Annotated in this window: 39 protein-coding genes, 1 tRNA gene, 3 pseudogenes and 1 riboswitch; of the genes and pseudogenes, 29 read left to right on the top strand and 14 right to left on the bottom strand. The window is 71.0% G+C overall.

Annotation, left to right across the window (positions count from 1 at the left end; all coding sequences use genetic code 11):
• Positions 1 to 132: 132 nt before the first annotated feature.
• The 4 genes and pseudogenes from UO65_RS26815 (at position 133) to UO65_RS26825 (ending at position 2,848) form a co-directional block, all read left to right on the top strand.
• Complete coding sequence (locus UO65_RS26815; RefSeq protein ID WP_152551945.1) at positions 133 to 774, top strand: DUF6461 domain-containing protein; 642 nt, start codon at positions 133 to 135, stop codon at positions 772 to 774.
• An 802-nt stretch (positions 775 to 1,576) separates the two neighbouring features.
• Positions 1,577 to 1,663: pseudogene (locus UO65_RS39070) on the top strand (IS5/IS1182 family transposase); the annotation flags it as partial.
• 136 nt (positions 1,664 to 1,799) lie between these two features.
• Positions 1,800 to 1,955 (top strand): hypothetical protein, encoded by a 156-nt coding sequence (locus UO65_RS37010; RefSeq protein ID WP_161784520.1) that lies wholly within the window; start codon positions 1,800 to 1,802, stop codon positions 1,953 to 1,955.
• A 101-nt stretch (positions 1,956 to 2,056) separates the two neighbouring features.
• Entirely contained in the window at positions 2,057 to 2,848 is a 792-nt protein-coding gene (locus UO65_RS26825; protein ID WP_052021825.1) for a methyltransferase domain-containing protein, read from the top strand.
• A 146-nt stretch (positions 2,849 to 2,994) separates the two neighbouring features.
• On the opposite strand, the gene UO65_RS26830 is transcribed toward UO65_RS26825, so the two are convergent.
• From UO65_RS26830 to UO65_RS26845, 3 genes are all read right to left on the bottom strand, one after another.
• A protein-coding gene (locus UO65_RS26830) for an IS5 family transposase (RefSeq protein ID WP_411431378.1) occupies positions 2,995 to 3,794 on the bottom strand; the annotation gives its coding sequence in 2 pieces (ribosomal slippage) (positions 2,995 to 3,450 and positions 3,453 to 3,794; 798 coding nt in all).
• Positions 3,757 to 4,212, bottom strand: a complete 456-nt coding sequence (locus UO65_RS26840) for a hypothetical protein (protein ID WP_052021826.1) — start codon at positions 4,210 to 4,212, stop codon at positions 3,757 to 3,759. The genes UO65_RS26830 and UO65_RS26840 overlap by 38 nt, the downstream gene beginning before the upstream one ends.
• Positions 4,213 to 4,260: 48 nt before the next feature.
• Positions 4,261 to 5,475, bottom strand: a complete 1,215-nt coding sequence (locus UO65_RS26845; RefSeq protein ID WP_035287818.1) for an acyltransferase domain-containing protein — start codon at positions 5,473 to 5,475, stop codon at positions 4,261 to 4,263.
• A gap of 618 nt (positions 5,476 to 6,093) precedes the next feature.
• On the opposite strand from UO65_RS26845, the gene UO65_RS26850 reads away from it, so the two are divergent.
• Genes UO65_RS26850 through UO65_RS26885 form a run of 8 tightly spaced genes read left to right on the top strand, consistent with a single transcriptional unit; the run spans position 6,094 to position 19,417 of the window.
• The gene (locus tag UO65_RS26850; RefSeq protein WP_052021827.1) at positions 6,094 to 7,650 is read left to right on the top strand and encodes a class I adenylate-forming enzyme family protein; all 1,557 of its coding nucleotides are present in this window, start codon (positions 6,094 to 6,096) and stop codon (positions 7,648 to 7,650) included.
• 58 nt (positions 7,651 to 7,708) lie between these two features.
• Positions 7,709 to 8,281 (top strand): cupin domain-containing protein, encoded by a 573-nt coding sequence (locus UO65_RS26855; protein ID WP_052021828.1) that lies wholly within the window; start codon positions 7,709 to 7,711, stop codon positions 8,279 to 8,281.
• Positions 8,278 to 13,221 carry a type I polyketide synthase gene (locus UO65_RS26860; RefSeq protein WP_035287821.1) on the top strand — a complete coding sequence of 1,648 codons (4,944 nt, stop codon included), beginning with the start codon at positions 8,278 to 8,280 and terminating at the stop codon, positions 13,219 to 13,221. The genes UO65_RS26855 and UO65_RS26860 overlap by 4 nt, the downstream gene beginning before the upstream one ends.
• Positions 13,218 to 14,597: a phenylacetate--CoA ligase family protein gene (locus UO65_RS26865; protein WP_035287824.1), complete on the top strand. Its 1,380-nt coding sequence runs from the start codon at positions 13,218 to 13,220 to the stop codon at positions 14,595 to 14,597. The genes UO65_RS26860 and UO65_RS26865 overlap by 4 nt, the downstream gene beginning before the upstream one ends.
• Complete coding sequence (locus UO65_RS26870) at positions 14,597 to 16,033, top strand: acyl-CoA reductase (protein WP_035287827.1); 1,437 nt, start codon at positions 14,597 to 14,599, stop codon at positions 16,031 to 16,033. Before UO65_RS26865 ends, UO65_RS26870 begins: the two co-directional genes overlap by 1 nt.
• Entirely contained in the window at positions 16,030 to 17,034 is a 1,005-nt protein-coding gene (locus UO65_RS26875; protein WP_052021829.1) for a beta-ketoacyl-[acyl-carrier-protein] synthase family protein, read from the top strand. The genes UO65_RS26870 and UO65_RS26875 overlap by 4 nt, the downstream gene beginning before the upstream one ends.
• The gene (locus UO65_RS26880; protein ID WP_052021830.1) at positions 17,031 to 18,203 is read left to right on the top strand and encodes a cytochrome P450; all 1,173 of its coding nucleotides are present in this window, start codon (positions 17,031 to 17,033) and stop codon (positions 18,201 to 18,203) included. The genes UO65_RS26875 and UO65_RS26880 overlap by 4 nt, the downstream gene beginning before the upstream one ends.
• Complete coding sequence (locus UO65_RS26885; RefSeq protein ID WP_052021831.1) at positions 18,200 to 19,417, top strand: MFS transporter; 1,218 nt, start codon at positions 18,200 to 18,202, stop codon at positions 19,415 to 19,417. The genes UO65_RS26880 and UO65_RS26885 overlap by 4 nt, the downstream gene beginning before the upstream one ends.
• Here the strand turns inward: UO65_RS26885 and UO65_RS26890 are convergent.
• The gene (locus tag UO65_RS26890) at positions 19,359 to 20,639 is read right to left on the bottom strand and encodes an MFS transporter (RefSeq protein ID WP_233427856.1); all 1,281 of its coding nucleotides are present in this window, start codon (positions 20,637 to 20,639) and stop codon (positions 19,359 to 19,361) included. The genes UO65_RS26885 and UO65_RS26890 overlap by 59 nt on opposite strands.
• 209 nt (positions 20,640 to 20,848) lie before the next feature.
• On the opposite strand from UO65_RS26890, the gene UO65_RS37015 reads away from it, so the two are divergent.
• From UO65_RS37015 to UO65_RS35105, 5 genes and pseudogenes are all read left to right on the top strand, one after another.
• Positions 20,849 to 21,022 (top strand): hypothetical protein, encoded by a 174-nt coding sequence (locus UO65_RS37015; protein ID WP_161784521.1) that lies wholly within the window; start codon positions 20,849 to 20,851, stop codon positions 21,020 to 21,022.
• Positions 21,023 to 21,034: 12 nt separating this feature from the next.
• Positions 21,035 to 21,259 carry a hypothetical protein gene (locus UO65_RS36255; protein ID WP_152552300.1) on the top strand — a complete coding sequence of 75 codons (225 nt, stop codon included), beginning with the start codon at positions 21,035 to 21,037 and terminating at the stop codon, positions 21,257 to 21,259.
• A 229-nt stretch (positions 21,260 to 21,488) separates the two neighbouring features.
• Positions 21,489 to 21,561: riboswitch (cobalamin riboswitch) on the top strand.
• A gap of 372 nt (positions 21,562 to 21,933) precedes the next feature.
• Positions 21,934 to 22,113: pseudogene (locus tag UO65_RS38745) on the top strand (iron ABC transporter permease); the annotation flags it as partial.
• A gap of 276 nt (positions 22,114 to 22,389) precedes the next feature.
• Positions 22,390 to 22,650: an iron chelate uptake ABC transporter family permease subunit gene (locus tag UO65_RS38750; protein WP_267880620.1), complete on the top strand. Its 261-nt coding sequence runs from the start codon at positions 22,390 to 22,392 to the stop codon at positions 22,648 to 22,650.
• A 95-nt stretch (positions 22,651 to 22,745) separates the two neighbouring features.
• Positions 22,746 to 23,204, top strand: a pseudogene (locus UO65_RS35105) (ATP-binding cassette domain-containing protein); the annotation flags it as partial.
• On the opposite strand, the gene UO65_RS39075 reads toward UO65_RS35105, so the two are convergent.
• The 5 genes from UO65_RS39075 to UO65_RS26915 form a co-directional block, all read right to left on the bottom strand.
• Positions 23,174 to 23,773: a hypothetical protein gene (locus tag UO65_RS39075; RefSeq protein WP_411431379.1), complete on the bottom strand. Its 600-nt coding sequence runs from the start codon at positions 23,771 to 23,773 to the stop codon at positions 23,174 to 23,176. The pseudogene UO65_RS35105 and the gene UO65_RS39075 sit on opposite strands and share 31 nt — an antisense overlap.
• Before the next feature lie 449 nt (positions 23,774 to 24,222).
• Positions 24,223 to 25,902, bottom strand: a complete 1,680-nt coding sequence (locus UO65_RS36265) for a hypothetical protein (RefSeq protein WP_152552301.1) — start codon at positions 25,900 to 25,902, stop codon at positions 24,223 to 24,225.
• Positions 25,903 to 26,122: 220 nt separating this feature from the next.
• Positions 26,123 to 26,428, bottom strand: coding sequence for a hypothetical protein (locus tag UO65_RS36270; RefSeq protein WP_152552302.1), 306 nt, complete (start codon positions 26,426 to 26,428; stop codon positions 26,123 to 26,125).
• A gap of 628 nt (positions 26,429 to 27,056) precedes the next feature.
• Entirely contained in the window at positions 27,057 to 27,320 is a 264-nt protein-coding gene (locus UO65_RS26905) for a hypothetical protein (RefSeq protein WP_152552303.1), read from the bottom strand.
• A gap of 241 nt (positions 27,321 to 27,561) precedes the next feature.
• Positions 27,562 to 27,894 (bottom strand): helix-turn-helix domain-containing protein, encoded by a 333-nt coding sequence (locus UO65_RS26915; protein WP_161784522.1) that lies wholly within the window; start codon positions 27,892 to 27,894, stop codon positions 27,562 to 27,564.
• A 332-nt stretch (positions 27,895 to 28,226) separates the two neighbouring features.
• On the opposite strand from UO65_RS26915, the gene UO65_RS26920 reads away from it, so the two are divergent.
• From UO65_RS26920 to UO65_RS35115, 5 genes are all read left to right on the top strand, one after another.
• Positions 28,227 to 29,495, top strand: coding sequence for a helix-turn-helix domain-containing protein (locus UO65_RS26920; RefSeq protein ID WP_152552304.1), 1,269 nt, complete (start codon positions 28,227 to 28,229; stop codon positions 29,493 to 29,495).
• Positions 29,496 to 29,515: 20 nt separating this feature from the next.
• On the top strand, positions 29,516 to 30,232 hold the full coding sequence (locus tag UO65_RS26925) for a creatininase family protein (RefSeq protein ID WP_200873483.1): 717 nt from the start codon (positions 29,516 to 29,518) through the stop codon (positions 30,230 to 30,232).
• A gap of 147 nt (positions 30,233 to 30,379) precedes the next feature.
• Positions 30,380 to 30,583, top strand: coding sequence for a hypothetical protein (locus tag UO65_RS26930; RefSeq protein WP_035287849.1), 204 nt, complete (start codon positions 30,380 to 30,382; stop codon positions 30,581 to 30,583).
• Between the two features lie 320 nt (positions 30,584 to 30,903).
• Positions 30,904 to 32,757, top strand: a complete 1,854-nt coding sequence (locus UO65_RS33730) for a DUF3631 domain-containing protein (protein WP_152552305.1) — start codon at positions 30,904 to 30,906, stop codon at positions 32,755 to 32,757.
• 271 nt (positions 32,758 to 33,028) lie between these two features.
• Positions 33,029 to 34,783 carry a recombinase family protein gene (locus tag UO65_RS35115; RefSeq protein WP_084176294.1) on the top strand — a complete coding sequence of 585 codons (1,755 nt, stop codon included), beginning with the start codon at positions 33,029 to 33,031 and terminating at the stop codon, positions 34,781 to 34,783.
• Here UO65_RS35115 and UO65_RS26945 read toward each other — a convergent pair.
• Positions 34,765 to 34,848: transfer RNA gene (locus UO65_RS26945), tRNA-Leu, on the bottom strand. The genes UO65_RS35115 and UO65_RS26945 overlap by 19 nt on opposite strands.
• Before the next feature lie 93 nt (positions 34,849 to 34,941).
• Between UO65_RS26945 and UO65_RS26950 the strand changes: the two genes are divergently transcribed.
• From UO65_RS26950 to UO65_RS26960, 3 genes are all read left to right on the top strand, one after another.
• Positions 34,942 to 36,285, top strand: a complete 1,344-nt coding sequence (locus UO65_RS26950) for a M20/M25/M40 family metallo-hydrolase (protein ID WP_233427857.1) — start codon at positions 34,942 to 34,944, stop codon at positions 36,283 to 36,285.
• 1 nt (position 36,286) lies between these two features.
• Entirely contained in the window at positions 36,287 to 37,162 is an 876-nt protein-coding gene (locus UO65_RS26955) for an alpha/beta fold hydrolase (RefSeq protein ID WP_035287856.1), read from the top strand.
• Positions 37,163 to 37,250: 88 nt separating this feature from the next.
• Entirely contained in the window at positions 37,251 to 37,790 is a 540-nt protein-coding gene (locus UO65_RS26960) for a DUF2231 domain-containing protein (protein WP_035287858.1), read from the top strand.
• 4 nt (positions 37,791 to 37,794) lie between these two features.
• On the opposite strand, the gene UO65_RS37625 is transcribed toward UO65_RS26960, so the two are convergent.
• Complete coding sequence (locus tag UO65_RS37625; RefSeq protein WP_219994448.1) at positions 37,795 to 37,971, bottom strand: DUF5703 family protein; 177 nt, start codon at positions 37,969 to 37,971, stop codon at positions 37,795 to 37,797.
• A 20-nt stretch (positions 37,972 to 37,991) separates the two neighbouring features.
• On the bottom strand, positions 37,992 to 39,008 hold the full coding sequence (locus UO65_RS26970; protein ID WP_035287863.1) for a YncE family protein: 1,017 nt from the start codon (positions 39,006 to 39,008) through the stop codon (positions 37,992 to 37,994).
• A gap of 189 nt (positions 39,009 to 39,197) precedes the next feature.
• Here UO65_RS26970 and UO65_RS26975 point away from each other — a divergent pair, with 189 nt between their 5' ends.
• Positions 39,198 to 39,614, top strand: a complete 417-nt coding sequence (locus UO65_RS26975) for a hypothetical protein (protein WP_035287865.1) — start codon at positions 39,198 to 39,200, stop codon at positions 39,612 to 39,614.
• Here UO65_RS26975 and UO65_RS26980 read toward each other — a convergent pair.
• A complete protein-coding gene (locus UO65_RS26980; protein WP_035287868.1) occupies positions 39,611 to 40,588 on the bottom strand; it encodes an aldo/keto reductase in 978 nt (325 codons plus the stop codon). The two genes, UO65_RS26975 and UO65_RS26980, sit on opposite strands and share 4 nt — an antisense overlap.
• Positions 40,589 to 41,100: 512 nt before the next feature.
• On the opposite strand from UO65_RS26980, the gene UO65_RS26985 reads away from it, so the two are divergent.
• Genes UO65_RS26985 through UO65_RS26995 form a run of 3 tightly spaced genes read left to right on the top strand, consistent with a single transcriptional unit; the run spans position 41,101 to position 43,696 of the window.
• Positions 41,101 to 42,150: an LLM class F420-dependent oxidoreductase gene (locus UO65_RS26985; RefSeq protein ID WP_035287871.1), complete on the top strand. Its 1,050-nt coding sequence runs from the start codon at positions 41,101 to 41,103 to the stop codon at positions 42,148 to 42,150.
• The gene (locus UO65_RS26990; RefSeq protein WP_035287874.1) at positions 42,147 to 42,977 is read left to right on the top strand and encodes an undecaprenyl-diphosphate phosphatase; all 831 of its coding nucleotides are present in this window, start codon (positions 42,147 to 42,149) and stop codon (positions 42,975 to 42,977) included. The genes UO65_RS26985 and UO65_RS26990 overlap by 4 nt, the downstream gene beginning before the upstream one ends.
• Before the next feature lie 23 nt (positions 42,978 to 43,000).
• A complete protein-coding gene (locus UO65_RS26995) occupies positions 43,001 to 43,696 on the top strand; it encodes a histidine phosphatase family protein (protein WP_035287876.1) in 696 nt (231 codons plus the stop codon).
• Between the two features lie 67 nt (positions 43,697 to 43,763).
• Here the strand turns inward: UO65_RS26995 and UO65_RS38755 are convergent.
• Positions 43,764 to 44,045 (bottom strand): hypothetical protein (locus tag UO65_RS38755; RefSeq protein ID WP_035287879.1); only part of this gene is annotated, 282 nt, incomplete at its 5' end.

Consider the following 44,045-nt stretch of genomic DNA (forward strand, 5'->3'; position numbering starts at 1 on the left):
GCGGCCACACCCCATTCAAGCTGAACTCCAGCGTGGGCGGCAGCTTGGGCAACCTGGTCCGATCGAACCGCTTGATCGACTTCGACCCCTGCTGGGTCGAGGTGGGCTGACCACGACGACGAGGGAGTCGCGATGACCGGGGCGCAGGCGCTTGCTGACTGGAACTGGCTGGGACCACTGCTCGATTTCGGGGGGTGCTTGACCTTCGCCAAGGGGGCGAGCCGTGAACGCGTGCTGCGCGCTTTCGACCTCGACCCGGCGACGGCCGTCGACTGGACCCTGCGGCAGGCGCTGCGCGAGCACGGTCTCCCCGGCCTGCACGTCCCGCCGTTCTGGGTTCGCGTCGCCGAGCTGGGTGGGTGGACGATGGCCGCTGAGGTCTCGCAGGCCAAGGGCTACCTCGACCAGATCGAGCTCGACCTGGCCCGCGAGCACGATGTCGTGACGATGTTCTTCTTCGAGACCACACCACCCGTGCTGAAGTTGACCGGCCCCGGTGGTGCTCTTGTCACGACCACCCTCGGGGAGGGCCACGACACACGGGAAGGGACCGACCCGCACCACCTCGACCCCGCGCTCGACGCCGCGGGCGTGCTCGACTTCGCCGCACCGCTGCCGTACGGCAAGGCGTTCAGCCGGGCTGCGGCGGCGGTGGCGGCGCAGCTCGGGATCGCGTTGGACGCCGAGGCGTTCACCGGCCCGCTGCCCACTGCCAGCCGCAACCACCCCTACACGTTCGCCCCTGGACCGCACGACCGTGCAGGAAAGCCATGACCACCAACCGGAGGCAGTTCACCGCCGCGCTCGGCGCGGGCGTCGCAGGCGTCTGTCTGGTCACCCCGTCCGCCGCGGCGGCTGAGACGACGGACGGGCTGAGCGCCGCCCAAGCCGCCGCTGTCCTGGCGGTCCCGCGCACCGGGGCCGTGTACCCGGTGGACTCCCGTCGTTCGGCGGGCCGGGCCGGGGACCGGGCCGGCAGGCAATGGCAGGTCGCTCTCGCGGGGTGCTGCACACGACGCGATCAAGCCTCAGGTCGGGCAGTCGGACGCCCAACGCGGACGGAGGTCGGGCCGGATGTGACGATGCTCGACGCTTCAGCTCCTGCGGTGGCGCTCGGGCGTGCCAGCCCGCAGAGCCTTCGGCGGCGTTGCTCGGCGGCGGCGTCGCTCGCACGCTCCGGCTGTCGAGCAATTCGGTGCTGGGTGGGGTCCCGCTCGGGCTCTTCGGAAGGGTTGCGCACTCTTGATTGGCGCCACTGCTCCTGCTCGGCGTGTCGGGGCTGATATCGACTGTGTATGTGCGATGAGTGGACAGTGGTGAGCTGATTGGAATTTGGTGCCCGGGCTGAGAGGTGGCTTCGTCCGCGCCGGAGCGGTGACGGGGTGGACCCACTGTTCGATTTCGATGAGGAGGGGTTCCTGGAGGAGGGGGGTGGGTTGCTGCGTCATCGGGCTGCGCCGGTGGAGACGGTGGCTGAGCAGCGGGTGGCGATCGCCTCGCGTATTGCGGCTTACGTGTTGTTGTGTGGTCAGCGAACACTGTGGATGGGTCGACTGTCGGGAAAAGGGGCTCGGGACGTGTCGCCCGAGGCGGTCTGCGGGTCGGCAGGTACCGCTGGGTCGTCGAACGCACCCTCGCCTGGCTCACCAACGGATACCGGCGCCGCTGAGGTGCCGGTCCACGAGTACGGGCGTCGACCGCGGGGTCGGGTCGAGCCCGCTGTCGCGGGGCGGGTCGCCGGTGTTCGTGGCCGAGGGGCTGTTCGCCGACCGGATCGTGCCCGACAGCGAGCGGGCCGAGTGCTGGGTGAGGCGCTGGTGCTCGCGCCCAGCGCGGCCCGGACGTTCGCCCGCCGGTTCGCCGGGGACGTGGCCGAGTCGCGCAAGGCGGTGCCGCCGCTGCTGCGCCGGGGGCTGCGGCTGTGGCGCGAGCACAGCGCGGTGGTGCGCCGGTGAGCAGACCGGGACGGTGCGCTGCACGGTGGAGGAGGCGGCCGCCCGGGTGCGTCCCAGGGTGGGAAGCGCCCGATAAGTCTGGTTTGGTGTTGACTGGCGACATGGAGAACACCTACGAGAACCTGGCCGAGTTCACCGATGTCGACCAGGCGGCGGACCCGGCCGTGTTCGTCGACCTCTTGCAGCGGCTGGACGCGATGCCGCAGACGGTGCGGCTGCGCGAGCTGAGCTACGCCCGGCTGGGGTCGGGCCGCGGGGTGGATGTGGGGTCGGGGCGGGGCACCGTCGTGGCGCAGTTGACCGCGCGCGGGCTGACGGCCTTCGGGGTCGACCTGAGCGCGGCGATGGTGGCCGAGGCCGAGCGCCTCAACCCGGGGCACGACTTCCGCGTCGGCGACGCCTACGCGCTGCCCGCGGGCGACGGGGAGCTCGACTGGTACCACTCCGAGCGCGTCTACATCCACCTCGACGACCCCGACCGCGCCGCCGCCGAGGCGTACCGGGTGCTGCGCCCCGGCGGCCGGGTCGTGCTCGTCGACCTGGACTCCGACGCGATGTCGGTGGCCACCGACCACCCGCGCGCCGCTCGCGCCGTGCTGGCCGCGTCGTCGGACAACCTGGCCAACGGCCGCTCCGGCGTGCGCGCGGCCGACACGCTGCGCGCGGCGGGCTTCGTCGATGTCGAGGTCCAGCCGTACTCGCCGGTGCACACCGACCCGGAGGTGGTGTGGCCGCTGTACCCGGGGCCGGGGCTGGCCATCGCGCAGCAGACCGGGGCGATCACCGCGGCCGAGGCCGAGGCGCTGACCGCCGAGGCGCGGCGGCGGGGCGCGGACGGCACGTTCCTCGCGGTGCCCGCGCTGTTCGTGGTGTCGGCAGGCAAGCCCGCCTAGGCGACCGGCTCCGGCCCGGTCCGCTCGGCCGCGCGTCGCGCCGCGTCCAGAGCGCGCTTCGCGTCGGCCGGCGGAGGGCGGGCACGCGCGATCCTCTGCCGAGGGCGGTTTCGCGAGTGACGCAACACGAACGCCAGGGGTGTGTCTCATGTGGGTGGTTTCTTGAAACAGGTGAATGTGGCGAAGCCGGGGCAGTTGCGGGCGTGGCGCTCCCAGCGGGCGCTGAGGCGTCGGTATCCGTTGGTGAGCCAGGCGAGGGTGCGTTCGACGACCCAGCGGTACCTGCCGAGTTTGTCGGAGGTGTCGATGTCGCGGCGGCTGATGCGGACCATGACGCCGCGGTCGATGAGCCATCGACGCAGTTCTTTCACGTCGTAGGCCTTGTCCGCGTGGAGCTTGTCCGGGCGGAACCGGCGGCTGCCGCCTCGCCGGCGCACCGCCGGGACCGCCCGGACCAGGGTTCGCCGGGCGAGATGGTCGTTGAGGTTGGCCGCGGACACCTCGACGACCAGGGGCAACCCGGCCCGGTCGGTCAGGACGTGGATCTTCGACCTCCTCTTGGCCCGGTCGACCGCATTCGGGCCGGTCAGCGATCCCCTTCTTTCGCCCGGACCGTCGCCGCGTCGACAACAGCCCGGCACCAGTCGATCAACCCGGCCGTCCCGGGTTCGTCGAGGACCGCCCGGTGAATCTGCCCCAACGAACCGGCCTTCGTCCAGTCGGTGAACCGGCGGTGCGCGGTCGGCACCGTCACCCCGAACGACGACGGCAACATCCGCCACGCACACCCACTGGTCAGCACGAACACGATCGCGGTGAACACCGCCCGATCACCCACCGGCGCGGTCCCACCACCCTGCGGACGGACAGCGAACCCCGGGACCAACGGCTCCACCAACACCCACGACTCATCCGGGCTTCTCAGGCAGTTGATCGGCGCTTTCACGGACGTGCCGACCGAAGACGATCTCCAGCGCAGTGGCGGCATCGATGATCACGCGCCGACTGGCGTTGCGGCTGTGCGCCGCTCGCGCGTCACGGCTCAACATCTCGTTGAGGGGCGGCTTCTTGCCATCACGAACGAACCCGAGAATGCCAGCCCATTGCTGCGCGTGAAGTGGCAGAACACGAGGTGTGGTGAGCGTGAGGCGCAGAGCCTCGTCGTCGGGCGGCTCGATGAATGTGAGCCCGGCACCGACCGGCTCCACGTCGTGAACGCGGTGACGGGGGGCGAGGTCCTGGCCGGTCACCACCTCCACCCAGGTGCACATGTCGTCGAACCATCTGCCGACGGCCTCGGCAAGCTGGTGTTCGGGGGTACACCACAACCTGTATTCGTAGGTTGGGCCCTCAACGTCGGTCATGGCCACCCGATGAAGGGCGGCCGGCTGAAGCGACTCGGGGATGTCGAGTTACGCCCGCAGGCTCGTCGACGCGGCGAAGACCGCCTGCCAGTCGATCCGGTGGCCGCGCGCGTCCAACCGCGCCAGCGCGGTCAGGAAGGCGGTGGTCTCGTCCGGTTCGGCCTGCAGGGCGGGGACCACCCGGTCCTGCTCGTCGGCGGGGAGGCAGCGGGCCGCCAGCCTGCTGAGCACGCCGCTGGGGCCGACCTCGACGTACGTGCCGACGCCCCGGGCCTGGAGGGTGTCCATGATGGAGGACCAGCGGACCGGCAGGCGGCAGTGCCGGGTCCAGTGGTCGGGGGTCGCGGCGTCGCCGGGTGGGACGAGGTCGCCGGTGGAGTTGCCGACCAGGTGGATCGCGGCGGGGCGGCCGGGGACCGCGGCGATGGCGGCGGCCAGGGCGGGCATGGCCGGGTCGACGGCGGGGGAGTGGTAGGCGTTGCCGACGCCGACGCGGCTGGTGCGCACGCCGCGCGCGGCGAAGCGGTCGGAGATGGCGGTGATCTCCTCCAGCGGCCCGGCGATCGCGACCGACGACGTGTCGTGCACGGCCGACACCGACGCCGCCGTGCCTGCCAGGGCGGGGGCGACGACGTCCTCCGGGGCCTCGATGGCGATCATCCCGCCGCCGGGCGGCAGCGCGTCGAGCAGCAACCCCCGGCTGGTGACGACGGCCGCCGCGTCCTCCAGCGACCACACCCCGGCGGCGGTGGCGGCGACGTACTCGCCGAAGGAGTGCCCGGTCACCACGTCCGGCCGCAGCCCGGCTGTCGTGAGCAGCTCGAACAGGCCGATCCCCAGGCCCAGCAACGAGGGCTGGGCGAACGCGCAGTCGTCGAGGCCCTCGGCGGCGCCCGCGACGACCGACCGCAGCGGGGTGGGGAGCATCGGGTCGACCCGCGCGCACACCCGCGCCACCGCCGCGTCGACCTGCGGGAACTCCAGGCCGAGTCGGGCGCCCATGCCGACGCGCTGGCTGCTCTGCCCGGAGAACAGGAACGCCACGGGACCGGGTTCGGGCAGGGGCGCGCACGCGGCGGCGGCGGCGGGCGCGGCGGCCAGGTCGTCGGGCCCGTGCGCGAGCAGGACCGTGCGGAACCGGTGCTCGGGGCGGGCGCGCGCGGCGAGGGCTCGCCCCAGGGCGGGCAGGTCGCCGGACAGCGATTCCGCCTGGGCCACCAGTTCGGCCGACGTGGGTGCGCTGAGCAGCAGCGGGACGCTCATGCGGGGACTCCTTCCCGGGCGCGGCCGCCCAGCGGGACGAGGGTGCGGGTGGGGGCGCGGCGGAATCGACGCCGATTCCCGGAACGGGTCGGGGGGTACGGGGAATGCGGTGCGGCGGGTTCCGGCATCGTCCTCACTGCTCGTGGCGCGGGGTGCGGTGGCGTCGGACCAGACTTCAACCTAGCGGTCGGGTGTGATGTTCCGGTAATAGCCCGACATCGATTTGCCGGACCGCCGTCGTGGTCCATCCGGGCGGGCGGCACCGGCGAGGATGATCTTGTCCGGTCCCGGGTCGAGGACGCGCGCCGGGGCCGGCCCAGGTCGATGGGAAGCGCTGTGAGCTGGGAAGTCGGTGGTGAGTGTCTCACCAATCCAGATACTGGGTAGCGTCTGATTTGCCGGATATGTACTATCGACGTTGTCGGTGTCGGCAGCGTCCACTCGGGAGGTGGGGCGGTTCGGTCGGTGGTGCGCCAGGCTTTCCCTCGACCGCTCGGCTGGTACGGCACCAGCGCCATCCCGTTTCATTCCCGGCTATTCCCCCATTGTGTCCCCGTGTACCCCGAATGCGCCGGCCGCGTTTCCCCGACGCCCGCGCGGAATCCGGAGGAGTCGACCGTGTCCCCACCGGCCGACCTGCCCGCAGGCGCCCGCGTCGTCCTCGCGCTGCCCAGCGGCGACCGGCTGGCCGAGCTGCTGCTCGGCTGCCTCGACCGCGAGCTGGTCGCCGTCCCGCTCGACCCGCGCACCCCGCCCTCACGCGTCGCCGAGGTCGTGCGCCGCGTGCGCGCCTCCGCCGTGATCACCCCGGGCGGCGTCGAGACCACCGGCCTGCCGCACGAGCACCCCGACGCGGACGGCCTCGCGCTGATCATGTTCACCTCTGGTTCGACGGGTGTTCCCAAGGGCGTGATGCTGCCCAGGGCCGCGGTGCTGGGCAACGCCGCCAAAACAGCGGCCTTGCACGGTTTCGCGCCCGACCGTCCACACGCGACCTGCCTGCCGCTCTACCACTGCAACGCGCTGGTCATGTCCCTGGTGGGCACGCACACCACCGGCACGCCGCTGGTCCTGCACCCCGGGTTCGACCCCGCCGCCTACTTCGCCGACCTGCGCGCCAAGGAGGTGCGCACGGCCTCGATCGTCCCGGCGATGCTGCCCGACCTGCTCGACTCCGCGCCGCCGTGGCCCGAGAGCCTGGACTACCTCATCACCGCCGCCGCCCCGCTCACCGCCGACCTCGCCCGCCGCTTCCACGCGCGCTACGGGCCGAGGCTGCGCCAGGGCTACGGGCTGACCGAGCTGGTCAACTTCTCCTTCACCACACCGCACCCCGGCCCGGAGCGCTGGGCGGCGGAGTACCTCGACCACCACCCGCCGGTCGGAGCCCCGCTGCCCGGCACCGAGCTGCGGCTGGAGGCAGGCGAGGTCTGGATCCGCTCCGCGGACCGGATGCGCGGCTACTGGGAGGACCAGGAGGCCACCGCCGCCGCGCTCACCCCGGACGGCTGGCTGCGCACCGGCGACCTCGGCGCGCGGCGCGGCGACCTGCTCGTGCTCACCGGCCGCCGCAGCGAGCGCATCGAGCGCGGCGGCGAGAAGCACTACCCGCTGGAGGTGGAGCGGACCTGGCGCGAGGCGGGGCTGCCCGGCCGGTTCGCCGCCGTCCCGGTGCCGGACGACACCCTCGGCCACGAGATCGGCCTCGTCACCGCCGACACCGACGCGGGCACCATCGCCGCCGCCCGCGCCATCGCCGAGAACGGCCCGCTCCGCCCCGCCGCCCTGGCGTTCGGCGCGTTCACCGCAACCGCCACCGGCAAGCCGCAGCGCACGGCCATGGGCCGGGCGCTGGCGGCGGGCCGGGAGAACCCGAGCCGGTGGAACCGCGCGCTCGACCCCGGCGGGACGGCCACCCTGCGGGCCGCCGCACAGACGGCCCGCGCGCGCCTGGCCGACGAGGTCGTGCGGCGTCTCAACCACACCGGCCCGGTCCGCGTGGCCGACCCGGCGGACCCGCGCCGCGCCCCCGGCGAGCTGCTGGTCGTCCCGCACGGCCCGGGCCCCGGCCGCTGGGACCTGGTCGAGGCGCTGCGCGCGGACGCGGACGCGGTCGGGACCAGCGCCCTGCGCGCGGGCCGCCACGACCTGGGCGGGGTCGTCTGGGCCCGGTGACGGCCCAGCCCCCGCCAGCACCTCCCCGCTCGACCCCGCCGAAGAACGGAGAGCCACTGTGCCGCACGAGACCCGCCCACCCCGCGCTGGCGCCCCCGCGCTGAACATCGTCACCTGGGCGGACGCCGAACTCGACGACGAACGCACCACCCTGCACGTCGGCCACGGCCCGCTGCCCTCGGCCATGCACGGCGCGGTCGGCGCGACCGGCCGGGAGCTGGCCACGATCGGCGCGATCGGAGCGGACCTGATCCGGCTGCCCGCGGGCAGCGGCTTCCAGCCGCACACCCACCCCGGCCACCACGTGCTGACCGTCGTCGGCGGCATCGGCACGATCACCTACGGCGGCAGAGTCTACGAGACCAACGCCGGACAGACCTACCTCATCGAAGGCGACGTCCCGCACGCCGTTGGCGCCATCACCGACCACGTCATCCTGGCCGTGGGCTCCCCGCACATGCCCGTCGACCACGAGAACCGGATGGCCCCGGTGCCCTACGAGGAGGTCATCGCCCCCGATGGCGACCTGACCTGCCTGATCTGCGCGGTCACCGCCCTGGCCCCGGTCAAGCTGCACGCCAAGGGCTGCCCGCACTGCCCGTGCGCGACGTGCGTCGGTGTCGCGCCGTGACCCCCGACCCGATCGCCGTCGTGGGTCTGGGCTGCCGGTTCGCGGGCGGCGTGGACTCCGCCGACGACCTGTGGCGGCTGCTGCTGGAGGGGGAGACCACCGCCGGGCCGGTGCCGCCGGACCGGTGGCGCGCCTACGCCGAGCAGTCTCGCGAGCAGGCCGCCGCGCTGGACCGGGTCGTGGCCCGCGGGTCGTTCCGCGACGACGTCGCCGGCTTCGACGCGGCGTTCTTCGGCATCTCCGCCCGCGAGGCCGAGCAGCTCGACCCGCAGCAGCGCACCGCGCTGGAGGTCACCTGGGAGGCGCTGGAGGACGCGGGTGTCGCGCCGACCTCGCTCGCCGGGACGGACACCGCGGTCTTCCTCGGCGTCGGCACCGACGACTACGGGCGCAGGCTGCTCGAGGACCTGCCCGGGATCACCCCGTGGACCGGCATCGGCGCGTCGCCGTGCGGGGTGCCGAACCGGGTGTCGCACGCGCTCGACCTGCGTGGGCCGAGCGTGGCGGTGGACACGGCGTGCTCGTCGTCGCTGGTGGCGGTGCACTCGGCGTGCGCGGCGCTGCGGGCGGGTGAGACGCGGCTGGCGCTGGCGGGCGGGGTCATGCTGATGACCGGGCCCGGCCTCACGGCCGTGCTCACCGAGGCCGGGGCCGTGGGGACCGATGGGCGCAGCAAGCCGTTCGACGAGGCCGCCGACGGCTACGGCCGCGGCGAGGGCTGCGGCGTCGTCGTGCTCAAGCGCCTCGCGGACGCGCGTGCCGACGGCGACGACGTGCTCGCGGTGATCCGCGGCAGCGCGGTCCGCCAGGACGGGCGCACCGAGGGCATCATGGCCCCCAGCGGCGACGCCCAGACCGATCTCCTGCGCGCCGCCTACGCCGCCGCGGGCGTCGACCCGGCCACGGTCGGCTACGTCGAGGCGCACGGCACCGGCACGCCCGCGGGCGACCCGGTGGAGGCGGGCGCGCTGTGCCGCGTGCTGGCCCGGCCCGCCGACCGCCCGGTGTGCCGGGTCGGGTCGGTGAAGGCCACCATCGGCCACACCGAGGCCGCGGCGGGCGTCGCCGGGATGATCAAAGCGGTGCTGGCGCTGCGCCACCGCTGGGTCCCCGCCACCCCGCAGGTCACCCGGCCGCGCTCCGACGTGCCGTGGCGGGCATCCGGCCTGGAACCGGTCGTGCGGGGCGTCGACTGGCCGGACCCCGGCCACCCGCGCCGCGCCGGGGTGGCCAGCTACGGCTACGGCGGCACGATCGCCCACCTCGTCCTCGAGGAGGGCGATCCCCTCGCGGCGCCCGCCGCGGCCGAGTTGGACGCGCCCGCGCACTTCGCCCTGTCCGCCGCATCCCCGGCCGCGCTGCGCGCGCAGGCCGGTCGGCTGGCTGACGCCGTCGAGGCGAACCCGTTGCCGCACACCGCCTTCACCCTCGCCACCGCCCGCGCGCACCTGCGCCACCGGGCCGTGATCACCGCCGCGGGCACCGACGCCCTCCGGGCCGGGTTGACCGCCGTCGCCGAGGGCACGAGCGCGGACGCGGTCGTGACCGGCTCCGCCCGCGACGGCGGGGTCGTGTGGGTCTTCTCCGGGCACGGCGCGCAGTGGGCCGGGATGGGCCGGGGGCTGCTGGACGTCGACCCCGACTTCACCGAGGTCATCGACCGCCTCGGACCGGTCTACCAGGCCGAGTTGGGCACGACGCCGCGCGAGGTCATCACCGCCGACGACCTGGGCGGGGTCGACCGCGTCCAGGCGGCCCTGTGCGCGGTGCAACTGGGGCTGGCCGCCTCCTGGCGGGCGCGGGGGCTGCGCCCGGCGGCGGTCATCGGGCACTCGGTCGGCGAGATCGCGGCGGCGGTGACCGCCGGGTCGCTGACCGAGGCCCAGGGCGCCCGGCTGGTGTGCAGGCGGTCCGCGCTGCTGCCGCGCGCGCAGGGCCGGGGCGCGATGTTCCTGGTGGACCTGGGTTTCGACGAGTGCGCCGAGGCCGTCGCCGACTTCGCGGGCGTCACCGCCGCGATCTCCGCCTCCCCGCACTCCACCGTCGCCGCCGGTGACGCCGACGCCGTCGCCCTGGCCGCGGCGGCGCTGACCGCCGCCGGGCGGACCGTGCGCCGGGTGGACTCGGACGTCGCGTTCCACACCGACCACATGCGCGACCTCGCCAGGGAACTGGCCGTCGCCGTCGCCGACCTGACCCCGGCGCGGCCGGGGACCACCCTGTACACGACCGCGCTGGCCGACCCGCGCGGCGGCCACCCGCAGGACGCCGCCTACTGGGCGGCCAACCTGCGCGACCCCGTCCGGTTCGCCCAGGCCGTCCAGGCGGCCGTCGCCGACGGGCACCGCACGTTCCTCGAGGTCTCCGCCCACCCCGTCGTCGCGCACTCGATCACCGAGACCCTGGCGGCCGAGGGCGTCACGGACGGCGCTGTGGTCCCCAGCCTGCGCCGCGACCGGCCCGAGGCCGCGATGCTGTCGTCGGCCGCCGCCGCGCTGCACTGCCGGGGCGTGCGCGTGGACCTCGACATCCCAGCGGGCAGGCGGGTGCGGCTGCCTGGGGTCGCCTGGCAGCACAGCCGTTTTTGGGTCGAGCGCCCGTCGCCGACCCGGCCGGGACCGCCGAACACCCTGCTCGGCGCGGGCACCGACGTGCACGGCGTCGCCGCCAGGATGTGGACCACGACGCTGCACACCCGCACCCGCCCCTACCCCGGCAGCCACCCGGTGCTGGGCACCGAGATCGTCCCCGCCGCTGTCACGCTGCTCACCTACCTGGCGGCCGGGGGAGCCACCGGTCTGTCCGATGTGGAGCTCCACCGGCCCGTTGTCGTCCCCGGCGAGGACGATCCCGCACGCGAGCTGCAGGTCGTCCGCGAGGGCACGGCGCTGCGCATCGCCTCCCGGCTGCCCGGCGGCGACTGGGTGGTGCACTCCTCGGCCCGCGCCCTGGACGCCGAGCCGCGCCGGGTGCTCGACCGGGACGCCGACGAGCCGGTGGACGCCGCGGGCGTCGTCGACCGGCTGGCCGAGCTGGGCGTGGCCGCGATGGGCTTCCCGTGGCGGGTCGACAAGCTGACCAGGGGCGAGGGCCTGCTGGTCGCCGAGGTCGACGCCGACCCCGAGGGCGTGCTGCGCCACCGGGGCTGGGCCTCGCTGCTCGACGCCGCGCTGTCCACCGCGTCGGTCGTCTTCGACGGGCCGCCCGCGCTGCGCATGCCCGCGTCCCTGGACACCCTCGCCGTCGCCGGGACCGCGCCGGACCGGGCCGTGGTCGTCGCCGCGCTCGACCGGGACCGGCCGTTCACCGTCGACGTCGAGGTGCTCGGTGAGGACGGCGTGCCGCTGGCGCGGCTGACCGGCCTGCGCTACGCCGAGCCCGAGGGTGCGGCCGAGTCCCGGCCGGAGCTGGGCGAGACCGTCTTCGACATCCGCCCGACCCCGGTCGACGACCCCGCCGACGCGGTCCGCCGGGTGGCCGTCGCCGACCCCGGGCTGGCCGCCGCGCTGCGGGCGGCGGGCGCGGAGATCGCCGTCGACGCCGCGCACGTCCTGGTCCCGACCGGCCAGGACCCCGCGGAGTCGACGCTGGCGCTCATCCGGGCGGTCCGCGATGCCCGGCCGGGCCAGCGGGTCTGGGCCGTCGGCGGCGGGCACATCACCGCGGTCGGCCGGGTCCTGGCCACCGAGCACCCCGACACCTTCGGCGGCGTGCTCGACCTGCGCACCCCCGACGCCGCGCCCCGGCTGCTGCGGCACCTGACCCGTCCCGGCGCCGAGCCGGTGCTCACCCTCGACACCGGGGGCGCCACGGCTCCCAGGGCCGTGCCGCTGGGCCGCTCGTCCGGCGCCGCGCCCGCGTGCCGCCCGGACGGCACCTACCTGGTGACCGGCGGCCTCGGCGCGGTCGGCCTCGCGGTCGCCGCGCACCTGGCCGAGCGCGGCGCGCGCAGGCTCGTGCTGCTCGGCCGCACCCCGCTGCCCCCGCGCGGGGCCGCCGAGGACGACCCGGTGGTGCGCGCCGTGCGGGCCATCGAGGGGGCCGGGGCCACGGTGTTCGCGGTCGCCGCCGACGTCACCGACCCCGCGGCCGTGCGCGCCGCGCTGGCCGCCCTGCCCGTGCCGCCGGTCCGGGGCGTCGTGCACGCCGCGGGCCAGGTGCGCAGCGCCCCGGCGGTCGAGCTGTCCGAGGACGACCTGCGGGTGGTGTTGCACGCCAAGGTCGAGGGCGCGAAGGTCGTCGACGAGCTGTTCCCGGAGCTGGACTTCCTGGTCCTGTTCTCCTCGGTCGGACCGCTGCTCGGCCTGCCCGGCCAGGCCGCCTACGCCGCCGCGAACGGCTTCCTGGACGCGCTGGCCGCCCAGCGCCGCGCGCGGGGCGACACCGGGTGCGTGTCCATCGCCTGGACCTCCTGGCGGGGGCTGGGCATGGCGACCTCGGCCGCCGCCACCGACGTCGAGTTGGACGCGCGCGGCAGCGCCGACCTCACCCCGGAGCGGTCGCTGGCCGCGCTCGACCGGGTCCTGGCCGCCCGGCACGACCTCGGCGGCGGGCCGGTCGCGGTGCTGCCCGTCCGCACCGACCACCCCGGCCCGCGCCCGCCGCTGCTGGCCGCGCTGGAGATCGACCCCCCGGCGGAGGACGGCGACGCGCCGAGCTGGACCGGGCTCACGGGCGCCGACCTGACCGTCGAGCTGACCGCGCGCGCGACCGCGTGCGCCGCGGCGGTCCTCGGCGTCGACCCGGACTCCCTCGACGCCGACGCCGCGCTCGGCGAGCAGGGGGTCGACTCGCTGCTCGGCGCGGTGCTGCGGGTCCGGCTCGAGCGGCTGACCGGGGTCGCGCTCGCGCCCACCCTGCTGTGGAACCACCCGACCACCGCCGCCATCGGCGCCCACCTGGCGAGCAGGGTCGCACCACCGGAAGGACACGACACGTGAGCAGTCAGACCGCGACCACCGAGGAGCTCTTCGCCGACGACCCGCTGGCCTGGGCGGGCGGGGACTACCGCGCGCTGCACCGGCTCGGGCAGACCGAGCTGGCCGACCTGCAGCTTGCGGCCCTGCGGCGGCGGTTCGCCGACCTGCGCGGCGGGCTGGCGGTGCTCGACGCCATGGTGGCCGACACCGGCGTCGAGGCGATCGAGACCCTCGGCGACGCGATCCCGCTGCTGTTCTCACCGGAGGTCTACAAGTCCTACCCGGCCTCGCTGCTGCGCCGCAAGCGGTTCGACGTGCTCACCGGCTGGCTCAGCCGACTGACCACAGTGGACCTCTCCGGCGCGCGGGCGTCGGCGGCGACCTCCATCGACGACTGGCTCGCCGACCTGGACGCCAGCACCGACCTGCGGGTCCAGCACTCGTCGGTCACCTCGGGCACCATGTCGTTCGTCCCGCACACCCACAGCGAGGTCGACGCCATGTTCTCCGTCGTCGGTGCCAGGGTGCGCGGCGGCGGCGACCCGGTGCCGGTGGTGTGGCCGATGATCCGCGGGGGCCGCAGCGGCATCATGCGCTGCGCCGACGCCCTCGCCGAGCACGTGGCGGGCGGTGAGGACAACGTGCACGCCATGCACCCGGGACGGATGAGCGCCGACGTCATGCTGCTCGCCGGGCAGATCGCCGCCGCCCGCGCCCGCGGCGAGGACGTCGACGCCGACCCGGGCCTGCTGGCCCGCCGCGAGGAGTTCGAGGTGCTGCGCCGCGAGTCCGAGGCGGCCATGCCCGGGTTCGTCGAGCGCCTCGCCGACACCCTGCGCGGGCGGCGCGTGTACCTGATGAACACCTGGAACACGCTGCACCAGGTGGCGACGGCCGGGCTCGACCGCGGCCTCGACGGCCTGTTCGCCGCCGACTCGCTCATCGAGCCGGGCGGGGGCACCAAGGGCGCGCACATGCCCGACGACTGGCAGGACCGGGTGCTGCGGTTCACCGGGGCCGACCGCTTGCAGCACATCTACGCGATGACCGAGACCACCGCGCTGCACCCGATGTGCGGCGAGGGCCGCTACCACCTGGAGCCGTGGACGGTCGCGTTCGTCCTCGACCCGGCCACCGACGAGCCGCTGCCGCGCACCGGCACCCAGACCGGGCGGGGCGCGTTCTTCGACCTGCTCGCCCGCACCCACTGGGGCGGCTTCCGGTCCGAGGACCGGATCACGGTCGCCTACGAGCCCTGCGCGTGCGGGCGGTCCACCCCGCAGGTGCACGACGGCATCCGGCGGCTCAAGGACGTCGGCGACGTCGACAAGATCAACTGCGCGGCGACCGACTCCGCCCACCGCGCCGCCCTGGACCACCTGAGCGGGGGGTCCTGATGGCCCTGGCGGTCCCCGCCGTCGTCCGCGGCGAGCTGGTCGAGGGCCCGCTGGTCGAGTTCGGCGGTCGCGGCGAGACCGGCTTCGCCGTCGCCGACCCGGCCGCGGTCGTGCCACGCCTGGGGAGGCGGAACCTGGCGCTGAGCCGGGAACTCGCCGCGCTCGACCTCGACGAGGTCCTCGACTACCTGGCCGAGCTGGGGGCCAGGCTCGTCGACAACGAGTACCTGGACGAGGCGGTCGAGCGGTCGGCCGGGCTCGCCGACACCCCGCCGGGGCTGGTCCGCTCGAACCACCGGCTGCTGCCCGGCCTGTTCGCCCGCGAGGCCACCGAGGAGGTCGTCGCCGCGATCGGTCGTGACGTGCTGACCGGCTGGCCCGAGCGGCGGATGGCGGACGGCCGCGTCGGCGCGGTGCACGCGTTCGGCGTGCGGTCCGCGCACGTCATCGCGGGCAACAGCCCGCTGATCGCGGCCATGACCCTGGTCCGCACGGCCGTCACGCGCGGCGAGGCGGTTGTCAAGACCCCGTCCAACGACCCGCTGACGATGGTCGCGCTGGTCCGCACGATGATCGACATGGCCCCGGGCCACCCACTGACCCGCGCGGTGTCGGTGGCCTACTGGAAGGGCGGCGACGAGGCGCTGGAACGGCGGCTCTACCACCCGGCCGCGTTCGACAAGATCGTGGCCTGGGGCGGGATGGCCTCGGTCAAGCACGTCGTGCGCTACCTGGAGCCGGGCCTGGAGCTGGTCACCTTCGACCCCAAGCGCAGCGCCACCATCCTCGGCCCGGAGGCGTTCGAGCCTGCCGCGCTCGACGACGTCGCCCGCAGGCTGGCACTGGACGTGGGCGCGTTCAACCAGGTCGGCTGCGTGAACGCCCGGGTCGTCTACGCCGTGTGCGACACCGGGGCCGCCGAAGACCTCGCCCGCCGCGTCTACGCGGAACTGCGAGAGCTGCCGCCCACCGTGTCCACCGCGGCGGGGCGGATCGACACCGAGCTGCGGGCCTGCCTGCGCGCGCTGCGCGCGGGCGGCTTCCACACCGTCGTCGGCGGCGAGGCCGACGAGGGCGCGGTGATCGTCTCGCACCTCGACGAGCCGGTCGGCTTCGCCGGGTCGCTGGCCGGGCGGGTGGCCAACATCGTCCCCGTCGAGACCGCCGAGGACGCCGCCCGGCACCTCGACGCCGCCACCCAGACGGTCGGGGTGTACCCGGCAGCCCTGCGCCACCGGCTGCGCGAGGTGCTCCCGCTGGTCGGGGTGCAGCGCACGGTCGAGCTGGGCTGCGCGGTCAGCGTGCACCCGGCGCTGCCGCAGGACGGGTTCGAGCCCGCCCGCCGCCTGGTCCGGTGGGTCACCGACGAGCACCTGCCCGCCGGGTCCGACCCGCTCGACATCGTGTTCCCGCCGCACCGCGAGGAGGACCCGTGATCTGCGTCCGCGCCGTCTCGACCTGGCTGCCCGACACCCGCGAGACCCTGGCCGAGGCCCTGGCCGACGGCCGGATGACCGAGCAGGACCTCGAGCGGTCCGGCTACTCGTCCATCCCCGTCGCCGGACCCGACCTGCCCGGTCCCGTCCTCGCCGCCAACGCGGCCCGAGCCGCGCTGGCCGAGTCCGGTGTGGACCCCGCGCGGGTCGGGCTGCTGCTGCACGCCTGGACCGAGTACCAGGGCCACGACCTGTGGTCGCCCCCGCACTACATCGCCGACCAGGTCGGCGCTGGCGACGCGCTCCCCGTCGGCGTCCGGCAGTTGTCCAACGGCGGGGCCGCGGCGACCGAGCTCGCCGCGAGCTGGCTGCACGCCCACCAGGACGGCTTGGCCGTGGTGACCACCGGCGACCGCTTCTGCCTGCCCGGCTTCGACCGCTGGCGCTCCGACCGCGGCCTGGTGCACGCCGACGCGGGCACCGCGATGGTCCTGGCCGCCGCGCCCGGGCCCGCGGACGCGCTGCGCCTGCTCGGGATCGCCAGCGCCTCGGCCCCGCGGCTGGAGGGCATGCACCGCGGCGACGACCCGTTCAGCACCGGCCGCTACGACCAGGGCGCCCCGATCGACCTGGCCCGCACCAAGAAGGCGTTCTTCGCCGCCCACACCCGCGAGGCGTTCACCGACACCGCCACCGGCAAGGCCAAGCGGGTCGTCACCGAGGCCGCCGAGCGCGCGGGCGTCGCCCTCGACGACCTGCGCCACCTGCTGCTGCCCCGGATCGGGCGGCTGACCTACGAGCTGTACCGGCCGGTGTTCGGCGAGATCACCACCGCCGAGGTCCTCGACCGCGGCGAGCACACCGGGCACCTGGGCGCGGGCGACCTGCTCGCCAACCTCGCCGACCTGACCACCCTGCTCGGCCCGGGGGAGAAGGCCGCGGTCTTCAACGGCGGCGGCGGGTACACCTGGACGGCTGTGGTCGTGGAGCGACCCGCGTGAGCGGCGCCGTCGACCGGCTCGTCGCGCGCTTCGACCACCACGACCCCGAGTTCACCCCCGAGGTGGCCGTGGCCGTGCACCGGCGGCTGCGCGAGGTCGGCGAACCCGTGCACTCCGCGGCGCACGGCGGCGTGTGGGTCCTGGCCCGCTACCGGCACGTGTTCGACGCGCTCAAGGACCACGGGACGTTCTCGTCGGCGCAGGGCGTGTTCTTCCCACGCGGCGCCGACCAGCCCAGGTTCGCGCCGCTGGAGTACGACCCGCCCGAGCACACCGCGTTCCGCTCGCTGATGCGCCCGGCGCTGGCCGCGGCGGCGGTGCGCGCGGTGGAGCCGCGCATCGACCGGCTCGCGGCCGAGGTCGTGCGGCCGTTGGTGGCGCGCGGGTCGGCGGACCTGGTGGCGGAGCTGACGACCACGCTGCCGCTGGCGGTGCTGGCCACCACCATCGGGTTCTCCGACGCCGCCCGCAGCGAGATCCTGGAGCTGACCCGCACCACGTGGTCGAGGATGGCCACCGGCGGGCAGTTCTGGCCGCAGTTCGCCGCCCTGCTCGACGCCGAGATCGCCCGCGCCCGCCGCGACCACGACGGCACCTACCTGGCCGAGCTGGTCCGCACCGAGGTCGACGGCGCGCCGGTCACCGACGAGCAGCTGCGGGTCATGCTCGTCGCGTTCGCCATCGCCGGGCACGAGACCACGATGAACACCACCGGGCACCTGCTCTGGCGCCTGGCCCAGGACCCGGACCTGGCCGCCCGGCTCGCGCGGGACCCGGGCGCCCGCCCGGCCGCCGTCGACGAGTCGCTGCGGCTGGACGCGCCCGTCGACCACGGCAGCCGGGTCACCACGCGCGAGGTCGAGGTGGGGCGCACGACCATCCCGGCCGGGTCGCGGGTGCTCTTGGCCGTGGGCGCGGCCAACCGCGACCCCGAGCGGTTCGACGACCCGGAGGCGTTCCGGCTCGACCGGGGCCCGGCCCGGCACCTGTCGCTGGGCCAGGGCATCCACTTCTGCCTGGGCGCCCAGCTCGGCCGCAGGCAGATCGTGGCCGTGCTCGACGAGCTGGCCGCCGCGCCGCCGATGACCCTCGACGGGCCCGTGCGCAGGCACTACGCCAACGGTCGCCACCTCAACCTGGCCGCGCTGCCGGTGCGGTGGGGCGCGTGAGGAACGGCCTGGCCTGGCCGGTCGCGCTGGGCGCGGCCGGGCTGGTGTTCGACGGGTACGACCTGGTCGTCTACGGCGCGCTGGTGCCACTGTTCCTGCGCTCGCCAGGCGAGATCGGGGCGCTGACCCCCGCGGCGGCCGGTGCGCTGGGCAGCTACGCGCTCATCGGGGTGCTGGTCGGTGCGCTCGCCGCGGGCGCGGTGTCGGACCGGTGGGGGCGGCGGCCGGTGCTGCTGGGCGGGTACGCGTGGTTCTCCGTGGGCATGGGCGCGACCGCGCTGACCTCGTCGACGCAGGCGTTCGGGGCTTGGCGGCTGGTGACCGGCATCGGGATCGGGGTCGTCGTGGCGACGACCGGGGTGCTGGTGTCCGAGCTGGCGCCGCCGGGGCGCGGGCAGCTCTGCACGACGGTCGCCTACTGCGGCATCCCGCTCGGCAGCGTCCTCGGCACGGTCGCCGCACTGTCCCTGTTGGACACGATCGGTTGGCGGGGGCTGTTCTGGATCGGGGCGCTGCCGCTGGTGGTGTTGCTGCCGCTGGCGTGGTGGCGGCTGCCGGAGTCGCCCGCGTGGCGCGGGCGGGAGCGGGGGCGGTCCGGGTTCGCCGGGTTGTTCACCGGTCCGACGCTGCTGCCCGCGGTGCTGCTCGGCGTGGTGAGCGGGATCGGGCTGCTGCTGGTGTTCGCGCTGAGCACGTGGCTGCCGGAGCTGATGGGGCGGTCCGGGTTCGGCTCGCGCGGGTCGCTGGTGCTGCTGCTGGTGCTCAACGGCGGCGCGGTCGTCGGGGCGCTGCTGGCCTCGCCGCTGGCGGAGCGGTTCGGGCCCCGGCGGGTGGTGGCGGGCTGCTTCGGGCTCGGCGGCGCGGGCATGCTCCTCATCGGCTCGCAGCCCCCCGCCGCCGTGGTGCCGGTGCTGGTCGCGGTCGTGGGGCTGGGCACGACCGGGACGCAGATCCTGGTGATCGGGCTGGCCACCGCCACGTTCCCCACCGCCGTGCGCGGGGCGGGCGTGGCCTGGTGCACCGGCTTCGGGCGGCTCGGCGGGATCGCCGGGCCGCTGGTCGTCGGGCTGCTCGTGGCGGCCGGGTCGGGCGTCGAGTCGCTGTTCACCGCGCTGGGGGTGGTCGCCGCGCTCGGCGCGGGGCTGGCCCTGCTGGTCAGGTCCGGTCGAGCTGCTCCTCGAACGCCGTCTCCCGGGCCAGCGCGGCACACGTGATCGTCACCGCCGCCAGACCCGCGTAGTACAGCAGCACCCACCACGGCCGCCCGTCGCCCGCCAGCACCAGCGCCGCGGCGATCAGCGGCGTGAACCCGCCCGCGAGCACCGACCCGATCTGGTAGCCCAGCGACACCCCGCTGTAGCGCAGGTGCAGCGGGAACAGCTCGGAGAACCAGGCGGGCTGCCCGGCGGCCATCGCGTCGAAGAACACGCTCGTGGCCAGCACCACCGCCAGCACGATGAGCACGGTGGACCCGGTGTCGACGGCGAGGAAGAACAACGCCAGCGCGGCGACGGCGCCCACGGCTCCGAACAGGTAGGGCCGCTTGCGCCCGAACCTGTCGGTGAGCCCGCCCCACACCAGGGTCGTGCCGATCGACACGGCTGAGGACACCACCACCGCGATCAGGCCTGCATCGCTGTCCTCGCCGAGGTTGGCCGAGATGTAGCTGAGGCCGTAGGTGGTGAGCATGACGTAGAGGCCGATCTGCGACAGCCGCAGGCCCGTCGTCAGCAGGACCGGGACCGGCGCCGCGCGCAGCACCTCCAGGACCGGCAGGCGGGCGACCCCGCCCTGGTCGCGCAACCGCTGGAACTCCGGAGCGTCCCGCAGCCGCAACCGCACCGCCAGGCCGACGCCGACCAGGACGACGCTGAGCAGGAAGGGGAGCCGCCACGCCCACGCCAGGAACGCCTCGGGCCCGGCTGCCGTCCGGGTGATCCAGAACACGCCCGTCGCCAGCAGCATGCCCGCCGGGGAGCCGATCTGGGTGAAGCCGCCGAACCAGCCGCGCCTGCCCGGCGGCGCGTGCTCGACGGTCAGGATCGCCGCCCCGCCCCACTCCGCGCCGACCGCGAGCCCCTGCAGCGTCCGCAGGACGACCAGCAGCGCAGGCGCGAGCATGCCGATCGTGGCGTAGGTGGGCAGCAGGCCGATCAGCGTGCTCGCGCCGCCCATCAGCAGCAGCGCGCCGACCAGGACGGCCTTGCGCCCGATCCGGTCGCCGAGGTGCCCGGCGACCACCGCGCCGATCGGCCGCGCGCCGAACCCGGCCGCGAACGTCGCGAACGCCGCCAGCGTCCCGGTCGCCGGGTCGACCGAGGAGAAGAACACCTTGTTGAACACCAGCGCTGAGGCCGTGGCGTAGAGGTAGAAGTCGTACCACTCGATCGTCGTCCCGATCGCGCTCGCGAACGCCACCCGCCTGGGCGTTCGCACCACGGTGCTCCCCGACACGCCGAGTCCCTCCCTGAACTGGGCAAAAGTAACAAAACGAATCTATTGAACCACGGTGGGCCAGTCATCCCACCGGGTCGGACCACCCGCTGCCGACCGCCACTCCGGTAGTCGCGGTGGCGATTGTCCTTTCCACCGTTCGCGTCCACTTCTGACCCGCCGACTCGGTCGACCCCCAGCAGACTGGGCGCATGGGCGTTCGCGGCAAGCACCGAGACGTGGCCACGACCGGCGCCGGGGTCGCCGTCGTCGTGGGCCTGTTGGCCGCGCTCACCCCGGCGCAAGAGGTCCGCCGCTTCTCGCTGGGAATCGCGCTGGCGGTCATGATGGCCGTCGGGATCACGAACCTGCCGAACCGCGGCTGAGCAGTCCTGCGGATGGGGCCACCGCCCCCGCGCCGCGACGCTGGGTATGCGGAAAGCACAGCCGTTCACCACTCCGCCCCGACGCCGTCCACCCGGCCGACCGCCACCGGGTTCCTGGTCGGCGCCGCACCGCAGGTGGCCCTGCTGATCGCCCACGCGGGGGGCGCGCTCGCGGACGCGTACTTCGCCGCCCACACCGCCGTCTCGCTGGCGACCGCGCTCACCGGCTTCGGCTGAGGCCGGTTCCTGCCCGAGCCCAGCCGGTCGGCCGCCCGCGGCGCCGGAATCGCGGGGCTGGTGGGCCTCGCGTTCAGCCTCACGCTCGTGGTCCTGGTCGTCTTCGTGCTCCTCGCGCTGTCGACCCAGGTCCCTGGCTGAACCGAGCTCTTGTCTTCACCGACCGTGAACCGGGGCGACGGGGTGCGGGGCGGGCGCGGGGGCGTGCTTGTGCTGTCGCCGACAGCCGAGGGAATCCGGTGGGAAACCGGAGCGGTCGCGCCACTGTGACCGGTCGTCGAAGACGACCGGGAGCCAGACCTCTCGCTGTCGCTGTGCACCCGGGCCGCGCCAGCCCCGAGGAGACGCTGATGGACAACGACCGCGGTTCCCGCTGCCCAGCGCCTCCCCGGTGAGGTTGCGCGTCGGCGCCACCGTCCTCGTCCTGGTGGCGCTGCTCGGCCTGAGCGTCGTGGTGTTCACCGCCTTCGGCGCGCAGCAGCTCCCCCTCGGCTCGGTGGCCCGGGTGCTCCGGGCCCGCACCTGCGGCTGCGCCACCACCGCCCTGGTCTCGGACACGATCGTCCGGCAGTTCCGCGCCCCCGGGTGCTGCTGGCCGTCCTGGTGGCCGCCGGGCTGGCGTTGGCGTGCAGACCCTGGTGCTCAACCTGCTCGCCGACCCGTACCTGCTCGGCGTGTCCTCCGGCGCCGGGGTGGGCGCCTCGGCGGTGCTCACCATGGGGCTGTTCGCCTCCGCGGGCGGCTACGCCCTGACCGCGGGCGCGCTCGCCGGGGCGCTGACGGCGGCGCTGGTCGTGTTCGGCTTGGCCACCGCTCAGGGCGGGCTGACCCCGCTGCGGCTGGTGCTGACCGGCACCGTGCTCGGCTCGGCGTTCTCCGCGCTGGCCGGCTTCCTCGTCTTCCGCAGCCCCAACCCGGCCGCGGCTCTGGCTGCTGGGCAGCCTCGCGGGCGCGGGGTGGCAGCAGTTGGTCCTCCCAGCCGCCATCGTGGCGGTGGTCGGGGTGCTGATGCTCCTGGGCAGCCGGTGGCTCGACGCGCTGCTGATCGGGCCGGAGACCGCCTCGGCGGTCGCGTCCCCGTGCGGCAGGTGCGAATCACCCTGTTCGTGGCGCTGGGCGTCCTGGTCGGCGTGCTGGTCGCGGTCTCCGGCGGCATCGGGTTCGTCGGGTTGGTCGTCCCGCACGCCGCCCGGCTGCTCGTCGGGCCGCGGCACCGCGCGCTGCTGCCGGTCGCGGCCGTGCTCGGGGCGGTGTTCCTGGTGTGGGTCGACGTGGTCATCCGCATCGCTGTGTGTCCCACGGAGATCCCGCTGAGCGTGGTCTTCGGGCTCATCGGCGCCCCGGCCTTCCTCGCGCTGCTGGGCAGGCACCGCTACCGGTTCGGCTCGTGAGCGGCATCGAGGCGGTGGCGCTGACCTGCGCCATCGGCCGTCGGACCATGCTCACCGAGGTGGCCCTCGACCTCGCGGCCGGGTAGGTCGTCGGCGTCGTCGGACCCAACGGCAGCGGCAAGTCGACGCTGCTGCGCGCGCTGGCCGGGATCGCCAAGCCGCGGGCCGGGCGGGTGCTGGTGGCGGGGAGGACCTGCACCGGCTGCCCGCCCGCGCGGGCGGTCCCGCAGTTCCGGGTAGGGGGCAGACCCTGCTGGTCAACGGTGACAGGCCTGGTGATTGAGGTCATCCCGCCATGTCCACCGGGTTCGAGGTGGCGCGCGGCTCGGGTGCAGCTCGACGGCTTGGTGCCATCGGCAGCGATCTGGTGGAGTGTGCTCGCCTTGCTCCGGCTGCGGCGGTGCTCGATGCGCTCGAGCACCGCCGACTGGCACGCAGTGCTCATCACCGCCCACCGCACCTCCCTCGGTCAGACGAACCCACACGTGGCCTGCAGAATCGACCTCCCGCGAAAACTCAAGACCTATGCCGGGCGGGAAACGCCAGCGGGATAGCCCACACGCGCCTCGTGCACCAGTTCACCTTTAACCCTGCTGTGGTTCATGGTTCTGGAGCACGTGAATGGCTTTGGCCAGTCCACCGACGCGGCTTGGGCTGACGCGGACTTCGCGCAGGACGCGCTCTTGAGTTGGGCGCCGGGGCCGCGCAGGCGGGCGTGGGCACGGTCGGTGTCCTTCTGAGACCCCGCCCCTGCGCGTCCACCGCCGACATCGCATACATCAGCGTGCCCGCCCGCCGTTCCCCGGTCGCGGCCGCCCACCGCCCGGTGGGCGGCCGCGACCACATCCGCGACCACGGCGGGCGAATACAGGGTCAACGTCGCGGACGACGAATCGGCGATCAACAGCAACTGATCGCCCCGGCGCACCGCCAACCGTCGCCGCGACGACGACGGCAACCGCACCCGACGAAGCCCGACCAAGTTGTGTTCACCGCCGGGATCGGCGGTAAACACCACCAGCCCGTCGACCTCGCGGACGGTGAGCCGGGTGTCACCCTCCCACCCCAGGGCGCCCAGCATCGTCCCGCAACTCACACCACTGTTGAAGTCCAACGCCGCCATCGCGTAGACCAGCGGACTCGTCCGCGGCTGCGCCACCGCCACCAACGGGGTACGCCGACCCACCCCACCGGACACCGCCACAGCGGGCACCGGCCGGGACAACGGGGCAGGACTCGGAGGCAAACCCGACGGCGGGATCACATCAGGGCTCACCACGACCACCCCCGAACGGGGTGGATCAGCCCGAAACGGGTGTCAAAGTGCCACTCGGTACAGCACGCAAAACTGTGCGGATTCCCCACTGAGAAGTGTCCGAGGCGGGAGGCACGCACTAGCTACACGCCTCACCTTGCCGAGCCTATGAGCACTCACCGCGATCGCATCCGCTGCTAGCAGTGTTGTGCATCCTGACGTGGCCACAACGAGGTGGAACCCAGACCGGTAGTCATCGTTCGGAATCCGAAATGTAGGCCAATCAGTCGATGGAGTGGACCAAGGTTAGAAGTGGTCTAGAATAGACCAAAGAGCCAATCGCGCACGTGGCTAAACACCGTTTCAGTCTTGTACTCTGCGGCTAAAATAGTCAAGGTTGCTACAACCAATGACAATGCGGAGACCGCCAGGGCAAGTCTCGACACCTTAAAAGTATCGATTGAAGCACCCAGAGAGGAGGCGGTCATTAGAGTTTCTCGAAAATCTTTGTCTATTTGTATAAGACGTGCAATCGCATCTTTTTGAAGCTTACGGTCGAAATGTGTGATATCTATTGGCTCAAACGGAGTTCTGTCCAGTCTTTCATCTCCCGCTTTTAGATTTGGAGACAAATCCAGGGTTAGATCAATTTTCAGGTCGTAGCGCTCCGTGGAGTGATAGATCTCGTCAATGTCTTGTCTGAGACTTGTTAGGTCCAAATTCAGAGAGAGTAGACTGGTACGGACACTGCGCAAGTCTTTTGAACGAAACTTGCCGTGACGACGTCGAGCCGTGTCACGTAACTCCGCGTACTCACTTTCCAGAACCGCAACCATCTCCAGCGTTGCCTTCTGCACCAGGAATGCGAAAATAGTCTTTCCGGCGCGATGAGATATCGCGTTGGCAAGCGTTCCACCGTACAAGTGAACTTCTCCATGAAACTCATCCTTGGCATGATTATGCTGTCCCCATAGCGACCAAGTAGGAGTTCGATCAAACACCCTGCACAGGATATGGCTCGTTTCTTCAAAGGTTAGCCCGGGGAGGGACTTGGAAGTCGTAATTCGCGAAGTATACTCAGTTAGCCCTACAGCCCTCAAAGAACTCTCGATGCCAGTCTTGGTCACACGAGGTGTCAGCGGGTCGAATTTATCTGTGAGCATTAAATCAAGAACAAGTTGCGGCCTACTTTTCGATGAGAAAAAGCCGGGACAATACTCCGAAAACCATCTGCGAGCTTCGTCGTGCAGAGCTTTTCTCTTCTCCTGGTTCTTTCTGTAGAAGGTCCATTCGCCGTCCTCTGCGCGAATAAACCCATTATTGTTGTGGATTATTTCGGGCTTGTGCGCTTGGTGCCAGAGCACATCAATCTTCTTTTTATGCTCAGCGGACACCTGAAAATCGCCGATAATCGCCGTGAGCCCTGTCCCCAGATGCACCGCTGTAAGATGTATTGAGACAAACTCTATGGGGATTCTGCGCCGTACACTATCAGGATAGTAGGTCGTAACGTTCTCTGCAACTACTGTACCAATTGACCATTGGGTGTAGCCTTGCCCCGAGCGCGCGTCGACCATGCGTTCACGAGTATTTTCCCGTACACCAAGAAGCAGTGAGTTGGAATCAAGTTTCTGACGCTCTACTTTTTCGATAAATTCTTCCAATGTGGATGGCGAAACAATCTCCACCACCCATGCATGGGAGAGTTCGATGTGCTCGTCTTCGTTTGGAAGGTATCTGTTCTGATCTTCTGGTGCGATGTGTACTTGCACATCGTGCTCATGGTATTGATAGAGAACGTTTATATAGTAGACCACAAGCTCGCGAATCTTGGTCGGCACGATATGTCGAATTCGTTTGTGCAAGAACAGTTTCAAGATCTTGTAGATCCAGCCGTACCATCGGGTAGATCTTTCAATCTCGGCCACTTCTTTCCGGGCCTGTTCCCGTAGAGGTCTCCTGCCGATGGCTGGACCCGTATTGCTGTCGTCACCCATGCCATCACTTTCCTGTTGGGACCAAGGCCGATCGTGCCCGCGTAGGTCTTTGCATCCCCGGGTTGTACGGCGGATCAGGAATACTCCAAGGATGTACAAGGCAATTATAGCCATCCAATGCTTATAGCGGAACATGGACATCACCTCAGCGTTACACTATACGGGACGGGTCCGTATGGACACATCGCAGGTTATGGATTATTGCGACATTCGATTGAAATCAGATTGCTGAGCGAACCGCTTCCCACTGTTTGATGATCGAATAAAGCGAGGCGATATCAGCCCAATGGTGACCCGGTGAAGTGCGGATAACCGTTATAGGTATTTGAGGCCCTTCAACGATTGGACCTGAAGGAAGGTGGTCCCGGATGATCAGGTGGCGGTGTTGTTCGATGACAGTGCCGTGGAAAACGGCGATGTGGGTGTCACCTTTGGCAAGGCGGAAGGTGTGGCCGTGGTGGTAAATGCGGACGTGGGGGGTGGTGGCGAGTTTGTTGCTGGGGGTCAGGCGGTGGGCTATGGGCATGAGGTGTCCTGTCGGACTGAGGGTTAGGGGTTTAGGACGGTGGTTTCTGTGAGTTCGCGAACGAGATGGAAGGCGAGGAGCCAGAGGAGGCGGGGGCTGTCGTAGTGCAGGATTTGGGGGTCTGGGGATTGGGGGCGGGGGCCAATGGGTGTGGGGGTGTAGAGACCGCCTTGCACGCCTGCGAGGGGTGCGTGGGCGGCGCGGATGATGGCGTGGCCGTGGCGGAGAGCGGGGCAGGCACGGGTGGAGAGGTTGAGACAGGGGGTGCAGATGGGTGGTTCGGTAATGCCCATGCCGTTGGGCCAGTTCGGCCAGTCGGTGCGGTGGTCGGGAAGGACCCAGAGGATGCCGTCGGGGTTGTGGTCGGCGGGGTTGGCGCAGACTTGGCAAAGAAGCTTGCGCATTGCGCGGCGTTGGCGGGCAGAGTGGACTTGACCGAATTCGGGAGTGCCTTGGCCTTGGGCCAGTGGGGTGCGTGCCCAGAGGATGCCTCGGGAGTCGCGGTCGCCGATGGTTTCGTCGGGGTAGGCAATGCCTCGTTTGTTGGGGAGTTGGATGAGGTGGGGGGCTGTGGTGGTGGCTTCTGCTGACCAAGAGGTAATGTAGGGGACGCGGAGTTTTGTTGAGTTCATGTGCTTTCTGCCTTGAATTCGGCAAGAGTGAACGCCTCGAAGAGTTCTCGGGCTTTGGGGGTGTCGCGGTGGTCGAGGAGCCAGCGGAGGCACGTGGTGGTGTCATTGAGAGCGATGCCGAATAGGGCCACGTACTCCAAGGTGGCGGTGTTGTCAGCGAAATTGTTGAGAATTTTTGGGGGGTAGATCAGAAGGTCGAGCAGGTTTCCGGGGAGTGAGTACATTTGGGTGGGCGGTTCGTCTTCGTCGTTTGAGGTCACCGTTTGGTCCGGGTGAGTTGTTGAGCGAGGAGTTCGTGGCAGGTGGTGAGAACGCAGGGTTCGAGGGCTTCGAGCCGTTCGACTTCTGCGGGGTTCAGGCCTCCGACTTCGAGCGCATATCGGATTTGGTCTGCCGTGGTGAGGACGGCTTGGAGTTGTGCGATGAGAGTTGTTGGCACGATGGTTGGCGGTTGCGGTATGTGTAGCCGCGCGAGTGGAGTGATGATCTTTTTAGGTCTCATCAGTGGTCGCTCCGGTCGTAATTGAAAATTTCAGAAGGAGTGATACCGCAGTAGAAAAGCAGGGCGTGGAGGTGTTGGCGGATGGGTGACTGGATTGTTTGCGTGATGGGTGGATAACCGTGAGCGCGAGTGATGTACTCGGCGGTGGTGAGCAGGATGGCGAAAGGGGTGGTATCGCACGCGGTGGCGATGGTCAGGAGTCGAGAGAGAGTGGGTTGGGTTGTTGCTTTCTCGTAGCTGCGAAGTGTTGGTTCTGGGACGCCGGTGGCGTCGGAGAGGTCACGGATGCTGGTTTCGGTGGTGGTGCGGAGGGTGGTGAGTGTCAGGGCCAAGGCGGTTCGGTAGTCACGGACGAACTGCCGGTCTTGGGGCATGTGCGGCCTGTTCTGGCTGGGTGGTTCGGGTGTTTCACCTCCTGACAGTGGTGGGCTGGGTAAAGGGCTTCTATCGACACGGGCGCATGATTTTTATGCGTGGAAGTCATACAGGGCTCGACCTGGGGTTATGGTGGAGGTTGAGGGGTTGAAACGCTGTACGGGACGGGGCGGGTATGCGCGCCCGGCTAGGGGGAGGGATGAGCGGCCGGTACTGCATGAAGTGCGGCGGCAGGCTCGCGCGGGACAGCCAGACGAGCATGTGCGCTCCGTGCCGTCAGGTGAGCGGCGTGGGGACCGACCACGCGCCGAAGCTGGGCATGGCGTTCTGGGCGACTGATCAAATGCGGGACGCCTTCGCCACGCGGGAGATGGGCGCGGTCGTCCGGGCGTACCGGTACCACCCCGCTCACGGGCACAAGCCGTTACCGCAGGAGACGGTGGCTCGGTGGCTGGGGACTGTCACCCAGTCGCAGTTGAGCAGGATCGAGTCCGGGCGCAACCGGGTTGAAGCGTTGGACAAGTTGATCCACTACGCGCGGGCGCTGCGGATGCCTGCGGAACTGCTGTGGTTCTCGCTGCCGGATGACCACAGTGCGATCCCGATGCCGCGCGCTGAGGACGTGTTGGCGTTGCCGGGTGGGCCGGTGGTGCCCGCTGCCAGTGCCCCGACCGGTTCGGCCATGGCGGACACGCTGCTGCGGACGTTGGACCACTACGCGAGTACGGACAACCTCGCGGGGCCGCACTCGCTGTTGGACGTAGTGCCGCCGCAGCTCCGGTTCATCGAGTCGCTGTTGGAGAAGTCCAGGGGGAGGGATCGGCGGGCGCTGTTGCGGGTGGGCGCTCGGTACGCGGAGTTCGCGGGGTGGGTGTATCAGGACACCGGGGACGTCGTGAACGCGATGCAGTCGTCGGCGACGGCTTTCGACTTCGCCGACGAGGCTGATGACGGCGAGTCGAAGTCCTACATTCTGATGCGGCGCAGCAACATCGCAACCGATGCGGGTCGCAGTGAGTTGGCGCTGAGGCTGGCGAACTCCGCGCTGAGGGAAGCTGAGTCCTTGTCTCCCCGGTTGCGTGCCTTGGCGCTGCGCCAGCAGGCGCACGCTTACGCCCAACAGGGCAACGACGTGGCGTGTGCTCACGCACTGGAGCAGGCGTTCGCGCTGGCAGCTCGGACACCGGACTCCGAGATGGACTTGGGGCACTACTGCACCCCTGAGTATCTGGAGATGGAGGCGGCGCACTGCTGGGTGGAGCTGGGCAGGCCGCACGACGCCATCGGGTCGCTGTGGAAGGGGTTGAGCGAGTGGCAGCCGGAGTTCCGGCGGGACTTGGGGCTGTGCCTCGCACGGTTGTCGCTGGCGCACGCGATGGACGGACAGCCCGAGTACGCGGCGCAGGTGGCACGCAATTCCACTGTCATAGCGATGGAAACGCGGTCGGCTCGGATTCAGGCGCAACTCGGGCGCGTGTCGGGGGTGTTGGCGGCTCAGGGGGCGGTGGAGGAATCCCGGCAGATTGATCGGCTGGTAGCATCTTTGCGGTTCAATTAGGGCGACGAACGAGGGTGTCTATGTTTGCCGGTGCCACGGCGGAAGAAGAAGCGGAACGCGGCGCGTCGGTCGCGGTTCTTCCCGTCGGGAGTTTCGAGCAACACGGCGGGCATTTGCCGTTGGCGACGGATGCCATCATCGCTGAGACCATTTCTCGGAGAGTTGCCGTTGACTACGGCTTGTTCTGTCTTCCTCCCATCACCATGTCGTGCTCGCATGAGCATGAGGGGTTCGCGGGAACGGTGAGCATCAGCGCCGGGACTTTGATTACGATGATTGGTGATATCCGGGCATCGTTGGCCCGGTCCGGGGTGCACAAGTTGGTGATGGTGAACGGACACGGCGGCAATTACGTGCTGTCCAACATCGCGCAGGAAGCCAACGTGAACGGCCCTGTGCTGGGCTTGTTCCCCGGAAGCGATGACGTCGACACTGCCCGACGGGCCGCAGGGATGGCGACGTCGGCGCATGAGGACATGCATGGTGGTGAGTGGGAAACCTCGATCCTGTTGCACGCGCATCCCGAGGTTGTACGGCCGGGATATCGGGATGCCGATTTTGACGCATCGGATCGGCCGTATCTGCACGCGGTAGGGATGGGCGGGTATACGAAGTCTGGGATCATCGGTCGTCCGTCGTTGGCCACTGCGGACAAGGGGCGACTAGCGTTGGATTCGCTGTCGAGTTCTTTCGGCGCTTTGCTTCGGACGCTCGGACTGGATGTGGGCCGCGCATAGCGGGTATGCGTGCGACAGAAATGCGCGAAGCCTGTCGCGCATAGGAGTCATGCGCGCATTTCATCAAATGGGTGTTGGTCGAACCGTTTACTTGGTTTCACGGGCCGGTGAATACGCCGGATCGAAACCAGAAGACGGGACTCGATCGTGGAACGCTGGGAAGACCTTCAGAGCAGGCTTTTTCACCTGGGGTACCTGGGCGAGGAGTTGGAGTACTTCGCCACCGACCGGCGGCGTGGGGCGTGGCTGTATCGGCAGATCGCGGTGGAGGCATTCAAGGCCGCCGAAGTGGCCGATGCCTATGCGCAGGAGTCTTACACCGCTGAGAGCTTCCTGGGCGGTGACCAGTGAGGCGGCAGTGGGTGCGGTCGCAAGGCGGTCGCACCCCCGTTCGCTCGCGAGTGGTGATTGTGCGGACGGGGCTGCCGTGGTGGCGGCTGGCGTTGGGTCGGGTGGCAACGCTGGTTCGGCGGTCCTGGGCGCGGTGGGTCACCTACTGGCCTGGACTGGCATATCCGGGGATCGCGTGGCGGGTGGTGGCCGCATGGCATGGGTGGGCCGTCCTGGGACGGATCGTGGCTCGCGGGTGCTCGCGCATCGGGCGAGTGGTCGAACCGGTGTGGCGGCTGGTCGGGCCGCGGTGCCGTGATGCGGTCGGGTGGGTTGTGCACGTGGCCCCTGGGCTGGTGCTACGGCTGGTCTGGCGCGGTGTGCTGCGGCTGCTGCGGTGGTCGGTCCGACGCGGGTTGCCGGGGTTAGTGCGGGTGCTCGGGCTCGCCGTGGTCGGTGGTGGGTGGTTGGCCGCGTGTCTGGGCCGGTACGTGCTGGCTTACCGGGACTTCGGGCCGTTGGTGCGCGAGCTGGAGACCGAGGGGGTGCGGGCGCACCGGGTGAAGGGCGCGCGGGACGCATGGCGGCGGACCGCGTATCGGCGGCTGACGGTCGTGGTCCTGCTGGGCCTGGCGCTGCTGGTGGGTGTGCTCGGACTGGTGTACCGGTATGGGCCGGTGGCCGGGTGGGGGTCGGGAGCTGCGGTTGTGGGGGTGTTGGCCGCTGTGGGGCGAACACGTCGACCCCGGACCGTGCGGGCTGATGAACTGGTGGCCGGGGTGCCAGGGCCGGATGAGCCGTACCCGATCGCCGACGCGCACACCCGCGCCCAGGCGGCGGACTGCGTGGCGCGGGCGGTCGCGGCCGAGGGGATCGAGCTGCGGGCGGTGGAGAGCGCCCGCAGGCAGCCGTGGGGATGGGAGACGGCTGTTGTCCTGCGGCGGGGGACGCCTGCGGGGTTGGTGGGCAAGGTCGCGGAGTTGGAGACGACGTTGGACCTGCCCGCAGGTGGGGTGCTGGCGGCGCCGGATCGGGGGCGGCGGGCGCGGGTGGTGCTGCGGTTGGCCGAACGTGACCCGTTCGCCGGGTTGGCGGCGGCACCCGACCACGGACCGGGGACGTTGAGCATCCGTGAGTCGCATCCCGTCGGGGTGCGGATGAGTGGGGAGGATCTTCGGCTCTCGCTCTACGGGGTTCACGGGGTGGTGATCGGTGGGCCTGGCGCAGGCAAGTCGCAGACGATGCGGACGCTCGCGGACGTGGTGTCGGCGTGCTCGGATGCGCAGGTGTGGGACTTCGATCCGGCGGGCAACGGGCTGGAGGTGCTGGGTGGAGGCGTGGCCCGGTCCGAACGGGACATGCCGGGGATCGAAGCCGCGTTCGTCGAAGCGCTGGCGATGGCGCAGGCGCGGCCGAGACTGCTGTCCCGGTTGGGCATGGGCGACGCGTGGGACGCCACTCCGGACCGGCCTGCGGTGGTGGTGTTTTGCGATGAGTACCCCCGACTGTCCGACCGGGCGAAGAGCCTGGCGGTCGACCTGATCCGGGTGGGACGCAAGGCGCGGGTGACGTTGGTGTTGGCGGCGAGTGAGGCCACATCGGACGCCCTCGGGGCTGCCGTCGCGGAGATCGCGGCGTTGAAGATCATGCACGCCTGCCGTCACTCGGATGTGCGGTTGGTGCTCGGGGCGAACATGGGCGCCGAGGGGTGGCGCCCGGACCGGCTCAACCCGGCCACCGGGGAGGCGCCCGAGGACGCCGGGGTGTGCTACGTGCACGCGGCCGGGGCGCGCGATCCGGTGCTGAACAAGATCCGGCCGGTGCCCGCCGAGCGGGCACGGCTCAACGGCACCCACCGGGCCGCGCGGGGGCTGCCCCGGATCGACGTGGAGACCCGGACGGCCGCTCTCGTGGGTGGGACTGAGCCAGCCGTGGTTGATCCGGTCGACCGGGTGGCGGTCGGGGACGTACTGGCCGCGTTCGGCGCTGATGATCGGCTGTGGACTGAGACCCTGTTGACCCGGTTGGCCGAGGCTGACGACCGGTACACCGAGTGGTCGGCGGACGAACTGGCCGGGGCGCTGGCGCCCTTGGCGGTGCGGCCGGTGCAAGTCAAGATCGACCGGCGCAACCGCAACGGGTACCGCCGCGACGCGCTCGCGGCGGCGTGGGACACCTACCGGGGTTCGTCATGACCGGGCCTACCGGCCTCTACCGGGTAGGCGCCGGTAGAGGTTCCGGCAGACCTGCGGAAATGCGGCCTGACCTGGGCGGTAGGCAGGTAGACGGGATGTGGCGGCTGCGGGTGCTGTGGGCATGGGTGAGCGCCGATGGCTGACCAGGACGCAACACGGGTGCGGGTGCGTCTACCGGGTGAACTTCCCCGATTGAACCCGACCGCTGCCCGCATTCTGCTTGCCATTCTCATCGAACTGACGACTATGGAGACCTTGGAAAGGGGGACGCATGACCATCGAGATGACGAATCCGTGGGCGACGCTGGATGACCTCTGGGGCATCGAGGTCGAAACGGAGTTGGCCGCGCGCCTGTCGTGGAATGTGGCGTTCTACGGGCGGTGCTCGACCGAGGACAACCAGGACCCGGAGACCTCGCACGGCTGGCAGTTGGGCAACGCCCGCAAGTTCGTGGAGCCGGTCGGCGGGACCGTGGTGGCGGAGTTCTTCGACATCGGGCAGTCCCGGTCGGTGCCGTGGGAGCGGCGCACCCACGGGGCGCGACTGCTCGCGGCGTTGAAGAACCCGAGGCGTGGGTGGGACGCGCTGGTGGTGGGTGAGGGGACGCGGTGCTGGTTCGGCAACCAGTTCTCGCTGATCGCCCCGAGGTTCGCCGCCTACGGGGTTGAACTGTGGATTCCTGAGCTGGGAGGGAGGTTCGACCCCCGCAACCCCTCGCACAAGATGCTCATGAGCGTGCTCGGGGGCATGAGCGAGTCCGAACGCCAGCACGTCCAAGCCCGCGTCCGGGCCGCGATGGACGCCCAAGTCCTCAACGAGGGCCGCCACCAGGGCGGGCGGGCGCCGTACGGGTACGTCACCGTGGACGGCGGCACCCACCCCAACCCGCGCAAGGCCGCCGAGGGCTACCGGCTGCGGGTCCTGGCGATCGAGGACGCATCGGCGAACGTGGTTCGCCGGATCTTCGCCGAATACCTCGACGGCAACGGCGACCGCGCAATCGCCAACATGCTCAACAGTGAAGGCGTCGAATGCCCATCAGCGCGGCGACCGGATCAGAACAGGCACCGACTCGCGGACGGGTGGCAAGCGAGCACAATTCGGGCGATTCTGGAGAACCCGCGATACACCGGATACGCGGTATTTGGCCGGTGGTCGAAACATGAGACGTTGATTGACCCGGACGATGTGGGCGCCGGACACAAGACGCTGTTTCGGAAGGCGCCTGCGGACAAGATTGTTCGGTCCCGGGTTCCGGCGCACCCGGAAATCGTGTCGGTTGAACTGTTCACCCAAGCCCAACTGCTGCGCCGGTCGAAGTCCAGTGGTGGTCTGGCGACCGCCCGGAAGGCTGAGCGGGGTGGGCGCAGTTCGGCGCGGACGTACCTGCTGCGGGGCATCGTGCGGTGCGGGGTGTGCCACCGGAAGATGCAGGGCGCGACCATCCGCAGCGGCGCCTACTACCGGTGCACAGCCCGCACGATGGCACCCGGATCGGCGACACTCAACGACCACCCGAAGACGGTCAACCTGCGTGAGGACGCGGTGACTCAGGCGGTCAACGGGTGGATCGGGCAGTTGTTCCACCCGGACAACCTTGATGACACCGTGGCCACCCTCATGGGTGCCCAGTCCGACGCTCATGAGGCGCCGAGGACCAGCAACGCCAAGGCGCGCAAGGCAGAAGCGGAACGGCGGCTGCGGAAGCTGCAAGAGGCGATCGCGGCCGGTGTCGACCCCGCCGCGCTGGTCGAGCCGATCAACCAGGCGCAAGCCGATCGGGTGGCCGCACAGGTCGAGATGGACAACCAGCCCGCCGTGGGTGAGCTGGACCGTGCCGAGGTCTACGCCATGATCGACTCACTCGGCGACGTCGGCGCCACCCTGGCAGACGCCAAGCCTGCTGGGCTGGCCAGGCTGTACCGGAACCTCGACTTGAACATGGTCTACCAACCAGAAGAGCAGGCCATCGATGTGACGGCCTGCCCCGGTGTAGATAGTGCGTGTGTCCGAGGGGGGACTTGAACCCCCACGCCCGTTAAGGGCACTAGCACCTCAAGCTAGCGCGTCTGCCATTCCGCCACCCGGACTTGCGAGGTCAAGGCCTCGCCGGTGTGGTTACAGAGTATCCGACACGCCGGTAGGGGCTCAAACCGGGGCGGGTGGGGTGATAGGAAGGCGAGGTGCATGAGCAGAGGGACGCAGCCGTGGGTCAGGGCACCAGTGTCGCCGAGGAGGAGGCGGTGGTGTTCACCAGTGAGTTGATTCGGATTGACACGACCAACACCGGTGATCCGGCGACCGTGGTGGGGGAGCGGGTGGCGGCGGAGTACGTCGCCGAGAAGTTGGGGGAGGTGGGGTTTGAGACCACCTATGTGGAGTCGGGGGCGAAGGGGCGGGGGAACGTCGTCGCGCGGTTGGCGGGGCGGGATGCTTCTCGGGGGGCGTTGTTGGTGCACGGGCACTTGGACGCGGTGCCTGCTGATGCTTCTGAGTGGTCTGTGCACCCGTTCTCGGGGGCGGTGCAGGACGGGTACGTGTGGGGGCGCGGGGCCGTCGACATGAAGGACATGGTGGCCATGACCTTGGCGACCGCTCGGCGGATGAAGCGGGACGGCATCGTTCCGGAGCGGGACATCATCTTCGCCTTCCTCGCCGACGAGGAGGCCGGGGGGGACTACGGGGCCGGGTGGTTGGTGCAGAACCGGCCCGAGCTGTTCGAAGGCGCCACCGAGGCGATCAGTGAGGTCGGGGGGTTCTCGATCACCGTCAAGGACGGGGTGCGGGCCTACCTGATCGAGACCGCCGAGAAGGGCATCGCCTGGATGAGGTTGCGGGTGCGGGGGCGGGCCGGGCACGGGTCGATGGTGCACGAGGACAACGCCGTCACCAAGTTGACCCAGGCCGTGGCCCGGTTGGGCACGCACAAGTTCCCGCTGGTGCTGACCGACTCGGTGCGCGACTTCCTCGCGGCCATGACCGACCTGACCGGGATGGAGTTCGACGAGGAGGACCTCGACGGCGCTGTGGCCAAGCTCGGGGCCGTGGCCCGGGTGGTGGGGGCGACGATCCGGGACACCGCGAACCCCACCATGCTCAGCGCCGGGTACAAGGCCAACGTGATCCCCTCGGTGGCCGAGGCCGTCGTGGACTGCCGGGTGCTCCCTGGGCGGCAGGCGGCCTTCGAGCGGGAGCTGGACGAGATCCTCGGGCCCGACGTGGAGCGCGAGTGGATCACCTCCTCGCGCGCGGTCGAGACCACGTTCGACGGGGCACTCGTGGACCACATGACCGCCTCCATCACCGCCGAGGACCCGGGCGCCAAGGCGATCCCCTACATGCTCTCCGGCGGCACCGACGCCAAGTCCTTCAGCACGCTGGGCATGCGGTGCTTCGGGTTCGCCCCGCTGCGGCTGCCCGCCGACCTGGACTTCACCGCGCTGTTCCACGGCGTCGACGAGCGGGTGCCGGTCGACGCGCTGAAGTTCGGGACCCGGGTGCTCGACCGGTTCCTCCGCAACTGCTGACGTGCGGACCACCGGTCGCTTCGTGCTGGGGGACGGGGCCGAGTTGGCCCTCACCCGGGCGGGAGATCCCGAGGCCGGTGTCACCGTCGTGCTGGCGCACAGCTTCGCGCTGGACCGGCGGGTGTGGCACCGGCTCGTGGACGCCCTGCCGGAGGCCGCGGAGCGGCCGGTGTCCGTGCTGGCCTACGACCACCGCGGGCACGGGGAGTCCTCGGCGGCGACCCTGACGACCGCGCTGGTGGAGCGGCTCGCCGACGACCTGGTCGAGCTGGTGGACGGCCTGGTGCCCCGCGGCCGGTTGGTGCTGGTCGGGCACGGGGCGGGCGGGCAGGTGCTGACCTCGGCGACCGCTCGGCACCGGGACCTGCTGGCCGACCGGCTCGCCGGGATGGCCTTCCTCTCCACCGGGGTCGGCTGGCTGGCGGAGACCTCCGTCGCCTGGCCGGGGTCGCTGGGGGCGGTGCTGCGGGACCTGCGGGCGATCCTGGGGGAGCGGATCGGCAGCCGGTTGGACAAGGCCACGACCGTCGGGCTGCGCTGGGTGCTGCTGGGGGAGAACCCCGACCCGGACGACGTCCGGCTGGTCGCGGACATGGTCACCGCGCACTGGCCGGACACCGCCGCGCTGTTCCGGCCGGGGTTGGACCGGTTCGGGCGGGAGGCCGCGCTGGAGGTCGCCGCCGACGTGCCGGTGCTGGCGATGGTGGGGGACCGGGACCGGTTGGTGCCCGCCGCGCACGCCGAGGCGCTGGCCGGGGCCGCGCGGGACGGGGTGGCGGTGGTGCTGCCCAGTGTGGGGCACATGCTGCCGCTGGAGGCCGTCGCGCAGTTGCTGCCGCGGTTGGTGGGACTTGCCCAGGCCGCCTTGCGGCGGTGAGGTGGGTCGATTTCCCGGTGGGTGGTGAACCGGGTTCGGCGGTGCGGCGTACACCCCGACGAGGTTTCCTTGTCACGGAGGTACGCACATGCCCGATTTCGTCAACGGTCTGCCGCTGCACGCCCTGGTGGTGCACGGGGTCGTCGTGCTCGTCCCGCTGGCCGTGCTCGGCGCCGTCGTCATCGCCCTGTGGCCCGCGGCCCGGCGGCGCTACGGGTGGCTGGTCGTGGCGGTCGCGGCGGTGGGCACGGCGATGGTCCCGGTCGCCGCGGGCAGCGGGGAGGGGCTGGAGCGCAAGCTGCCGGAGAACCCGCTGATCGAGGAGCACGCCGAACTCGGCGGCACGCTGATCTTCTTCGTGCTGCCGCTGTTCCTGTCGATCCTCGCGCTGATGGTCGTCCACACCGTCGCCGCCAAGGCGACCGCACCGTCCACTCCGGCTCCCGGCGCCCCGGGGGACGCGGTCACCGCGACGAGGACCGCTCCGGCGTGGACGAAGGTCGCGCTGGTGGTGACCGCGCTGCTCAGCATCGGCTTCGGCGTGGCCGCGGGCGTGCAGGTCTACCGCGTCGGCGACGCGGGCTCCAAGGCGGTGTGGGAAGGCGTCGAGGACCAGCCCTCGCGCTGAGGCGTCAGGTGATGATGCCGGGCAGCGGCACGTTGCGGCGCTTGCGCCGCAGCACCACCTTGCGGGTGCCGTCGCTGTAGAGGCGGACGTTCGACAGCTCCCACCCGGCGAACTCCGCGTGGATGGACAGCTGGGTGGCCGCGGTCAGCCGGGACACCCCCGGCGGCAACCGCAGCGGCATGTACTCCCAGTCCTCATCGGTCACGGCTGCACCACCTGCACCCCTCCTCCGGTGCCGGACGCCACGACGACCCGACCGCTCACCGGGTCGACCGCCACCGAGTCCGGCTGGACCACGGTCGGGAAGCGGTGGCGCTCCACGGGCTCCTCGCCCGCCACCGCGAAACCGACCACCTCGTTCGTCTCCGTCAGCGTCACCCACACCAGGTCCCGCTCGCGGTCGTAGGCGATGCCGTACGGCGAACCGGGGACCGGGAAGCGCTGCCGCATCAGCAGCGGGTCCACCGAGAACGCCAGCAGCGCGCCGCCGCGGGTGTCGGTGACCAGGACGCGGTCGAACCGGTCGACGACCCCGTTCGTGGCCCCCTGGCCCGCACGCAGGCCCTCGCCGACGGTGCCCTGGGCGACGTCGAGCTGGAACACGGCGTTGCGCAGGCGGTCGAGCACCACGGCCCGGTCGCCGACGCCGTAGACCTGGTCGGCGCTGAGCAGGCCGCCGCTGATCACGCGCTGGACCCCGTCGCCGCGCAGGACCGCGACGCCCTTGCCGCCACGGACGGCCACCAGGGTGTCCGACCGGTAGCCGGTGGCGGCGACCGGGTCGCCGTCCACGGTCGCCGGGGTTGCGGTCGCCGAGGACAGGTCGACCCGGACCACCGCGTTCTTGTCGCCCGTGGAGGCCAGCACCGGGCCGCCGGGGGCAGCCACGGCCAGCGCGGTCGCGGGGCCGGGCAGCGCCACCGAGCGGGGGGCGGCGTCGAGCCCGTCCAGGTCGTAGAGCTGGACCGACGGGGGAGTGGACACCGCGACGGCCAGCGTGCGGGTGCGCTCGTCGGTGGCCACGGCGGTCACCGGGGCCGCGAGCGGCAGCACGGTGCCCGCGGGGGTCTTGGTCTGCGCGGGGGAGCGGGCGGCGGTCGCGGCCACCGGGTTCGACGAGAGCATCAGCTCGTCGGTGGGTTGGGCGTCGGACGAACACCCCGCGAGCAGGCTCGCCCCCGTGCTGACGACCAGGGCGACGACGACCAGGGGGCGCAACTTCGGACCTCCGCGCAGAAGATTCGGGAACGTTCCCCCCAGCATCCCGCACACCGGGCGAGCGGGCCACGACACCCCGCACCGCGTATCTCACAGGCCGGCATTGACCCGATCGGGGGACTTTGAGACCAACTTGTAACAATGCGGTGCGATCGGCCGACTGAGCAGGCACGACCGCAGGAGGCAGCCATGGCGATCGATCCGGCGAACCTGCCCATCTTCGGGGACCCGAGCCCCACCGACCCGCCCGCCCCGGTGCGCGCGGCCTGCGGGCTGCTCGTCACCGGGGCCGGTGTCAGCGCCGCCCAGATGACGTACCTCTCCGTCGTGGGCGGCCACGACCTCGCGATCTTCTTCGTGCCGCTCGCGCTGACCGTGTGGTTCGCGCTGAGCCTGCGCGCCGGGCGGGCGTGGGCGCGCTTCGCCGCGGTGATGGCCGCCTGCGTCACCCTCGTCCCCGGGTTCGCGCTGTTCTCCGGACCCGGGGAGCTGGGCGTGCTCCTGGTCGCGGTGGCGTTGCTCGTCGCCGCGACCAGGCTGGCGTACCGCGCCGACGTGCGCGGGTACTTCGAGCCGGAGGACTGCCCGGAGCAGGAGCGCGTCTAACCCCGGCGGCGTTCCGGGTACCCGATGTCCAGCTTGCTGACGTCATCGAGGGCGGCTCGGATCGCGGTCGGCAGGACCAGGTCCTCGGAGCTGAGTGAACCCCGTAGCTGCGCGGCGTCGCGGGCGCCGACGACGGGGGCGACCACGCCGGGGCGGTCGCGGACCCAGGCCAGGGCGACCGCCAGCGGCGACTTGGCCAGCCCGTCCGCGGCCGTCATCAGCGCCTGCACGATCCGGGCGGCGCGCTCGGTGCGGTGGTGGTCGACGTACGGGGCGAAGGCGGTGCGGGCGCCGCGCGAGTCCGGCGGCGTGCTGGTGCGGTACTTGCCGGTCAGCACGCCCCGACCGAGCGGGGCCCAGGGCAGGATGCCGATGCCGTGGTGCTCGGCGGCCGGGACGACCTCGCGCTCGACCCCGCGCTCCAGCAGCGAGTACTCGACCTGGGTGGACACCAGCGGCGCCGCCCCGGCGACGCAGGACTGCCTGGTCGCCGCGGTCGCGGTCTGCCAGCCGGAGTAGTTGGAGATGCCCGCGTAGCGCACCTTGCCGCTGCGGACCGCGGCGTCGACCGCGCACAGGGTCTCCTCCAGCGGCACGGAGTCGTCCCAGGCGTGCAGGTGCCAGAGGTCCACGTGGTCGGTGTCGAGCCGGACGAGGGAGCCCTCCAGCGCGGCGAGCAGGGCACCGCGGGACGCGCCGCCGCCGAACGGACCGCCGTGCCTGCGGGCAACGGCCTTGGTGGCGAGGACGACGTTGTCGCGCGGGACCACGTCGTCGAGCAACTCGCCGAGCAGGCGCTCGCTCTCGCCGTCGGAGTAGACGTCGGCGGTGTCGACGAGCGTGCCGCCCGCCTCCACGAAGGCGGTCAACTGCGCCGCGGCGTTGTCCGCGTCGGTGTCCCCGCCCCAGGTCATCGTGCCCAGGGCGAGCCGGGACACGCGCAGCCCGCTGCGCCCGAGGTGTCGTTGCTCCACGGCACGGAAGCCTAGGGCTGGAGTAGGCCCGCGCCACTCTGCGTGCCTCCATCGCCTGTCAGCGCAGGTGGGACGCCGTTCGCTTCCCTGGTTTGTTTATTAACTATTGACTATCAAGATCATGGATGGTTTCCAAGTGGAGGAAACGCATATAGAGAAGCCCAGCATCGAGGAACAGGGTGCGGGCGGTGATGGGGGAGCGGGACGGCTTGGGCGGCGGGGGAGGGCTTCGCCCCTGGCGGCGGACCGGCAGCGGGAGGTTGCTTCGGGTGGGGCGCTCGATGCCATCGGCGCCGAGTCCGGGCCGGCGGCTCGGTCGTCAAGGCGTTTCGGGTGTCTACGAGGTGTGCGATCCGCAGGACAACGTGCTGATTTGAGCTAACTATAAGCTATTCACTATCAAGATAATTAGATAGTTCACACAGGCGTAGGGGTCGACAACGGGACAGGGAAAAAGGACCAGCGGAGGACGCGGTGGTGGAAGTCGGCTACCGGTGGGTAATGTCTGCGGGGTGCGACTGGGACTGAACATGGGCTACTGGGGCGCCGGGAACGACGCCGCGAACCTCGAGCTGGCCAAGGAGGCGGACCGGCTGGGGTACTCCGTGGCCTGGGTCGCCGAGGCCTACGGGTCTGATGCGCCGTCGGTGCTGTCGTGGGTGGCGGCGCAGACGACGCAGATCGATGTGGGCAGCGCGATCCTGCAGATCCCGGCGCGGCGGCCGACGATGGCGGCCATGACGGCGGCGACGCTGGACACGCTCTCGGGTGGGCGGTTCCGGCTGGGGCTGGGGGTGTCCGGGCCGCAGGTGTCCGAGGGTTGGTACGGGGTGAAGTTCGACAAGCCGCTGGGGCGGACCCGCGAGTACGTGGAGATCGTGCGGTCGGCGTTGCGGCGGGAGCGGGTGGACTTCCAGGGCAAGCACTTCGTGCAGCCGCTGCCGGACGGTCCGGGCAAGCCGTTGAAGTTGACCGTGCACCCGGTGCGGGAGCAGATCCCGATCTACCTGGCGTCGATCGGGCCGAAGAACCTGGAGTTGACCGGGGAGATCGCCGACGGGTGGTTGGCGATCTTCTACTCGCCGGAGCACGGGCGGGAGTCGCTGGAGCTGATCGCCAAGGGGCGGGCGAAGGTGGGCAAGACGTTGGAGGGGTTCGACGTGGTGCCGACGGTTCCGCTGGTGGTGGGGGAGGACTGGCGGGAGGCCGCGGACCTGGTGCGGCCGTACGCGGCGCTGTACGTGGGTGGCATGGGCAGTCAGGAGCAGAACTTCTACAACAACCTGGCGTGTCGGATGGGGTTCGAGGCGGAGGCCGCCGAGGTGCAGGACCTGTACTTGGCGCGGGACTACGCGGGGGCGGCGGCGAAGGTGCCGTTGGGGTTCTTGGACGCGACGGCGCTGTTGGGGCCGAAGGAGCGGGTGGCGGAGAAGATGCAGGCCCTGGCGGAGTCGGGGGTCACCACGTTGACGGTTTCGCCGATCCTGCAAGATCTGGAGCGAAGCAAGGCGGCCCTGAGGGTCGCCGTGGAAGCTCTGGATCTCGCGGGAGTCGGTAGTTGACCTGGTTTCAAGCTCTTGTGCTCGGTGTTGTTCAGGGTCTGACCGAGTTCTTGCCGGTGTCGTCGTCGGCGCACATCCGGATCGTGTCGGAGTTGTGGTTCGGTGCTGATGCGGGTGCGTCGTTCACGGCGGTGATCCAGCTCGGTACGGAGTTGGCGGTGGTGATCTACTTCGCCAGGGACATCGGGCGGTTGATCGCGGCGTGGTTCCGGGGTTTGTTCAGCGCTGGGGCGCGGCGGACCCCGGAGTACCGGATGGCGTGGTATGTGATCATCGGGTCGGTGCCGATCAGTGTGCTGGGTGTGTTGTTCCAGGACCAGATCAAGTCGGGTTTGCGGAACCTGTGGATCACGGCGATCGTGTTGATGGTGTTCGCGGTGTTCTTGGCGGTGGCGGATGAGACGGCGCGGCAGGCTCGGGACACGTTGACGTTGCGGGACACGGTGTCGATGGGGTTCGCGCAGGCGTTGGCGTTGATCCCGGGGGTGTCGCGGTCGGGTGGGACGTTGACGGCGGGGTTGTTGGTGGGGTTGAAGCGGGAGGCGTCGACCCGGTATTCGTTCCTGTTGGCGATTCCGGCGGTGTTCGGGGCGGGGTTGTTCTCGATCCCGGACATCGTGGCCGCGGATGGTTCGGGGCCGTTCGAGGCGTCGGTGGCGCAGACGGTGGTGGCGACGGTGGTGTCGTTCGTGGTGGGGTACGCGTGTGTGGCGTGGTTGTTGAAGTACGTGGCGAAGCACAGTTTCATGGTGTTCGTGTGGTATCGGATCGTGTTGGGTGCGGTGTTGTGCGGGTTGTTGGCGACGGGGGTCGTGAGTCCGACGTGAGGGGTGGGCTTTAGGCTCGGGGGGTGGCCACTGTCGTTCTGCTCCGTCATGCCCGGTCGACTGCGAACAATTCCGGTGTGCTCGCCGGTCGCAGTGGGGGTGTTCACCTGGATGAGTCGGGTCGGCGGCAGGCGGCTGCTGTGGTGGAGCGGTTGGCTGAGGTGCCGTTGCGGGGGATCGTGGTGTCGCCGTTGTTGCGGTGTGGGCAGACGGTGGAGCCGTTGGCGGCGGCTCGGGGGTTGACGCCGGTGGTGGAGGGTGATCTGGCTGAGGTGGATTACGGGTCGTGGACGGGGAGGGCGATCAAGGACTTGTTGGGGGAGCCGTTGTGGAAGGTGGTGCAGCAGCACCCGTCGGCGGCGGTTTTTCCGGGGGGTGAGGGGTTGGCGGGGGTGCAGGCGCGGGCGGTGGCCGCGGTGCGGGCGCATGATGCGCGGGTCACGGCTGAGTTCGGTGATCGGGCGGTGTGGTTGTTGTGCAGTCATGGGGATGTGATCAAGGCGTTGTTGGCGGATGCGTTGGGGCAGCACTTGGATTCGTTTCAGCGGATCGTGGTTGATCCGGCGTCGGTGTCGGTGGTGCGGTACACGGAGACGCGGCCGTTTGTATTGCGGATGAATGATTCGGGTCGGGAGTTGGGTGGGGTGGTGCCGCCGGAGCCTGCGGTGGGGGATGCGCCTGCGGGTGAGGCTGTGGTGGGTGGGTCGACGGGGCGGTAGTTGGTGGGGGGCGGGTGCTTGGGCCCGGCTTCACCGGGAGGGGGTGAGTTCGGGTTCGGTGTGGGGGTCAGGGGGCGAGGAGTTGGATCTGGGTGAGGGTGGGGGTGCCGTGGAAGGTGAGGCGGTGGTGGGTGTGGTGGGCGGGGGTGGTGATGGTGAAGGGGCGGGTCTGGTGGGGCCAGGGGAAGGTTTGGTCGGTGCGGTGGTCGAGGGTGGTCCAGGTGGTGCCGTCGGTGGAGGCTTCGAGGGTCCAGGCGGTGGGTGCGGTGGTGGGGTGGGGTGAGGTGAGGGTGTAGATGCGCAGTTCGCCGGGGGTGGTGTGGGTCAGGGGTGTGGTGATGCGGGTGGG

This window comes from Actinokineospora spheciospongiae, from assembly GCF_000564855.1.
GTDB lineage: Bacteria > Actinomycetota > Actinomycetes > Mycobacteriales > Pseudonocardiaceae > Actinokineospora > Actinokineospora spheciospongiae.

Excerpts from the sequence above, each read along its gene's own strand:
- UO65_RS26815 (WP_152551945.1), top strand. The coding sequence starts at position 133 with ATGACCGGGGCGCAGGCGCTTGCTGACTGGAACTGGCTGGGACCACTG.
- UO65_RS26825 (WP_052021825.1), top strand. The coding sequence starts at position 2,057 with ATGGAGAACACCTACGAGAACCTGGCCGAGTTCACCGATGTCGACCAG.
- UO65_RS26840 (WP_052021826.1), bottom strand. The coding sequence starts at position 4,212 with ATGACCGACGTTGAGGGCCCAACCTACGAATACAGGTTGTGGTGTACC.
- UO65_RS26845 (WP_035287818.1), bottom strand. The coding sequence starts at position 5,475 with ATGAGCGTCCCGCTGCTGCTCAGCGCACCCACGTCGGCCGAACTGGTG.
- UO65_RS26870 (WP_035287827.1), top strand. The coding sequence starts at position 14,597 with ATGGCCCTGGCGGTCCCCGCCGTCGTCCGCGGCGAGCTGGTCGAGGGC.
- UO65_RS37015 (WP_161784521.1), top strand. The coding sequence starts at position 20,849 with ATGGGCGTTCGCGGCAAGCACCGAGACGTGGCCACGACCGGCGCCGGG.
- UO65_RS36255 (WP_152552300.1), top strand. The coding sequence starts at position 21,035 with ATGGGGCCACCGCCCCCGCGCCGCGACGCTGGGTATGCGGAAAGCACA.
- UO65_RS39075 (WP_411431379.1), bottom strand. The coding sequence starts at position 23,773 with ATGGCGGCGTTGGACTTCAACAGTGGTGTGAGTTGCGGGACGATGCTG.
- UO65_RS36265 (WP_152552301.1), bottom strand. The coding sequence starts at position 25,902 with ATGGGTGACGACAGCAATACGGGTCCAGCCATCGGCAGGAGACCTCTA.
- UO65_RS36270 (WP_152552302.1), bottom strand. The coding sequence starts at position 26,428 with ATGCCCATAGCCCACCGCCTGACCCCCAGCAACAAACTCGCCACCACC.
- UO65_RS26925 (WP_200873483.1), top strand. The coding sequence starts at position 29,516 with ATGTTTGCCGGTGCCACGGCGGAAGAAGAAGCGGAACGCGGCGCGTCG.
- UO65_RS35115 (WP_084176294.1), top strand. The coding sequence starts at position 33,029 with ATGACCATCGAGATGACGAATCCGTGGGCGACGCTGGATGACCTCTGG.
- UO65_RS26960 (WP_035287858.1), top strand. The coding sequence starts at position 37,251 with ATGCCCGATTTCGTCAACGGTCTGCCGCTGCACGCCCTGGTGGTGCAC.
- UO65_RS37625 (WP_219994448.1), bottom strand. The coding sequence starts at position 37,971 with ATGCCGCTGCGGTTGCCGCCGGGGGTGTCCCGGCTGACCGCGGCCACC.
- UO65_RS26975 (WP_035287865.1), top strand. The coding sequence starts at position 39,198 with ATGGCGATCGATCCGGCGAACCTGCCCATCTTCGGGGACCCGAGCCCC.